At 59.6% G+C, this 56026-nt stretch carries 51 protein-coding genes and 1 riboswitch (1 of these 52 cut by a window edge); of the genes, 35 read left to right on the top strand and 16 right to left on the bottom strand.

What is annotated here, in order from left to right:
* Window positions 1-446, top strand: the 3' portion of a protein-coding gene (locus NOM06_RS13020) for an ABC transporter permease (RefSeq protein WP_255911881.1). The gene continues 769 nt to the left of window position 1, outside the view; only the last 446 of its 1215 coding nucleotides appear in the window; its start codon lies off the left edge, out of view; its stop codon occupies window positions 444-446.
* Complete coding sequence (locus NOM06_RS13015; protein WP_255911880.1) at window positions 446-1645, top strand: ABC transporter permease; 1200 nt, start codon at window positions 446-448, stop codon at window positions 1643-1645. Before NOM06_RS13020 ends, NOM06_RS13015 begins: the two co-directional genes overlap by 1 nt.
* A 50-nt stretch (window positions 1646-1695) precedes the next feature.
* Here NOM06_RS13015 and NOM06_RS13010 read toward each other — a convergent pair whose 3' ends face one another.
* A complete protein-coding gene (locus NOM06_RS13010; protein ID WP_370688922.1) occupies window positions 1696-4158 on the bottom strand; it encodes a diguanylate cyclase domain-containing protein in 2463 nt (820 codons plus the stop codon).
* A gap of 430 nt (window positions 4159-4588) precedes the next feature.
* On the opposite strand from NOM06_RS13010, the gene NOM06_RS13005 reads away from it, so the two are divergent.
* On the top strand, window positions 4589-5605 hold the full coding sequence (locus tag NOM06_RS13005) for a lipoate--protein ligase A (RefSeq protein ID WP_255911879.1): 1017 nt from the start codon (window positions 4589-4591) through the stop codon (window positions 5603-5605).
* A 222-nt stretch (window positions 5606-5827) separates the two neighbouring features.
* Complete coding sequence (locus NOM06_RS13000) at window positions 5828-7522, top strand: pyridoxal-dependent decarboxylase (RefSeq protein WP_255911878.1); 1695 nt, start codon at window positions 5828-5830, stop codon at window positions 7520-7522.
* Between the two features lie 146 nt (window positions 7523-7668).
* Here NOM06_RS13000 and NOM06_RS12995 read toward each other — a convergent pair whose 3' ends face one another.
* The 4 genes from NOM06_RS12995 to NOM06_RS12980 all read right to left on the bottom strand — a co-directional run bounded on the left by NOM06_RS12995 (window position 7669) and on the right by NOM06_RS12980 (window position 12320).
* Complete coding sequence (locus tag NOM06_RS12995) at window positions 7669-8298, bottom strand: NAD(P)H-binding protein (protein WP_255911877.1); 630 nt, start codon at window positions 8296-8298, stop codon at window positions 7669-7671.
* A 182-nt stretch (window positions 8299-8480) separates the two neighbouring features.
* Window positions 8481-8819, bottom strand: coding sequence for an outer membrane protein assembly factor BamE (gene bamE, locus NOM06_RS12990; protein WP_005337980.1), 339 nt, complete (start codon window positions 8817-8819; stop codon window positions 8481-8483).
* Window positions 8820-8944: 125 nt separating this feature from the next.
* Window positions 8945-9649 (bottom strand): DUF1566 domain-containing protein, encoded by a 705-nt coding sequence (locus tag NOM06_RS12985; protein WP_255911876.1) that lies wholly within the window; start codon window positions 9647-9649, stop codon window positions 8945-8947.
* Between the two features lies 1 nt (window position 9650).
* On the bottom strand, window positions 9651-12320 hold the full coding sequence (locus NOM06_RS12980) for a DUF1566 domain-containing protein (RefSeq protein ID WP_255911875.1): 2670 nt from the start codon (window positions 12318-12320) through the stop codon (window positions 9651-9653).
* A 557-nt stretch (window positions 12321-12877) separates the two neighbouring features.
* On the opposite strand from NOM06_RS12980, the gene NOM06_RS12975 reads away from it, so the two are divergent.
* The 13 genes from NOM06_RS12975 to NOM06_RS12915 are packed head-to-tail and all read left to right on the top strand — an operon-like array spanning window position 12878 to window position 23711.
* Window positions 12878-13081: a Flp family type IVb pilin gene (locus NOM06_RS12975; protein ID WP_005350403.1), complete on the top strand. Its 204-nt coding sequence runs from the start codon at window positions 12878-12880 to the stop codon at window positions 13079-13081.
* Window positions 13081-13494: a prepilin peptidase gene (locus tag NOM06_RS12970; RefSeq protein WP_255911874.1), complete on the top strand. Its 414-nt coding sequence runs from the start codon at window positions 13081-13083 to the stop codon at window positions 13492-13494. The genes NOM06_RS12975 and NOM06_RS12970 overlap by 1 nt, the downstream gene beginning before the upstream one ends.
* A 9-nt stretch (window positions 13495-13503) precedes the next feature.
* A complete protein-coding gene (gene cpaB / locus NOM06_RS12965) occupies window positions 13504-14394 on the top strand; it encodes a Flp pilus assembly protein CpaB (RefSeq protein WP_216977364.1) in 891 nt (296 codons plus the stop codon).
* A gap of 19 nt (window positions 14395-14413) precedes the next feature.
* Entirely contained in the window at window positions 14414-15811 is a 1398-nt protein-coding gene (locus NOM06_RS12960) for a type II and III secretion system protein family protein (RefSeq protein ID WP_255911895.1), read from the top strand.
* An 11-nt stretch (window positions 15812-15822) separates the two neighbouring features.
* Window positions 15823-16371 carry a pilus assembly protein FlpD gene (locus NOM06_RS12955; protein ID WP_255911872.1) on the top strand — a complete coding sequence of 183 codons (549 nt, stop codon included), beginning with the start codon at window positions 15823-15825 and terminating at the stop codon, window positions 16369-16371.
* A gap of 3 nt (window positions 16372-16374) precedes the next feature.
* Window positions 16375-17508 carry a P-loop NTPase gene (locus NOM06_RS12950; RefSeq protein WP_255911870.1) on the top strand — a complete coding sequence of 378 codons (1134 nt, stop codon included), beginning with the start codon at window positions 16375-16377 and terminating at the stop codon, window positions 17506-17508.
* Window positions 17508-18821, top strand: coding sequence for a CpaF family protein (locus NOM06_RS12945; protein ID WP_255911868.1), 1314 nt, complete (start codon window positions 17508-17510; stop codon window positions 18819-18821). The genes NOM06_RS12950 and NOM06_RS12945 overlap by 1 nt, the downstream gene beginning before the upstream one ends.
* Window positions 18818-19702: a type II secretion system F family protein gene (locus tag NOM06_RS12940; RefSeq protein WP_255911866.1), complete on the top strand. Its 885-nt coding sequence runs from the start codon at window positions 18818-18820 to the stop codon at window positions 19700-19702. Before NOM06_RS12945 ends, NOM06_RS12940 begins: the two co-directional genes overlap by 4 nt.
* 3 nt (window positions 19703-19705) lie before the next feature.
* Window positions 19706-20590: a type II secretion system F family protein gene (locus NOM06_RS12935; RefSeq protein ID WP_255911865.1), complete on the top strand. Its 885-nt coding sequence runs from the start codon at window positions 19706-19708 to the stop codon at window positions 20588-20590.
* 19 nt (window positions 20591-20609) lie between these two features.
* Entirely contained in the window at window positions 20610-21368 is a 759-nt protein-coding gene (locus NOM06_RS12930; protein WP_203116110.1) for a lipopolysaccharide assembly protein LapB, read from the top strand.
* Window positions 21365-21838, top strand: coding sequence for a TadE/TadG family type IV pilus assembly protein (locus tag NOM06_RS12925; RefSeq protein ID WP_255911863.1), 474 nt, complete (start codon window positions 21365-21367; stop codon window positions 21836-21838). Before NOM06_RS12930 ends, NOM06_RS12925 begins: the two co-directional genes overlap by 4 nt.
* Window positions 21835-22326: a pilus assembly protein FlpK gene (locus tag NOM06_RS12920; RefSeq protein ID WP_255911861.1), complete on the top strand. Its 492-nt coding sequence runs from the start codon at window positions 21835-21837 to the stop codon at window positions 22324-22326. The genes NOM06_RS12925 and NOM06_RS12920 overlap by 4 nt, the downstream gene beginning before the upstream one ends.
* Complete coding sequence (locus NOM06_RS12915) at window positions 22326-23711, top strand: vWA domain-containing protein (RefSeq protein WP_255911859.1); 1386 nt, start codon at window positions 22326-22328, stop codon at window positions 23709-23711. The genes NOM06_RS12920 and NOM06_RS12915 overlap by 1 nt, the downstream gene beginning before the upstream one ends.
* A gap of 49 nt (window positions 23712-23760) precedes the next feature.
* Here NOM06_RS12915 and yiaY read toward each other — a convergent pair whose 3' ends face one another.
* Window positions 23761-24912, bottom strand: coding sequence for an L-threonine dehydrogenase (gene yiaY, locus NOM06_RS12910; RefSeq protein ID WP_255911857.1), 1152 nt, complete (start codon window positions 24910-24912; stop codon window positions 23761-23763).
* Window positions 24913-25294: 382 nt separating this feature from the next.
* On the opposite strand from yiaY, the gene udp reads away from it, so the two are divergent.
* A complete protein-coding gene (gene udp / locus NOM06_RS12905) occupies window positions 25295-26050 on the top strand; it encodes a uridine phosphorylase (RefSeq protein WP_005337975.1) in 756 nt (251 codons plus the stop codon).
* Window positions 26051-26186: 136 nt separating this feature from the next.
* Here udp and NOM06_RS12900 read toward each other — a convergent pair whose 3' ends face one another.
* Window positions 26187-26882, bottom strand: a complete 696-nt coding sequence (locus NOM06_RS12900) for an RluA family pseudouridine synthase (RefSeq protein ID WP_255911855.1) — start codon at window positions 26880-26882, stop codon at window positions 26187-26189.
* Window positions 26883-27126: 244 nt separating this feature from the next.
* On the opposite strand from NOM06_RS12900, the gene rihA reads away from it, so the two are divergent.
* Together rihA and NOM06_RS12890 are read left to right on the top strand one after the other, a co-directional pair.
* A complete protein-coding gene (gene rihA, locus NOM06_RS12895) occupies window positions 27127-28062 on the top strand; it encodes a pyrimidine-specific ribonucleoside hydrolase RihA (protein ID WP_255911853.1) in 936 nt (311 codons plus the stop codon).
* Between the two features lie 33 nt (window positions 28063-28095).
* Complete coding sequence (locus NOM06_RS12890) at window positions 28096-28563, top strand: hypothetical protein (RefSeq protein ID WP_005350434.1); 468 nt, start codon at window positions 28096-28098, stop codon at window positions 28561-28563.
* A gap of 186 nt (window positions 28564-28749) precedes the next feature.
* Here NOM06_RS12890 and NOM06_RS12885 read toward each other — a convergent pair whose 3' ends face one another.
* The 3 genes from NOM06_RS12885 to NOM06_RS12875 all read right to left on the bottom strand — a co-directional run bounded on the left by NOM06_RS12885 (window position 28750) and on the right by NOM06_RS12875 (window position 31172).
* Entirely contained in the window at window positions 28750-29046 is a 297-nt protein-coding gene (locus NOM06_RS12885) for a helix-turn-helix domain-containing protein (RefSeq protein WP_005344341.1), read from the bottom strand.
* On the bottom strand, window positions 29043-29573 hold the full coding sequence (locus NOM06_RS12880) for a DUF1523 family protein (RefSeq protein ID WP_005337948.1): 531 nt from the start codon (window positions 29571-29573) through the stop codon (window positions 29043-29045). Before NOM06_RS12880 ends, NOM06_RS12885 begins: the two co-directional genes overlap by 4 nt.
* Before the next feature lie 384 nt (window positions 29574-29957).
* Window positions 29958-31172, bottom strand: coding sequence for a pyridoxal phosphate-dependent aminotransferase (locus NOM06_RS12875; RefSeq protein ID WP_005334367.1), 1215 nt, complete (start codon window positions 31170-31172; stop codon window positions 29958-29960).
* A 381-nt stretch (window positions 31173-31553) separates the two neighbouring features.
* Between NOM06_RS12875 and NOM06_RS12870 the strand changes: the two genes are divergently transcribed.
* Both NOM06_RS12870 and aqpZ read left to right on the top strand, forming a co-directional pair.
* Complete coding sequence (locus tag NOM06_RS12870; RefSeq protein ID WP_005334366.1) at window positions 31554-31766, top strand: DUF1653 domain-containing protein; 213 nt, start codon at window positions 31554-31556, stop codon at window positions 31764-31766.
* A 270-nt stretch (window positions 31767-32036) separates the two neighbouring features.
* Window positions 32037-32726, top strand: a complete 690-nt coding sequence (gene aqpZ / locus NOM06_RS12865; RefSeq protein WP_005361747.1) for an aquaporin Z — start codon at window positions 32037-32039, stop codon at window positions 32724-32726.
* A gap of 92 nt (window positions 32727-32818) precedes the next feature.
* On the opposite strand, the gene NOM06_RS12860 is transcribed toward aqpZ, so the two are convergent.
* Window positions 32819-33568, bottom strand: a complete 750-nt coding sequence (locus NOM06_RS12860) for a lytic transglycosylase domain-containing protein (protein ID WP_370688921.1) — start codon at window positions 33566-33568, stop codon at window positions 32819-32821.
* A 328-nt stretch (window positions 33569-33896) separates the two neighbouring features.
* On the opposite strand from NOM06_RS12860, the gene NOM06_RS12855 reads away from it, so the two are divergent.
* Complete coding sequence (locus NOM06_RS12855; protein WP_041980377.1) at window positions 33897-34337, top strand: GNAT family N-acetyltransferase; 441 nt, start codon at window positions 33897-33899, stop codon at window positions 34335-34337.
* A 5-nt stretch (window positions 34338-34342) separates the two neighbouring features.
* Here NOM06_RS12855 and NOM06_RS12850 read toward each other — a convergent pair whose 3' ends face one another.
* Window positions 34343-34885, bottom strand: a complete 543-nt coding sequence (locus tag NOM06_RS12850) for a DUF1439 domain-containing protein (protein ID WP_255911852.1) — start codon at window positions 34883-34885, stop codon at window positions 34343-34345.
* 97 nt (window positions 34886-34982) lie between these two features.
* On the opposite strand from NOM06_RS12850, the gene cls reads away from it, so the two are divergent.
* Together cls and NOM06_RS12840 are read left to right on the top strand one after the other, a co-directional pair.
* The gene (gene cls / locus NOM06_RS12845) at window positions 34983-36464 is read left to right on the top strand and encodes a cardiolipin synthase (protein WP_005361740.1); all 1482 of its coding nucleotides are present in this window, start codon (window positions 34983-34985) and stop codon (window positions 36462-36464) included.
* A gap of 107 nt (window positions 36465-36571) precedes the next feature.
* Window positions 36572-37834: a DUF945 family protein gene (locus tag NOM06_RS12840; RefSeq protein ID WP_255911851.1), complete on the top strand. Its 1263-nt coding sequence runs from the start codon at window positions 36572-36574 to the stop codon at window positions 37832-37834.
* Window positions 37835-37913: 79 nt separating this feature from the next.
* On the opposite strand, the gene purU is transcribed toward NOM06_RS12840, so the two are convergent.
* Window positions 37914-38750 (bottom strand): formyltetrahydrofolate deformylase, encoded by an 837-nt coding sequence (gene purU, locus NOM06_RS12835; protein ID WP_042084048.1) that lies wholly within the window; start codon window positions 38748-38750, stop codon window positions 37914-37916.
* 259 nt (window positions 38751-39009) lie between these two features.
* A riboswitch (FMN riboswitch) is annotated at window positions 39010-39166 on the top strand.
* A 104-nt stretch (window positions 39167-39270) separates the two neighbouring features.
* Between purU and ribB the strand changes: the two genes are divergently transcribed.
* Both ribB and NOM06_RS12825 read left to right on the top strand, forming a co-directional pair.
* Window positions 39271-39924 carry a 3,4-dihydroxy-2-butanone-4-phosphate synthase gene (gene ribB / locus NOM06_RS12830; protein WP_193859982.1) on the top strand — a complete coding sequence of 218 codons (654 nt, stop codon included), beginning with the start codon at window positions 39271-39273 and terminating at the stop codon, window positions 39922-39924.
* A gap of 225 nt (window positions 39925-40149) precedes the next feature.
* On the top strand, window positions 40150-40392 hold the full coding sequence (locus NOM06_RS12825) for an Lpp/OprI family alanine-zipper lipoprotein (protein WP_005334342.1): 243 nt from the start codon (window positions 40150-40152) through the stop codon (window positions 40390-40392).
* 171 nt (window positions 40393-40563) lie between these two features.
* Here the strand turns inward: NOM06_RS12825 and NOM06_RS12820 are convergent, their stop codons facing one another.
* A complete protein-coding gene (locus NOM06_RS12820) occupies window positions 40564-41412 on the bottom strand; it encodes a tetratricopeptide repeat protein (protein ID WP_255911850.1) in 849 nt (282 codons plus the stop codon).
* Window positions 41409-42131, bottom strand: a complete 723-nt coding sequence (locus NOM06_RS12815; RefSeq protein ID WP_255911848.1) for a 4'-phosphopantetheinyl transferase superfamily protein — start codon at window positions 42129-42131, stop codon at window positions 41409-41411. Before NOM06_RS12815 ends, NOM06_RS12820 begins: the two co-directional genes overlap by 4 nt.
* A 275-nt stretch (window positions 42132-42406) precedes the next feature.
* On the opposite strand from NOM06_RS12815, the gene NOM06_RS12810 reads away from it, so the two are divergent.
* The 4 genes from NOM06_RS12810 (at window position 42407) to NOM06_RS12795 (ending at window position 46647) form a co-directional block, all read left to right on the top strand.
* Entirely contained in the window at window positions 42407-42895 is a 489-nt protein-coding gene (locus NOM06_RS12810) for a C40 family peptidase (protein ID WP_005334331.1), read from the top strand.
* A gap of 148 nt (window positions 42896-43043) precedes the next feature.
* Complete coding sequence (gene rlmF / locus NOM06_RS12805; RefSeq protein WP_255911846.1) at window positions 43044-44015, top strand: 23S rRNA (adenine(1618)-N(6))-methyltransferase RlmF; 972 nt, start codon at window positions 43044-43046, stop codon at window positions 44013-44015.
* Window positions 44016-44260: 245 nt separating this feature from the next.
* Window positions 44261-44986 (top strand): MaoC family dehydratase, encoded by a 726-nt coding sequence (locus tag NOM06_RS12800; RefSeq protein WP_019445964.1) that lies wholly within the window; start codon window positions 44261-44263, stop codon window positions 44984-44986.
* A gap of 245 nt (window positions 44987-45231) precedes the next feature.
* Window positions 45232-46647, top strand: coding sequence for a DASS family sodium-coupled anion symporter (locus NOM06_RS12795; protein ID WP_255911844.1), 1416 nt, complete (start codon window positions 45232-45234; stop codon window positions 46645-46647).
* A 285-nt stretch (window positions 46648-46932) separates the two neighbouring features.
* On the opposite strand, the gene NOM06_RS12790 is transcribed toward NOM06_RS12795, so the two are convergent.
* Window positions 46933-48783, bottom strand: coding sequence for an MOSC N-terminal beta barrel domain-containing protein (locus NOM06_RS12790; protein WP_255911842.1), 1851 nt, complete (start codon window positions 48781-48783; stop codon window positions 46933-46935).
* Between the two features lie 77 nt (window positions 48784-48860).
* Here NOM06_RS12790 and NOM06_RS12785 point away from each other — a divergent pair, with 77 nt between their 5' ends.
* The 4 genes from NOM06_RS12785 (at window position 48861) to NOM06_RS12770 (ending at window position 55857) form a co-directional block, all read left to right on the top strand.
* Complete coding sequence (locus NOM06_RS12785) at window positions 48861-49613, top strand: ABC transporter substrate-binding protein (RefSeq protein ID WP_120415265.1); 753 nt, start codon at window positions 48861-48863, stop codon at window positions 49611-49613.
* A gap of 176 nt (window positions 49614-49789) precedes the next feature.
* Window positions 49790-51436 (top strand): NAD(P)-binding protein, encoded by a 1647-nt coding sequence (locus NOM06_RS12780; protein ID WP_255911839.1) that lies wholly within the window; start codon window positions 49790-49792, stop codon window positions 51434-51436.
* Window positions 51433-55008, top strand: coding sequence for a pyruvate:ferredoxin (flavodoxin) oxidoreductase (gene nifJ / locus NOM06_RS12775; protein ID WP_255911837.1), 3576 nt, complete (start codon window positions 51433-51435; stop codon window positions 55006-55008). Before NOM06_RS12780 ends, nifJ begins: the two co-directional genes overlap by 4 nt.
* 228 nt (window positions 55009-55236) lie before the next feature.
* The gene (locus NOM06_RS12770; RefSeq protein WP_255911835.1) at window positions 55237-55857 is read left to right on the top strand and encodes an AbiV family abortive infection protein; all 621 of its coding nucleotides are present in this window, start codon (window positions 55237-55239) and stop codon (window positions 55855-55857) included.
* Window positions 55858-56026: the final 169 nt, after the last annotated feature.

The raw sequence follows: 56026 nt of genomic DNA, 5'->3' as shown, positions 1-56026 counted from the left end.
GCCGTGACGCCATGCTGGCTACCTTCTCCACCATTCTCTCGACCCTCACCCTGGCCGTTGCCGGCATCGGCGCCATCAGCCTGCTGGTCTCCGGCATCATGATGATGAATCTGGCGCTGATCAGCACCCGCCAGCGCACCGGCGAGATCGGCCTGCTCAAGGCGCTGGGGGCCGACAGTCGCCAGATCCGCCAGCTGTTTTTGTGGGAAGCGCTGCTGCTAAGCGGCAGTGGCGCGCTGTTTGGAACGGTCTTGGGCTACGCCCTGGTTGCCCTCGCCGGAGTGATTTGGCCCGGATTTCCGGCGGCGGTCCCTCTGCTCGCTACCTTCTGCACCATACCGGCGGCCCTGCTGACCGGGCTGTTTTTTAGCTGGCTGCCCGCCTCCCGGGCGGCACGGCAAGATCCGGTCAGCAGCCTGCGCAGCGGGCAATGGAGCGGTGGCTGATGCGCGCCGCTGATCTGTTGTTCTGGCTCTGGAGTGCCTTGCTGGCGGGGCGCAGTCGCAGCCTGCTGTCGGCGCTGGGGATAGCCATCGGGATCGCTTCGGTGACCCTGCTCACCGGCATCGGCGAGGGGCTCAGGCTCTATCTGCTCGACAGCTTCTCCCAATTTGGCACCCGGCTGATCGCCGTGACCCCGGGCAAGACAGAGACCGCCGGCGGCCCGCCCGGTATCCTCTCCAGCAGTCGTCCCCTGCTGCTGGAGGACGCCGATGCCCTCGCCAGATTGGCAGGGGTAGAGGCGGCGCTCCCTGTGGTGCAGGGGCAAGGGGAGGTGCGCAGCCGCGGGCTCACCCGCAGCACCGCCATTTTGGGCACAGGTCCGGCGGCACTCTCCGGCTGGCGACTCACCCTGGTGCAGGGGCGTTTTCTGCCCGCGGACGACAGTGCCATGCCCCGCGCCTATGCGGTGCTGGGGGCCAAGGTGGCGGCTGAGCTGTTTCCCGGTGGCGATGCGCCTGGGAGTCTATTGCGCGCCGGTGATCGCCGTTTTCGGGTGGCCGGGGTGCTGGCCCCCAAGGGGCAATTTCTCGGCTTTGATCTGGACGACATGATCTATCTGCCCGCCGCTCACGCCCAGGCGCTGTTCAACAAGGAGGGGCTGCAGGAGATCGATGTCATCTATCGCGCCGGGCAGACGGAGGCCGAGATCACCGCTCAGATCCGGCGGCTGCTGATCGCCCGCCACGGCGCCGAGGATTTCACCCTCACCTCCCAGCAGGACATGCTGACCAGCCTCGACAAGATACTCTCCATCATCAAGCTGGCGGTTGGCGGGCTCGGCATTATCTCGCTGCTGATCGGGGCGGTCGGTATCTTCAGCATCATGAGCATCGCCCAGCAGGAGCGGATCCCCGAAGTGGGCTTGCTGATGGCGTTGGGTTGCCCACAGCGGCGCATTCTATTGTTGTTCCTGCTCGAAGCCGTGGTGCTGGCGCTGCTGGGCGGGGCCATGGGACTGGCCCTGCTCGGCGGGCTCAAACTGCTGCTCACCCTGCTGGCGGCGGGCTTGCCGCTCAGCCTCCATCCTCTCTATCTGCTGCTGGCGCTTGGTTGCAGCGCCCTGGTTGGCCTGCTGGCCGGGGTCGCTCCTGCGCTGCGGGCAGTGCGTCTTGACCCAGTAGTTGCCCTGCGCGGTGACTAGATCGCCTCTTCCGCAAGAAGCGCGTTACGCTCGGGTCTGAACAGGGGGGACTAGGTGACCACCTCCGCAATCGGCACGCTGCGCTCAGATCTGAACAGGGGGAAGTAGCGGCGATCCGCCTGACTCATGTGGCCGACCACCAGCTCCTGAATGATGAAGTTGAGCAGCTCGTCGTTGCCCAGCGTCCCCGCTTTGGCGGCGTGCAGCAGTTGGCTCGCTTTGTTGAGCAGGCGCTGGTGATCCTGACGGTGGCTGATGAGTTCCCGATAGTCGATCTCCGCCAGCATCTGCTCTTCAAAGGCGAAGTGATGGCGGGCCATGTCGAACAGGCTCTCCAGACTCTCCAGAAACGGGGCAGGAGCCTCGTGCTGATCTTTCATCCGCTCCAGCAGCCGGTTGGTCAATACGAAGAGCTGGCGATGCTCGGCATCGATGCGCGGGTGACCGCACTCGTGGCCGGGTTGCCACAGCAGGGCGCCCTGCGCGGGATCAAGGCCCTCGGTAAAGAGACAGACCCGGCCGCGGCCGCGATTCTTCGCCTGATACATGGCCTGATCGGCGTGGTGCATCAGCGTCTTGGCATCCTCCCCGTGCTCGGGATAGAGCGCCAGCCCGATACTGCTGGAGATGAGCAGCTCCTGCCCCTCCAGCTGGAACGGATGGCGCAGCTGCTGGTGCAGCTTGTCGGCCACCGCCAGCACTTCGTCGCCACTCTCCGGCAGCAAGATAACGAACTCGTCGCCCCCCAGCCGTGCCACCAGATCCTGTTTGCGCACGCAGTGGCTCATCCGCTCGGCCACCATATTGAGCAGAATATCCCCGGTCTCATGGCCGAAGGTGTCGTTGATCGGCTTGAAGTGATCGAGATCGATAAACATCAATGCCAGCGGACGGGGCGTCTCCTGCTCCATCAGCTCCTTGAGCCGTTGCTGCAGCAAGCGGCGATTGGGCAACCCGGTGAGGGGGTCGTAGAAGGCGAGACGGCGCATCATCTCCTCCCGTGCTGCCCGCTCGGTGATATCCCGGGTGACCCCGAGGATCGCCTCCGGCTGGGCATTGTGGTTGCCATGGAGGGTGGTGATGGTTTCGGTGGCCACCAGATGGCCATCCTTGTGGCGCAGTTGGGTGCGAATGACCCGGCGGGTCTGGTCATGCTCTCCCCGTTGCCATGCCTCCAGGGTTGCGGAGATCTCCTCACGCAGCAGTTTCCTTGAGGCATCCGGCAGCAGCTGTTTGAGGGGCAGGGCAAACAGCTCGGGGGCCTCGTAGCCGCTCAGGGGGGCGATGGCCGGGCTGACATAGCGAAAGCGCAAGCTGGCGGCATCCATGGTCCAGATCACATCTGCGCTGTTCTCCGCCACGAAGCGATAGTGCTGTTCGCTCTGGGCCAGTTCACGGGTCAGCCGCTGGCGATCCCGCGCCTCCTCACGCAGGCGCAGATAGAGGTGCAAGAAGATGCCGAGCAGGGTCATCAGGGTAAAGGTAATAAGCATGGCCACCGCCACGCTCTTGTCGAGCAGCAGTCGTTGCTGGCGCAGCCGCTCCTGCGCCGGGTCGTAGATAAAGCGGTCGAGGTTGGGCAATACCGTGAGCATGCCCGCCTCCAGATAGGTTTTGGCGATCTGCAGCCAGCGCTCCTGCTGCATATAACCCGGTTCGACAAGATCCGGCTGCATCAGCGCTCTGGTTTCACGAGCCTCGAACTCCAGCTGTTCACGGCCAGCCCCGGTCGGGTACTGCTCCATGATGAGGTTGATCATCTCTTCGGGGTTGTCCATCGCATAGCGCCACCCCTTGAGGCTGGCCTGCTGGAAGGCGTAGACCCGATCCTGTCGGGTGATCAGCTCCCGCTCGGAGGTAAACAGGTTGTCGCCGTAGAAGTCAAAGTCGATGGTGCGCGGACTGAAGACCCGATAGGGGATCCCTTTTTGTTGCAGATAGAAGGGCTCGGTAGTGCTGTAGGCGCTGATGGCATCCACCTTGCCCGCCAGCAGTGCCTGTATCCCCTGTTTGTAGGGGAGGGTGACCCAGTCGCGGCTGCGGGTCTGGTGGGAAAGGTAGGTCAGCAGCTCGTTGGAGCCTGGCTCCAGCATCAGTCGCTTGTTGGCCAGATCGGCCGGGTTGCGAATATCTGGCCGATCCAGGGTGAGCAGGATCAGCGGCGAGTGCTGCAGCAGGGCGGCGAGCACCACCACCGGACGACCGGCAGCCCGATCCAGCAGCAGATCACTGCCGCTGATGCCAAAATGGGCCTTTCCCGAGAGCACCTCGCTGACCACATCGGTGCGGGAGTCCGCTTCGCGCAGGGTGACGTGCAGACCGGCCTCCCGATAAAACCCTTTGGCGATGGCCGCGTAGTAACCGGCAAACTGAAACTGGTGTTGCCACGGCAACTGGACGATGACCTGCTCGCCGGCTCGCACGGGGGGAGAGGTCAGGGTCGCGATGACCATACCGACCAGCATTGGCAGAAACCAGCTGAGGGGCTGGCGGGGGGCTGCGTTCTCCGTCATACAACGTTTCTCTCGGGAGCGGTGTCTAGGCTAGATTCAAGCAATTTTGTGTCACCTGCAAGGGGAGAAAAGGCGTTTGCAAGGGGGTATAGGGGGATTGGAAAGTCATTTTTGTGTCGTTCATCACACGGGATGGATACATGCCGTTTTTTTGCAAGTTATGTGACCAATAAGAGAGTCATATGGCCTATCGAAGTGGTCGCATTCTAGCCACTTTTTCCCGTCTTTATTTTTATCATTGTGGCTAAACTGCATTTTTTCCGTGGTTGCACGTCAAGTTGTGTCGTTATATCAATAGATACTTTTATGGGGTGGTCAGGTGTGACGCAAATGTGTCGCGGCTGCTGCGCACCGGTTAATGTGCGATGGCTCAGTGATGGTACCCCGTCAGTGTTATCATGCTGTCCCCAGTTCCGGATAAGGTCTTTTTATGTCCCGCTTGCGTCTGCTTGTCTCCGACTCTCACGATCCCCTGTTCAATCTGGCCGTTGAGGAGTGCATTTTCCGTCAGATGGACCCCGGCCAGCGGGTGCTGTTCCTCTGGCGCAACGCCAATACCGTGGTGATCGGTCGTGCCCAGAATCCGTGGAAGGAGTGCAACACCCGCCGCATGGAAGAGGACGGGGTCACCCTGGCCCGCCGCAGCAGTGGCGGTGGCGCCGTGTTCCACGACCTTGGCAACAGCTGTTTCACCTTTATGGCGGGCAAGCCGGAGTATGACAAGAGTGTCTCCACCGCCATCGTGCTGAACGGGCTCAAGGGATTGGGGATCGAGGCGTTTGCCTCCGGTCGCAACGATCTGCTGGTGGCGACCCCGGACGGGGAGCGCAAGGTATCGGGGTCGGCTTACAGGGAGACTTTGGATCGCGGGTTCCACCATGGCACCCTGCTGCTGGATGCCGATCTCGGCCGGCTCGCCAACTACCTCAACCCCGACCCCAAGAAGCTGGCGGCCAAGGGGATCACCTCGGTGCGCAGCCGGGTGGCCAATCTGTGCGAACTGTTGCCGGGGATCGACCATCAACAGGTGAGCGAGGCGCTGGTCGAGGCCTTTTTCCACCATTACGGTGCGCGAGTTGAGCCCGAGCATATCTCCCCCGAGCAGATGCCGGATCTGCCGGGCTTTGCCGAGACCTTCGCCCGCCAGCGCAGTTGGGAGTGGAACTATGGCCATGCTCCGGCGTTCAGCCATCTGCTGGAGGAGCGGTTCAGCTGGGGCGGTGTGGAGCTGCACTTTGATGTGGAGAAGGGGGTTATCACCCGGGCGCAGCTCTTTAGCGATACTCTGGAGCCGGCCCCGTTTGATCTGCTGGCGGCCGAACTGGCGGGTTGCGGCTATCGACCGGACGCTGTCGCCGCGTGTCTGCAGCCCTGGCTGGCGGCTTTCCCGCAGCAGCAGAGCGAGCTGGGGGAGTTTGCCGAGTGGCTGTTGACCTGCCTGCGTTGAGGGGGCGCTGTGCTGATGGCGGTCCGTTAGTGAGGGCGCTGTCAGCCAGGATGGGAGCAAGATCACGAAATATAAAGAGGCGCCTCAAAGGCGCCTTTTTGCCAGCCCTTGTGATGGCTGATACATGACAAAAAGTAGGGTAGGCCATTAGATATTGTCACTGTCGGCCCCGCTGGTACAGGGGTATAACGGCCGCACATTTGCTGTACTAATGGTATAAAAATGAGTGACTTAGTTTATCTGCAAGACGAAAGCGTCAATGCCGTCCACCCCGATTTTTCCGCCCGTTTCGCCACAGTCAAAGCCAACTTTTTCTCGCGCAATCCCGATCTCTGGCCCGTTTTTCGCGAACCCGGATTTGCCTCCCTCAATGAATTTCGGGCCCGTGGCCTGGCTCCCGATGCCCGTTTGAATGCCTGGCCTGATGGCCGCGCCCGCCTGGCCGATCTCTGCGAGACCATGCCGGTGCCCGCCACCATGCGCACCCCGAGCGAGCCCATGGCCGAGCTGCTGTTTGCCGCCGCTCTGTCGAAGGATTGGGAGAACCCCTCCAGCGTCGAGAACGTCATCACCATGTCGGCGGACCCCGCTATCTATGGCGCCCAGATGGGTATTCTGGCCAACCCCAATCTGGTCTACTCCGAATATGCCGGAGTGGCCGAGGAGCTGGAGAAGAAGGTAGTGCGCCAGATTGCGCTGCTGGCGGGTTACGACCCGGCTCGCGCCACCGGCATCTTCACCCAGGGGGGGACCTTCTGTAACCTCTATGGCTACTTGCTCGGCATTCGCAAAACCTTGCCGGAAGCCAAGCACAAGGGGCTCGGCCACTACCAGGATTACCGCATCATCAACTCCCAGGGCGGTCACTACTCCAACATTACCAACCTCTCCCTGCTCGGGGTGGACATCGAGAACAAGACCATCCGCATTCAGGTCGGCGAGAACAACGACATCGATCTCGACCACCTCGAGCGCACCCTGACCGCCTGTTTTGCCCTGAAACACGTGGTGCCCACCATCATGCTCACCATGGGCACTACCGACACTTTCGGGGTGGATCAGGTGAAACCCGTATTCGAGCTGCGCAATCGCCTCTGCGAGCAGTTCGAGGTGGCGATCAAGCCCCATATCCACGTCGATGCCGCCATCGGCTGGTCGATGATCTTCTTCCTGGGTTACGACTTTGCCGCCAACCCGCTCGCCATCAACAGCGCCACTCTGGCGGGGGTCGAGCGCAACGTGGCGCGCTTTGCCGAGCTCAAATATGCCGACTCCTTTACCGTCGACTTCCAGAAGTGGGGCTATGTGCCCTACACCTCCAGTCTGGTGATGCTCAAGGAGCAGGATGACCTCAAGGCGATGGAGAATGACCCGGAGAACTTCTCCTACTTCGAGCGGGACATTCAGGGCCAGACCCACCTGCAATCCACCATCGAGTGTTCCCGCGGCGCGAGCGGTCTGTTTGGTGCCTATGCTGCGCTCAACTATATGGGGGTCGAGGGGTATCGCACCGTGCTGGCCCACTGCCTGCAAAATGCCAACTACTTCCGCTTCCGGTTAAGCCAGCTGGGCAACGTCAAGCTGGTGGCGCAGGAGAATCAGGGGCCGAGTGTCGGCTTCAAGATCTACAACCCCGAGTGGGTGAGCGATCCGGAGGCCGAGTTCGCCTTCGAGCTGGCCCGCTCAAGCGATCCCGCCTACAAGGCGCGCTTGCAGCGCAACACCGACTATCACCGCAGCCTGTTCAAGGGGCGTGGCAAGGTGGGGCTCTACACCAACTGGGTGGAGGCGGTGGCCCACTCCGACTATGACGCCCGCGGCAAGTACTCCTACATCGCTGGGGAAAAGGCAGTCTTTATGAACCCCGCCTGCACTCGCGAGCAGATCGACGCCTTTATCGACCATATCCGCGGTTGATGGCGCTCGTCCTGACCACCGACGGCAGTCAATAGTGGCAAGAGGTGGTTGGGGTGTATCACGCCAACAGATAGACAAAGGGCAAGCCAATTGGCTTGCCCTGCTGTTTTTACGGCATAGAGCTTAAGTAGTGGGGAAGGCCGGGTTCAGAGGGCCAGCAGTTGCTCGTTTTCGATAATCTCGCACCCGGCGGGCAGTTTCGAGAGGGCGATCATGGCGCGGGCCACCTGACTGGCCTCGATGGCGCGCCAGCGGGTGAGCTTGCCCACCAGCAGCGGCCGAAACAGCGGGTAGATGGTTTGAAAAATCTGCTCGGAGAGGCGCGGTGGCTGGCGATCCCCGAGCAACATGGCGGGCCGTACGATGGCGAGCCGTGGCCAGGATTGAGCTAGCAGTGCCTGCTCCATCTCTCCCTTGGTTCGCGGATAGAGAGCCGGGGACGATGCACTGGCCCCCATGCTCGAGACCACGATGAGCCGCTGACAACCGTGGCGGCGGGCCAGTTCGGCAAAGGCGACCACATAGTCGAGATCGACCCGGCGAAACGCCTCGGCAGAGCCAGCCTCCTTACGTGTGGTGCCGAGGGCACAGAAGGCGATATCGACCGGGCGGGAGAGGGTGACGCTGGCCAGATCATCAAAATTGACCGGCAGCCAGTGGTGCGCCTCCTTGCCCGGCTTGCGACAGAGCAGGGTCAGTTCATGTTCGGCAGGCAGTTGCTGCACCAGTTCGCGACCGATCAGGCCGCTGGCCCCGGCAATCAGGATCCGGCTCATGGGGATTCTCCCTGTGTCATTCGATGGTGTTGATGCCATGGTGGCTGCTCATCAGCATCAGGCAATTTGCGGGTAGCTGCAATGGGGGAGATGACACTGTATCCCCTGACAGGATCACGGGCAGGATGCATAACGCGGGGCTGGATAAAACAAAACCGGCGCGAGGCCGGTTTTGCGGGATATCAGAGCGGGGTATTGAAAGCTGCTGGCAGCGGGAAGTCACCCGTCACTGTGGTCAGCCTGTCATTGGCGAAGGTGACGGTGAGCTCTTTGCGCTCCTTGTCGCCGTGGCCTGGCTGGAATTCATAGAGGTAGTACCAGGTGTTGGGGTCAAAGCCGTCGCGCAGCATGGGGGTTCCCAGTACATAGCTGACCTGCTCGCGGGTCATCCCCTGGCGCAGTTTGTCGACCTGTTTTTGTTCCACATAGTTGCCCTGGGGAATATCGATACGATAGACCAGGCTGCAACCGGAGAGGGTGAGGGCGGTCAAAGCCGCGGCAATCAGGTGTTTCATCCGCATATCGAGTTCAGATCATCCATTCAAGTCTTTTTACGCTGGCCGAATCATACCTACTCCCTTGGCGGAAGTAAAAAGCCAAGGCAAAAATAGCCAAAGGGAGTTAACCCCCTTTGGCCAGTACGGCGTCATTCACTGTGGTTCGGGGTTGGCCTGACGAGCCTAAGCATAGGTGCACTGTAACCGCCTTCATTAAACACTTCATGTGATGGTTCGAACTGAAGGTAGTTGTATCCATCTCCGGAGGAACTGTCTGAAATAAACTGGATCATGGTTAAGGCATTGCTTTGCTCGGTGAGCTTGTTGCAAGCCTGTGCCTGCTCTTCAGTCGGCTCAATATATTCATTGGTCACCGGATCATATCTGGCTTCACACGCACGCTGTTTGAGGGTTTCAGTATCTGCGGCCAGCTGAGGGTCTGGAAAGCCCACTGCGCTGTAGGTACCAGGTTGGCACTGAGGGTTGTAGAGGGTAAACAGCTCCTTGATGTCTGGGGCCCGCCAAGGGTGTGCAGGGGTGTTCAGCCGGTCGTTGGCCTGCATGATGATGGTCATCAAGGGGTTGTCACTCGGGTTTGCTCTGCTGTTGATCACCTCAGGCATGCCTTCACAGCCAGAGCCATTATCACTGACTTGTTGGCCGTAGGGGCAGTAGAGCCACTGCAGACCGGTGGCTTTGTCGTTGACCACCTGCAGCTTGCCTTCGGCCGTGTCGATCAGTTCGCTAACGAAACGGGTATTATCGTCCTGATAGCCAGGCAGACATACACGGGCCTGGCTTGCTACTGGCAACAGGGCGGCAGTTAGTAATAGAGGGAAGAGAGAGTGGTGCATTTTATTCTCCTGTGACCTGGAAGCCATCGCTCACCAGCATGACGTGGTGGGGTTGATACTGGCGGGCAATGCTGCCACGTAGCTGGGTAGTTGGGCGAACCTGGTAAGCATCTGGCCCCCCGTCATCTTTCTCCCAGGTGCCGATGGGGCGACTGACCGGCATCACATCCGAGGTCCAGAAGCCGTAGAAGATCGTCTCTACCGCGTTCCACTGACCATAAGTGACAGATAGTCCTGAATTGAATGGGAAGTAGCGGGTGTCGAGGGCAATGGGGTTATCCCGGGTCAGGGTCATGATGCCGTAGAACTCCTGCTGGCTGGGGGCGCGCCAGTTGGAGAGGCCGCATAGCTTGCTCTGGTTGACCTGGCTTATCTGGCGTTTCAGGTTGCAGCGGCTGCGGTCACTGGCCAGAGCACCACTTTGCGGGTCATAGCAGCTGCCGTTGAAGGCGTTGTTGCTCTGGATATCGTCATAGGCAAACAGGCTTTTGTCATCGTGCAGGGAAGATTCGCCATCCTTGTGTTGTACCTTGGTCTCCCACACCAGCCCACTCAGGGCGTCGGCCACGCAGGCAAACGGCATCTGTTTGTAGGAGAGATCCTGGCGTGGCAGCGGTTCTCCCCGGTTGTCCAGCTTGATGTAGCGAGCGCCGAGCACTCCATCCAGATTGCTGTTGACCGCTTGTCCACTCAAGGGATCGCAGCGGCTATCCAGGTCCCGGCCACGCTTGCCATCATCCAGCCCCATGCTGTGGGTGATACGGGTATCGGCCACATGCAACTGCCCGGCTCGGTAGGTCAGTGGGGCACTGATGGTGCCACCCTCGCTCATCACTCTTATCTGGTAGTCCTGATAGTGAGGGAGACCCTTGAGGGTGATGCGAGTCTGCTGGCTGATGTTTTGCTGTTCGGCGTTTTCAATATGTTCAAACGGGGTTTTCCCCCAGCCAATTCGATACTGACTCACTCCCTCCTGGGGTTGCCAGCCGAGGGTGACCCAGTGGCTGCCATCCTGATCACGGCCCTGACCCAGAATAGCCAGGCCGATCACTTGATCTGACAACACCTCGCGCTGACAGACGGGGGATATGGGGCTGTTGGGGTAGGGGGTGAGCCAGCTACCCGCTGTGCTGGTTCCGGGATAGAGAAGAGCATCGCTTTCCGAGTTGCGGATCAGACCGGCCGCCGCCTTGATGATATGGGAGATGTTCTTGTCTGGATTGGCATTCAACAGGGGGCCCAGCCCGCTATTTTCGGCGATGGTGGTTTCCAGTTTGAACAGGTCCGGTATCTGATTGTTGCGGGACACGGTTGAATATTCATTGGCCATGTTGATCTCCAGCCAGCTCAGCAGTTGCTGGCGAAAATCAGTGCCCTCGATCAGGTTGACAGGTTGCTGCCAGAGCTCCCCCTCGGCCTGCAGGGCAACCATGGCTGCCAGTAGCTCAACCTGATGCCTCGGTAGTGCCTTGAGTTTTTGATCCAGCTCAGCCAGGGTCCAGGCTTGCCAGTCCAGGAAAGAGCCCATGCCGGCACTGAGTGTGGTTTTGAGCAGCAGAGCCCACTGCGCCGTGGTGGTATAGCCCACATTGAGGCGCGGGTATTCGTTGGCGCCAAGCATGCCATCGCGATTTTCATCGCGCTTGACCAGCTCGCAGAAAGAGCCGAGCACCGAGCGCAGTTCCACCTCACTCTTGGCATCCTGTACCACCAGGGTCAGGGTGTCTTCCATCAGATCATCACTGGTCTCGCTGCTGCCCGGTTTGCAACTGGCGAAGCTGTTGTTGAGGTCAGCGAGCGTGAGAGTGATGCTGTACTGGTTGCCCTGCTTGATAGGAAGAGACTCTTGCATCTGACCACTCTGGGCCATCACTGCAAGCCGTTGTGGCCGAATGGGGCGTTCGGGTTTGAAATAGTGGGCATTGAGCCCATCGTGGTTGGGTTTGGCACCGATCTCTACCGATACCGATGCTTCGCTCAGACGAGAGGGGAATTGTCCCAGCAAGGTCAGTTTGCGCTGTGGGTAGAAGGTGGTGAGCAGCTGGTAGGTCGCTGTACGGGTATCCAGTTTCTCCATGGCAGCGAGGGCATCGTTCAGCCGGGCTTCGGCGTCGTCAGGTAATGTTGTGCCTTGGCTGCTGGCCAGTGTCGTCAGGTGTTCAAACAGGGTGGATGTCGGGTTGGACTGTTGCTGGCTGACCAGTGCAGTTGCCAACTCACCGAGCTGCTGAGCCGGGTTCGGCATATCGCCGTTCAGGGTCAACTGCAGCAAGGCGGTGAGATCTCGGGCAAAACGGTGATTGAGATGAGGGTCACTGAAGAGCTGGCTAGAGACATCCTGTTTTCCCTCCTGCTTTTGCAGCGCCGCCATGATGCTCTGATATGCCAGCGGCATGGGGGAGAGGTGCAGGCGAGGACTCTCTTGCTCGGTGATGATGCCATCCCCGTTTTGATCCTGTTTAAGCAGTTGTGTCAGCGTTGGCAATTCACTGCTGAGGGATAGCGTGCTGTTCTGACGGTGGCTGGCGACAAGGTGCAGCGCCTTGTCTTGTGGCCATTGGCTCAATTTCAGTTTGAAGCCGAAACTGCCATCAGCCTGAGTGCTCTGGGTGACGCAGACCTTGTCGGCACAGAGCTGAATATCAAATTGCCCACCCTGTTCGTGAGTCAACGGCAGTGCGCCGGCCAGATCCAGCGAGGTGGGTGGGGCGGGCTGTGTTGTCCCCGTTGTTGGTTGGCCCGATTGGTCTGGTGACGTTGTTCCCGAGCCGCTACCTGAGCTCCCTCCGCTGCTACTGCTGGTGCTTCCTCCGCTGGCAGTACCTCCAGCTGTGCCCGGGTTGTTGCCACTTCCGCTATCCGGTGTGGTGGGTTGCTGGTTGCTACCGCTTCCTCCGCTGTTGCTTGCGTTATTTCCCGCCTGATCGGGGCTGCCCAGCTCTGCCTTGCATGCCAGCAATGTGGCACAGCAAAGGAGCAACAGCAGTGGTTTCGTTGTCCTGAACACGTTCGACTCCGTTATTGTTGTTTAGATTATTAATCTGCCAAGTCCGGTTTTTAGCGCATAAATGAAACTCATTGCAGATGCTTTTGCTGTTAACTTCGTTAGATTGGCAAATTCACTCTGCGAATTATTTCATTTTGCGATAATGATATTGATTCTCGTTTGCGATCTCAATATCATCTTGTCGTTGTTTAATTTCAGGCATAAAAAAACAGGGACAAAAAATGACGATGCGAGTTTGGGATTACCTTCGTGACTACCTGAAGGATGAAAGCGGTGCCACGGCCATTGAGTACGGCATCCTGGCTGCCGGGTTGGCGGCCGGGATCCTGGCCATATTTGGCTCGGACGGGATCTTCATCACGGCGTTGAAAGAGAAGTTCACCGCCATTGTTGCCGGGTTGAATATGGACGCGGCTGGCAAGTGATGGCGTGGGGGCAATGGCTCGCCATACTGATGGCCTGCGGGTGTCTGGTCAGTGATCTGTTCGAACGGCGGATCCCCAATCTGGCGGTGCTGGTACTGGCTCTCTGGGTTGGCTGGTTGTTGCCGTTCAATCCGCTGTCACTGGTGTTGGCCATACTGACCTTGCTGCTGGGGCTGGTTGCCTATCACCGAGGCTGGTGTGGCGCCGGGGACAGTAAGTTGCTGGCGGTCTGCCTCTATGGGGCAGGCGAGCAATGGCCCGAATTATTGCTGTTGATGGTGTTCTCCGGTGGCCTGCTCAGCCTGGTGTGTTTGATCCATAGCCGCCTGTGCCCTTCACCCAATCCAACTACTGTGCCTTATGGGTTTGCCATCCTCTGGGCGGCAGCTCTGACCACACCTCTATTTATGTAGTCACACCTTATGAAGAAACTCTTTTTGCTTATCGCTGCACTGCTGGTGCTGGCGGCGATGCTGGCTACCTTGTGGCCAGCTGAACCTGCGCCGCAGAGCGGTGCATCCCCACGGGATCAGCCCGCAGAATCGTTAGCGCCGGATCGGGTGGCCCAAGTACTGGTTGCCGCTCATCGGGTGCAGGCCGGTTCTTTCATCCATCCCGAAGATCTGCACTGGCAAGCCCTTCCCGAAGCCGAAGAGAGGAACCTGCCGGGTCTCTTTCTGTTTGGTTTTACCGATACCAAGGTCCTCAAGGGGAGTCTGGTGACCCGCACGCTGGAGGCGGGCCAGATAGTCTCTGCCGATGATCTGGTTCGTCCCGAGCAGAGTCACTATCTCTCCGCCATGATGGCGCCGGGCATGCGAGCGGTGACGCTGGCGTTGGGGAGGGAGGCGGCCAGCCACGGCCTGATCCGGCCCGGTAACCGGGTGGATGTGATCCTCACCAGCAAGCATGCGCGTCAACACAATGCCCAAGGGGCAGAGGTAACCAGCAATCAGTCGGCCGAGATCATTCTGACCGATATCAAGCTGCTGGCCATCGATGCCCAGGTGACCGATATCGCCGCGCTCAACGGCAATCCTGCGGCACAGGATAACTTCGACCAGGTTGCCGTGACCTTCGAGTTGCCCCCTCGGGCGGCAGCACGCTTGTTGCTGGCACATCGCTTGGGAGAGCTGGCTCTGGTACTGCGTTCGGCACAGAGCGCACCGGCGGGCAACCCTGCGATGGCGCTGCCGGAGGGGAGTCTGATATGGGCTGAACAGGTCGCTCGCGGCCAGAACCCGAGAGCCATTCCAGGTCATGGGGTCAAGATCAGTTATGGCGACGGTAACGACCGAACCCGTCAACCCTAATCAACACAGAAAGGAAATGATGTTGCGAACATTTGCCATATTGCTCGCCATGCTGCCGCTCTGGGCCGCAGCCGCCGAGAGCCTGACGCTCACTCCCGAGCAATCCACCCTGCTCAATTTTGATGAACCTGTGCTGGATGCATTTGTGGCCAATTCGGAGTTGGTCAGAGTGCACAGCCCCTCTGATCAGCAGTTGCTGATCTATGGCCGCAAGGTGGGCAACACCGATCTGGTGGTGACTGCCCTCGATGGCCGAACCCTGGGTCACTATCGGGTAACCGTAGCCGCTGATCTCGCACCGCTTGAACAGCTGGCCCGTCAGCATTTCCCCCAGAGTCGACTCACCTTTAGCGAGTCGGGCGGTGCCATCGTAGTGGCAGGAGAGGTGACCAGCCCGCTGCAGGCGCATGAAATCCTCAGCATGGTGGAAGGCTTTGCCAAGGGACTGCAACCGCAATCCGTCGCCCAGAGTACAGTGATGGCCCCTTCGCCTCAGGCGGGTAATCAGGATGAAGGTGCAGCAGTAGCCGGTGGGGGCAGCGGTCAGTACGCCAATGTCATCAACCAGCTGCGACTGGCCGGATCGGATCAAATCAACATATCGGTGCGCATCGTCGAGATGCAGCGTACTACCAGTGAACAGCTGGGGCTGCGCTGGAGCGCTATGGGTGAGTATCTGCAGTTGGGTGTCTCGCCGGGTAACCGTTTCCCGAAGCCGCTGGAGCGAGGCAGCTGGACCGGCAAGAAAGATGTGGTCTACATCAACGCCATCATCGATGCGCTGGTGGAAAACAGCCTGGTCAATGTACTGGCCGAGCCCAACCTGACGGCCAAATCGGGAGAGGCGGCGACCTTTATGTCCGGCGGTGAGTTCCCCTTTCCGGTTGGCAACGGCGATAACGGGCCCGAGATTGAGTTCAAGAAGTTCGGCATCTCGCTGGAGCTGACGCCGACCCTGCTGGACAACAATCGCATCAGCCTTACGGTCTCCCCGGAAGTATCGACCCTGAGCCGGGAGAACAGCGTCACCATTGCCGGTGTCGTGGTACCAGGCATCGAGACGCGTCGTACCACCACCACCATCGAGCTGGCTGACGGCCAGAGCTTTGCGCTGGCAGGTTTGGTGCGCAGCCATCGCAACCAGAATAACGAAGCACTGCCCTTCCTGGGAGAGATCCCCGGGCTGGCCCCCTTCTTTGGCAGCAACAGCTTCAAAAATCAGGAGAGCGAGCTGGTGATCATCGCCACCGCCCGTCTGGTGCAGCCCACCAGCGATCCCCTTTCCCTGTCGACGCCGCTGGATCACTATCGGGCTCCGAGTCGTTTCGAGCGACTGTTCTTCACCGACATGGGGTCAACCCAATTGCCGGCGGCGCAGACAACCCGCCTGTTCGGCAACTATGGCTACAGCTACTGAGGAGGATGACCATGTTGAAAGAGACGCTGTTGCTGGCCATGACGTTGCCGCTACTGGCTTGTACCACTCCACCTCCGGCTTCCCCTCTCAAGGATCAGTTGCAATTCCGGGTTGCCCCGTCGCAGTTGCAACAGCAGTTGCAATGGCAACTGGCCCCTTTGGCCAATCGGCTGGAGGCGGGCACCGTCACGCTGCAGATCAGCGGGCCGCAGCCAGCAAGCCATGCGCCAACGCCGGAGGCGCTGCGCCAGCAGCTGGCTCAGTGGCTGGCGCTTGATACCCGCCTCATCTTCACCCCGACCGGGCAAGGTGACTATCAGGTGCAACTCGATGCCACCTTGCAGCCGGATAGCTGCCGTTATACCAGAGGCGGGGCGTCAGCCCCTGTCAGCGCCTGTCTGGTGCTGCGCAATCAATATCGTGCCCAAAGCCATGGCGAGCACTGGGCTCGTGGTGCCCGTTATGACGGCAGTGGTAGCGCCCTCGATGCCGGCGCGGTACAGCGCCTCTATCAGGGCAAGGCCAAATCGGCCAAGAAACAGCAGACGACCGGGGAGTAAGTCATGAGTGAACAAGCCAAACGGCTGGTGGCCGTGACGCGCCAGCCTGCCTTGAGTGCCGGGGTAGAGCGGGTGATGGCCGGATTGAGCGATGTGGAGCACCTGCAACTGACGGGCTCTCTGGCGGAGGCCAGATCGCACTGTCTGGCTCACGGTGCGCCCGATATCCTGCTGGTGGAAGTGGAAAATCAGCAGACGCTGGCGGCTGATCTGGCGGCGCTTGCCGAATGTTGTCCACCCCAGATGCGGCTGGTGCTGCTGGGGGAGCGGGGAGATGTTGCCCTGTTTCGCTGGTTGATCTCGGTGGGGGTGGATGATTACTACCCGGCGCCGCTGGATCCTGATGCGCTTCGTGCAGGTCTGTTGCGTCTGCTGGGGGTGCCGCTGGTGACCTCCTTGCGCAAAGGGAGAGTGATCTGTGTCGTGGGGGCCGCGGGTGGCGTGGGCACCAGTACCGTTTGCGCCAATCTGGCACTGGAGCTGGCAGAGCAGCATCACCGTCAGGTGGCCCTGCTGGATCTCAATCTTTATCACAGCCGTCACCCTATTTTGCTGGGCAGCGACTATGCCCCGCCCGGCGAGCAGTGGTGGCAGGCGACTGATCGGTTAGATGGCACCCTGCTGGCCCACACCGCTCATCAACTCGGGCCACGGTTGTTCCTTTTCTATGACGAGGGTGCTGAGCTGGTGCTCGGCGCCGAGCAGCTGGTGGCCGCGGTCAATGTGATGGCGGAGCACTACAGCACCCTCATTATCGATGTGCCGGACCTGCGCAGCCATGGGTTACGCGCCTTGCTGCAAGAGGCAGATGTGGTGATCTGGTTGCACGATTTCAGTCTGGGGGCATTGCGACTGTTGGGGAACTTGCCCAAAGGGGGGCAGGCTCAACGTCACCTGCTGGTAGGCAACCATTGCCGCGGCAAGGAGGGGCGAGTGCCCGCCACGGAGCTGGAGCGGGTCTGTGGTCAGCCTCATGCCGCCGTATTGCCTTATGACCACGGCGCCTTTGTGCGAGCCGAGCGGGCCGGTATGGCGCTTATCAAGCAAAAAAGCAAACTGGCCCGAGCAATCAAGTGGCTGGCAGCCGAGCTGGTTGGCACTCAACCTGCGGGACGCCGCCGGGGAGGATTGCGCTGATGTTTGGACAAGCCAGCAATCGGCAGCCGCCGGTACAAGGGGCGCTGCTGACCATGTCTGAGGCCGCGCGCGAGGCGTTTTACGAGCTGGTGGAGCCCTCGGTGGCCGCCACCTTGCCCCGTGATGCATTGTTGGAACGGGTCGCCAATGCCCTCGATCAGCTCTCGAGCCGCCGCATGCTCCCTTACAACCGTCAGGAGTTGCTCCTGCTGGGGCGGCAACTGGTGGACGAGATGGTGGGGGTCGGGCCGCTGCAACCCCTGCTCGATGATCCCGAGGTGTCGGACATTCTGGTCAATGGTCCGGACAAGGTCTATGTGGAGCGGCACGGCAAGCTGGTGTTATCAGGGGTGCGCTTTCGCGACCGTCAACATGTGTTCAATGTGGCGCAGCGGATCGTCAATGCGGTGGGACGGCGGGTGGATGAGTCCACCCCCATGGTGGATGCCCGTCTGGCCGATGGCAGCCGGGTCAACGTAATTGCACCGCCGATCGCCCTGTGCGGCACCTCCATCTCCATTCGTAAATTCCCGAGTAGCCGCCTGACGTTGACTCATCTGGTGGAGAAAGGGGCCTTGTCGGATGCCATGGCCCGCTTTCTCGGTCTGGCTGCTCGCAGTCGTTTCAACGTGTTGATCTCGGGGGGGACGGGGTCGGGCAAGACCACCCTGCTCAACGCCCTGAGCAAGCACATCAACGACGACGAGCGGATCATCACCATTGAGGATGCCGCCGAGCTCTCTCTTGAACAGCCGCACTGGGTACCGCTGGAGACGCGCAACGAGAGTGCCGAAGGCAAGGGGGAGGTGAGCGTGCGGGCGCTGGTGCGCAATGCGCTGCGGATGCGGCCGGACCGGATCATCTTGGGGGAAGTGCGCGGCGCCGAGGCGTTCGACATGCTGCAGGCGATGAACACCGGCCATGACGGTTCACTCTGCACCCTGCACGCCAACACCCCGGAAGATGCGCTGCTGCGCCTGACCAACATGTTGCAGATGGGGGCGGAGCGCCTCTCCGAGCAGATCATTCAGGCCCAGATCGCCAGCGCGGTGGACCTGGTGGTGCAACTGGAGCGGATGCGCGATGGTCAGCGCCGCATCACTGCCATCAGTGAAATCACGGCGCTGGAGGGAGGCCAGATCAGGATGCAACAGTTGTTTCGTTTCGTGCTGGAGTCCGAGCTGCATGGCAAGTTGCAGGGGCGCTTCATGGCCCATCCGCTCTCGGCCGGGGTACAAGAAAAGGCCCGTCAGGCGGGCCTGCTAGCCGAGTTGCAGGCGTGCATGGATGAAGATGGGGAGGAGAGCGCATGAGTATGCTGTTATCCGTCTGCCTTGGCTGGGGGGTGGTCTGTCTGCTGCTCTGGCAGTGGCAGAGTCGGCGTGAAGCCTGGCTGCAACAGAGCCAGCGTTATGGCGGGCAACCGGAGTCCCGGGAGGCGGCGCGTCCCTTGCCCCAGTGGTATCAGCAGATGGTGACCATGGTGGGTCCGGAACAACTGACTCGCTGGTGCTGGCAGGGGCCGGCAGGCGCCGCACTTGCCTGCATCTTGCTGGTCGCCAATGGCATGCCGCTTTGGCTGGCGTTGTTGCTGGCGGTTGGCGGGGCACTGCTGCTTGGTCTGCTGCTCTATCAACAGCTGCAACAGCGGGCGCTGGAGCAGTTTCGCACCGGCCTGCCCGAGGTGATTGATGGGATGATCCGGGCGCTGCGGGTGGGGGCGCCGCTGGCCGATATTTTCCAGCAAGTGGCACGGCAGCAGCGCGGCTTGATGTCACGGCTGTTTGCCCAGATGCACGACGAGTTGCAGGTGGGGCAACCGGTAGCGCAGGTGATGCGACAGGCGGCAAGCAGGGTCACGGTGGCCGAGTTCCAGTTTCTGACCATAGTGCTCAGCCTGCAGCAAGAGACCGGTGGTCGCCTCTCCGACGTGCTGGCACAACTGGTCGAAACCCTGCGTGCCCGTCAGACCCTGGCGGCCAGCATCCAGACCATCACCGCCGAGAGTCGCAACTCTGCCAAGGTATTGGCCGCTCTGCCTGTCATCATCCTGCTGGTGCTGTTCAGTACCGGGCGGGAGCACTTTACCTATCTGATGACCACGGCCAGCGGCCAGTGGGTGATGGGGTATGTCTCAATCAGCGTGGCGGTGGGGCTCTGGCTTATCCGCCGGCTCACGCGTCTGCAGGGGTAGGTGATGGTTGTTACCCAATTATTCGCATTGGCACTGTTCTCGCTCGCGCTTGCCGCAGTGACGGGCTGGTACGGTTACCGGCAACAGCAACAGTGGCAACACCAGTGTCGCCGTTATGCCACTCTTGCCGCAGCAAAGGTGCCAGGGCGTGAGTGGCTGGCGTGGTGCGGCCGCGGCTATCCGGTGGGCGGCCGCGAGCAGGCACGCTTGCAGCAGTTACTGGCGCAAGCCGGGATCTTTGCCAGCCAGGGTTTTGACCGGTTACGGGGGGCCAAGCTGCTGGGGGGGCTAGGGTTGGCCATCATGGTGCTGACATGGCGCCTGCTGGGTGCCCCGACCGATGGATTCACCCTGATGTGGGTACTGATGGCCTATGTGGTAGGGGCCGGTTTGCCGGAGCGCTGGCTGCAGTGGCGGGCCCGCAAGGTCAAGGCGGCTCAGCAGAAGGTGGTGCCTGATGCCATCGACCTGCTGGTGATCAGTGTCGAGGCGGGGCTTGCGCTGGATCGGGCGTTGCTGCGAGTGGGTCACTATCTGGAGGCGTTGGAGCCGGGGCTTGCCCGGCAATTCTTGCGTACTCATGCCGAGATCCAGATGCGCGGCGATCAAGCCAGCTGTCTGGCACGGCTTGCCTGGCGGACCGGCTTGCCCGAGCTGGATCGTCTCGCCAACACCTTGCAGATGGCTCAGCAGTACGGGTCACCATTGGCCGAGACCATGCGCACCATCAGTCAGGAGGCGCGCCAGATGCGACGACTGGCACTGGAGGAGCAGGCTGGCTCCCTGCCGGGCAAGATCACCCTCATCCAGATGGCGCTCATCATGTTGCCCATGCTGGTGCTGATCATTGCCCCCACCCTCAATTTGTTGATCAACAGCCTGCGTTGAGCAGGTGATGGAATCGGATATGAAATCAAGTAATTACCTCATTTTTATCTCGCTGCTTCTGCTGGCGGGATGCAGCAGTCATGGTGATGCATCGGCGCAGAGTCAAAGCAATGGCATGGCGGTGGCCAAGGCCGCTTTTGATTCTGCCCAGTATGAGAAGGCTGAACGCCTCTATCTGGCGCTCTTGAGCAGTGATGCCTCGCTGGAAGAGGCGCAGTTGATGCTGGCGCGAACCCGTTATCAGCAAGATAAAAAGCAGGCCGCGCGCGATGGCCTGCAACAGCTGCTTGACCGCGCTGGCAAGCAGGCACCGGAGGCGGCCAATTATCTGGGCAAGTTCCTGCTCGATGATGGTCGTACGGAGGAGGCCGCAACCGCTTATCGTCAAGGACTCGCCTTGCCGGAGCTGACACCGCTGGCACGGGCCCGGCTCAGCAATGGGCTGGGGGTTGCCAGTCTGCGGCAGGGGGCGTTTGCCAAAGGGCGAGCGCTGTTTGAGGCGGCGGTTGCCGCTGCTCCGGATGAGCCTGACTATCGCGGCAATCTGGCATTGGGCTGGCTGATGGAGGGTAACCGGGTCGCAGCTCGTCAGGCCTTCGAGCCGCTGCTGCATTATCAGAGCCTGCCACCCCAGGTGGAGATGAACTACGCCCTGCTGCTGCTGGCCGAGGGCAATGAACCTCAGGCTCGCCTCATCCTGTCGCGCTTTCTCAGTGCCAGCCAGCTGGAACACGATATCCGGCTGCTCAAGGCGCAACTCAGAGGGCAGTCTGTGTGAATCATCAGCGTGGTGTGGCCAGCATCGAACTGGTGATCATCTTGCCACTGCTGCTGGCGTTGTTGTTGGTGGTGGTGGATGTGCTGCGGATACAGCTGCAATACAGCACCCTGGAGTATGGCCTGCGCGCTGCATTGCGGGAGCTGCAGGCCGAGTCGGCCGCCGGGCGGATCCCCTTGGCTGGCGCTATTCGGGAGCGGTTACTCAAGCAAGGGCACGGTGAATTGGCCGGGGTGGAGGTGACTGTCAGGCATCATGTGTCACTTGCAGCCATGTTGGGACAACAAGAGGGGGGGCTGGATCCGGGCAGTGACACCCGTGCGCCTGCCGATCCCGTGCTGGAGGTGACTGCCAGACTTCGCCCCCGTTTGCTGCTGACCCCGAGCTGGCTGGTGGCCGATCGCCAGCTGGGTTATCAGAGCACCTTGTTGTTGCTGACTGACCGGTTGCCGGCAGGTGGTGCAGGATGAGCAGAACCATCTCTCGACCCGCACAAAACAGAGGGAGCATCAGCATCGAGGCGATGCTGTTTATCCCCGCGCTGTTGGCCCTGCTCAGTTTTGGCAACGAGGCATTGCAACTGCTGCGCCTTGAACAGCGGTTGCACAATATGGCCTATAACGTGACGCAGATCGTGACCCAGCAAGGGGGCACCCAGGATGCGGCGGCAGCTTCCCAGCTGGCGTTTTATCAAGGATTTGTGCAGCAGCAACTGGCGGCTCTGCATGGTGGGCAAGCGGCGTTGACCATAGAGCAGTACAACAGCGCCAGTGGTGAACTGTTGCCGCTGTTGCAGGGAAGTGGCTGTGCCGGGCAGGGCAATTGGCCGCCGCTGCGGGTTGGCACCTTGATGCGGGTGACCCTCTGCTATCGCCCGGATTTGGAAGGGGGGGGCATGTTTAGCCGCCTGTGGGGCGATCGTGCATTGACCACCCACTTTATTCAGGAGGTCCACTGATGCCACTATTGTCTGAACAGCGTGGCGGCTTATCTCCGGCATTCGCATTGATGCTGGTCGGGGTATTGGCGCTGACCGGGGTCGCCATCGAGCTGGTGCGCGGTTACAACGGCCAGAGTCTGCTCAGCGCCGCTGCCGATGCAGTCATCTACTCTGCGGCAGATAGCGACACAGCCTTGCAAGATGCTCAGGCGCTGATGCAGGCCAATCTGAGCGGGCGTAACCTGCAGGTGGCTACTCCCCGCCTGAGCCAGGGAGAGCAGGGGGCGCAGGTGATCTTGCAGGGAAAAGTTCCCGCTCTGATGGATCTCTCGGCGATAGATGAAGGGGAGGAGGGGATGTCGATTGCGGCGGCTGCGCGTGCCAGCAGTGCACGAAGCCGGATCGAAGTCGCGCTGGTGCTGGATATTTCCGATTCCATGTCAGGTGCACCCATGAAGGCAATCAAGCAGGGCCTTGTCGAGTTTGGCGAGGTGCTGTTTGGTCGCGAGCGGCGCAATCAGGATAGGGTGGTCAGCATCATTCCCGCCACCGGGTTGGTCAATATCGGCGATCATCCCGAGTTGTTTCATCCCGAAAGTATTGAGTTTCCCTTCGGGTTGCGGACGCTGGCAGAGGAGCGTGGTTGGCTCAATCTGTTGTCGCGAGAGGTGCCTGGGCGTCAACGCAAGGCATTCTGTGCCAGATTGCCGGAACATGTTGATGGTATCGATCGGGTGGCAGAAGTCACGCCCGGCTGGATCCGCAAACTGGAGCAGGCCCCGCGGGATGAACTGCGGCCCCATCTTTCTTACAGCACCAAGCCTCCCCCCATTGCTCGTTATGGCGATGGGACGCCCTTGCTGGCCTTTGCGCCCAAAGAAAATCCGTTGGATCGCTATCTGGAGAACCGCCGTGACAAGCTCGGTATTTTCGATGATGCAGATTGCGGGGTCAGTCCGATCCAGCCTCATCTTGCGACCCGTGCCGACTATCGTCAGGCGCTTGATACCCTCTATGCCGCATTCGAAACCAACACGGCAGAGGGGGTGATGTGGGGTTGGCGGCTGCTTTCACCAGAGTGGCAGGGACGCTGGCGGCAGGGTGCGGCAGCCTTGCCGCGCTCATATGGATTGCAGGATAACCGCAAGATCATGGTGCTGTTTTCTGATGGGGAGCACATGGGGCCCGAGGCAGCATTGCGGGATCGCAAGCAGTTGCTGTTATGCCGGGAGATGAAACGCAAGGGGATCCAGATCTACACGGTGGCGTTCGAAGGGGATACCCGTTTCGTGGCCCAGTGTGCCAGTGATCGCTCCCTGGCCTTCAAAGCAACCAAAAGCAATATTCGTACTGTACTGACCCGGTTGGCGAGCTCCATCAACGATGTCGTGTTGACGAAATAATGCAAAGAGGGGCCTGAACGGCCCCTCGCTATTCAAGGTGTTAACAGGGTCACATCGCCGCGCGGAAGATGGCGACGATCTCTTCGTGGCTTGCCTGTTTCGGATTGGTGAAGCCGCAGGCATCTTTCAGGGCGTTGCTGGCCAGGGTATCGAAGTCATCGGCCTTGACGCCGAGCTGCTCCAGACCAGCCGGGATCTTCACATCCAGCGCCAGCTGCTTGATGGCGGCAATGGCAGCGGCAGCGCCCTGCTCGTCGCTCATGGCGCTCACGTCTACCCCCATGTAGCGGGCCACATCCTTCAGACGAGCCGCGCTCACCTGGGCGTTGAACGCCTGAACGTGGGGCAGCAGCACGGCGTTGCAGACGCCATGGGGCAGGTCGTAGAAGCCACCCAGCTGGTGGGCCATGGCGTGCACGTAGCCCAGGCTTGCGTTGTTGAAGGCCATGCCGGCCAGGAACTGGGCATAGGCCATCTGCTCGCGGGCATGCAGGTCATCGCCATGGTGAACGGCGGTGCGCAGGTGCTTGGCAATCAGCTCGATAGCCATCACGGCGCTGGCATCGGTTACCGGGGTGGCGATGGTGGAGACATAAGCTTCGATGGCGTGGGTCAGGGCATCCATACCGGTGGCGGCGGTGAGACCGGCTGGCTTGGCCAGCATCAACTCGGGATCGTTGACCGACATCAGTGGGGTAACGTGCTTGTCGATGATGGCCATCTTCACGTGGCGCGCTTCGTCGGTGATGATGCAGAAGCGGGTCATCTCGGAGGCGGTACCGGCGGTGGTGTTGATGGCGATAAGCGGCAGTTGCGGCTTGGCGGAGCGATCCACCCCTTCGTAATCCTTGATGCTGCCACCGTTGGCGGCGACCAGCGCGATACCCTTGGCGCAGTCGTGGGGCGAGCCGCCACCCAGAGAGATGACGCAATCGCAGCCGTTGGCCTTGATCATCGCCAGACCCGCTTCGACGTTGGTCATGGTGGGGTTCGGCTTGGTCTCATCGAAAACTGCGCTTTCAATGCCATGTTCAGCCAGCAGGGTGGTGAGCTTGGCGACCACGCCGATCTGGTTGAGGATTTTGTCGGTGACGATCAGCGCCTTGCGGTAGCCGTAACCCTTGATATCGGCGGCGGCCTCTTGCAGACAGCCGGCACCCATCAGGTTGATTGCGGGAATATAGAATTTGAATGTAGCCATGATGGACTTCCTATAGTTAGCCATTAAGTGGTAGTTGAGAGCTAGGCTACCATCTAGAAAGGGATACAAAAGCATCTTGTTTACAACTTTACGGGGTCGATCACGAGTCGTTAATTAAGCGCTGAACCAGGCTTGACTTTCCCGCATCTGACTCGATTTGCAGAAAAACGTTTGTCAATTATTTCATTGAGTTAGCAAACGTTTTGCGCAATGTTTGTCACTGTCAATGCGTGGAAGTGTGAGGCGCTTCAAGGAATTGGAAAGCGCTTTCGACCATAGTTGGCGCCTCCCCGAAGAGGGGGGTAAAGGCTTGAAAGTATCATAAAGAATCATCTTAACTTGTGCCCTGACCATGCTGGCAGGGGGCAACCAGGAGTCCAATATGTCTGATGTATTTCACTTGGGTTTGAAGAAAGCGGATCTGCAAGGCGCCACCCTGGCGATCGTCCCCGGTGACCCCGAGCGCGTGAAGCGTATCGCAGAGCTGTTGGATAACCCGGTGCACCTGGCCAGCCATCGTGAATTCACAACCTGGCGCGGCGAGATGGACGGCAAGGCCGTGATCATCTGCTCTACCGGTATCGGTGGCCCGTCCACCTCCATCGCAGTAGAAGAGCTGGCCCAGCTGGGTATCCGTACCTTCCTGCGCATCGGCACCACCGGCGCCATCCAGCCGCACCTGAACGTGGGTGATGTGATCGTGACTACCGGCTCCGTGCGCCTCGACGGTGCCAGCCTGCACTTCGCACCGATGGAGTTCCCGGCTGTTGCCGACTTCGACTGCACCACCGCGCTGGTCAACACCGCCAAAGAGATGGGCTCCAAGCTGCACATCGGTGTGACTGCCTCCTCCGACACCTTCTACCCGGGTCAGGAGCGTTACGACACCGTATCCGGCCGTGTAGTGAGCCGTTTCCAGGGTTCCATGAAAGAGTGGCAAGCCATGGGCGTGCTGAACTATGAGATGGAGTCCGCAACCCTGCTGACCATGTGCTCCAGCCAGGGCCTGCGTGCCGGTATGGTGGCTGGCGTTATCGTCAACCGTACCCAGCAAGAGATCCCGAACGCCGAGACCATGGCGAAGACCGAATCTGATGCCATCAAGATCGTACTGGGCGCTGCCCGCAAGCTGATCTGATAGCACCACAAAGAGTGGGGGGGGCCGTTGCGAAAGCGCGGCCCCTATCTTTATCCGCCGTTTGCCGCTTTTCCTCTCCCGTCACGCCTTTCACTGCTCCCGTGGCACTCGCGCTGGTTGTCTCTACCGATTGCCTCTAAAACGCAGGTGCACAGCGGATCTGCATCGGTTCGCCGCTCACCGGATGAGCAAAATCCAGCTCGCTGGCATGCAGCATCAGCCGCGGTGCCTGTTCGCAGCCGGGTGGCAGCAGGCCACCATAGAGATCGCAGCCGAGGATGGAGTGGCCCAGCAGCTGGCTGTGGATGCGCAGCTGATGGGTGCGGCCAGTCTCCGGCACCAGCCGCACCCGGGTCAAAGGCACGGTTTGTCCTTGCATCTGCTGCGCTAGCCGCTCAACCACCTGATAGCGGGAGCGGGCGGGTTTGCCGCTGGCGGCGCAGATCTTCATCAGTGGGAAGATCGCTGGATCCTTGGCGATGGGGGCGTCGATAATCCCCTCATCGTCAGCCAGATGGCCGCACAGCAGGGCGCTGTAGGCCTTGCTTACTGCTCGCTGACTGAACTGCTGGCAGAGCAGGGAATTGATGGCCCTGTTTCTGGCCACCACCATGATGCCTGAGGTGCCAAAATCTAGGCGATGCACCAGAGTGCAGCCGGGGTAATCCTGTACCAGTCGATAATGCACCGAGTCGAGGTTCTGCGGATTCTTGCCCGAGAGGCTCAGCAGGCCGCTCGGCTTGTTGATGAGCAGCAGGTGTTCATCTTCGAACAGGATCTCGATGGCTGCATTGCAGGGCGGGGCAATAAAGGTGTCGACGATAATGGACATAGGGCACACGGGCAGAAAACGGGGGGCCATCATACCCAAGTGGCAGGTAAGGCGCGAATCGGCGTGGTGGATGGGCTCGCCACACCACACCATTCCCTCATTGCGGCCTGCTACTGGCGAGCCGTGACAGTGCGAAGGTAACTGATTGAAAAAAATCAGGAACCGTTTTGTGACCCCCTCCCGAGTTCAGCCGCTGCGAGCTTGCTAAGGTAGGGCTCCCTTTGATGTTGTAAGGAGTCTCTCCATGGCACTGCCCGTTATTCTCGATTGTGATCCCGGCCACGACGACGCCATCGCCCTCATTCTGGCGCTGGCCAGCCCTGAACTGAAGGTGCTGGCGGTTACCACCAGCGCGGGCAACCAGACGCCGGACAAGACCCTCAACAATGCCCTGCGCATCCTCACCTTGCTGGGGCGGGACGATATTCCGGTGGCGGCGGGGGCGCCGAAACCGCTGGCCCGCGAGCTGATCATCGCCGACAACGTCCATGGCGAATCTGGGCTCGATGGCCCCAAACTGCCTGATCCTGCCTTTGCGCCGCAGGCCATGACTGGGCTTGAATTGATGGCCAAGTGCCTGCGCGAGAGCCCGCAGCCCGTGACTCTGGTGCCGACCGGGCCGCTCACCAATATCGCCCTGCTGCTGGCGGCGCATCCCGATCTCAAACCCAGGATTGCCCGCATCGTATTGATGGGGGGCGCCGCAGGGGCTGGCAACTGGACGCCTGCGGCGGAATTCAATATTTATGTGGACCCGGAAGCGGCCGATATGGTCTTTAAGTCGGGTATCCCCATCACCATGTGTGGCCTCGATGTGACCCACGAGGCGCAGGTGATGGACGAGGATATCGAGCGGGTGCGCGCCATCACCAATCCGGTGGCCCAGTGTGTGGCCGGGCTGCTCGACTTTTTCATGATCTACCATCGGGATCCCAAGTGGGGATTTGCTGGTGCACCGCTCCACGACCCCTGTACCATTGCCTGGTTGCTGGCTCCCGAGCTGTTCCACGGGGTCGAGTGCCGGGTCGATATCGAGACCAGCGGGGAGCATACCGTGGGGATGACGGTGGTGGATCGTTATGGTCTGACCGGCAAGCCAGCCAATGCGCTGGTATTGTTGGGGCTGGATCGTCCGGGCTTTATTGATCTGCTGGTGACGCGGCTGCGGGCGTTTGACTGAGCGCCGGTTCATTTTTGCAAGAAGGGGCGGGGAATGTGGAAGAGAGGCTTGGTGCTGCTGGCCGGGTTGCAACTGACAGGCTGTGCGACGCCATTTGAGCGGATGTGGCAGGGGCTGGCGACCTGTGAATTTACCGATCTCTATGTGGATGAGACGGGCAGGCCCGCCAATCTACAACTGGCCAACTACACCCCCTACAAGGTGAGCGATGGCTTTGCCTGGTACAAGGTGCACGAGGAGCTGCACGGCCTGCCGGTGGTCGGTTTTATCGTGCCCGCCTCCAGCTTCGAAGTGCACGCCCTGTTTGTTGATACCCCCATCGCCAATGCCCGCCGCTTGACCCACAACGCCTACGGCAGCGAGTTTGGCGACGAGCAGAAGCATGACGAGGGCTCAGCCCCTCTGCTTTTGCGCGATCCCAACAACCCCAAGCGCTCCATCATCGACTGCACCCGCGGCGAGTCTGACGGGGAGCTTGAGGATTCGGCCATGCCCGAGTAGGGCCACCTGTCACGCCATCGGCCTGAAAAAAGAGGGGCCAGCCTTGCCGGCTGGCCCCTCTTTTTTATTGTTGCTTAGCGCCCTGATCAGGGATAGCTCAGCGTCTCCTTGATAAGCGGCAGTTGAGCCTTGATCCATGCCGGATTGCAATAGGTTCCCCAGTCGCAGGCCTGACTCGACATCATTTCAGGGATAGCTCAACGTCTCTTTGATAAGCGGCAGTTGAGCCTTGATCCATGCCGGATTGATGGGGCCCCAGTCGCTGATGCGGTAGTGTCCCTGCAGGTGGCGAGCCCCCTCGGTCTGCTCGAAGGCGCAGCTGATGTCGAGCTCGGCCAGCGCGCTCAGGGTATCTTGCGCGGTGCGGCGCGGCATGCCGGTTGCCTCCATGATGGCGGGCACCGTATCCGTGCCCTGGCTGATCAGCCAGGCCACGTAGAGCCGCCGGTAGAAGCTGGTGCGGGTCTTGCTCGGCTCACTCATATCTCGTCCTCAAGACGATCGAAGTAGCGCCAGGTCGCAATGGCGGCTTTGCCCATCACCAGTGCCCAGAGGCCGAACCAGAACCAGCGGAAGAAGCTCCAGGTGGAGGCGTCAGGTTCTGTGCTTTCGATCTTGGTGACGTTGGGGAACATGGAGAACATGTTCACGCGCCAGCCGTAGGAAGTAATGATGGCCAGGCGTTTCTCGAACTCCATGGACTTGGCCTTGGCTTGGACGTCGGCGGCGTTGAACTTGAAGTAGAAGGGCCAGCCCCACTCGGTATCTTCATTGCGAAACACCCGGATCTTCTCGCCGGGGCGCTCGGTGTAGATGTAATAGACGTCGGTGGTGGGGCCGTCAGCCGGGTTTTTCTGGCTGATGGGGCCATCCTTGTCGGTACGCTTCACCTCGACCCCGGTGATGGTGGCGATGGTGTGCTCCGGCAGGTAGTAGTCGAGCCAGGCGGCGGAAATGAGGGCGATGAGCCCCAGGGCGATAAAAGCGGGTTTCTTGAATCTCAGGCTCATGGTGTGCTCACGTGAGGGGGAGTAACGTGCCTCTACCATACCGATATTTGACAGGGCAGCCCAGCCCCTTATGGCACCAACGGCCAAAAAATGGCGTTTAAAACAGAGACAAAGCCATTGCCACACAAACGAGAACGATTCTGTGTACGTCAGTGCTGGGTCAAATCTAGATTGCCTGCAAGTTCAGTGACTATTGAGAAATGGCACTTTCGTCTAATGCGGAAAGGGTTGACGACAGAGCATCACGAGTAGGAGTAGGGTTTGGAAAACAGACACACTTGTAGTCATTAAGAGAGAATCTCTCCGATGTGCTGTCTCGTGGGGATTGCAAGAAGAATGCGGAGAATTACTGGCCCTGTTTCAGGGCCAGTAATTGAGCTTTTCTTACTGCTTGTAGCCCTTGAGGAAGCGGGCGAGGCGGCCGATGGCATCTTCCAGCTCCTCTTCGCGGGGCAGGAACACCAGCCGGAAGTGATCCGGTGCCGGCCAGTTGAAGCCGGTGCCCTGTACCAGCAGCAGCTTTTCCTGTTGCAGCAGGTCGAACACCATCTTCTGATCGTCGCGTATGTCATACACCTTGGGGTCGAGGCGCGGGAACATGTAGAGCGCCCCCTTGGGTTTGACGCAGGAGACCCCGGGGATCTCGTTCAAGAGCTCCCACGCCTTGTCCCGCTGCTTGCGCAGGCGGCCGCCCGGCAGGATCAGCTCGTTGATGCTCTGGTAGCCGCCAAGCGCAGTTTGTATGGCGTGCTGCATCGGCACGTTGGCGCACAGTCGCATGGAGGCCAGCATCTCCAGCCCTTCAATGTAACCGCGGGCACGGCCTTTTGGACCGGTGATGACCATCCAGCCCTGACGGAAGCCGCAGGCACGGTAGGCCTTGGAGAGGCCGTTGAAGGTCACCACCATCACATCGTCGCACAGGGTGCAGACGCTGGTGTGGGAGATATCGTCGTAGAGGATCTTGTCGTAGATCTCGTCGGCGAAGATGATGAGATTGTGCTGGCGGGCGATTTCTATCACCTCCAGCAGGAACTCGCTGCCGTAAACGGCACCGGTCGGGTTGTTGGGGTTGATCAGCACCAGGCCTCGGGTGCGCGGGGTGATGCGGGCGCGGATGTCGTCGAGATCAGGGTACCAGTCAGCCCCTTCGTCGCAGCGATAGTGCACCGCATGGCCACCGGAGAGAGTGACGGCGGCGGTCCAGAGTGGATAGTCGGGGGAGGGTACCAGCATCTCGTCGCCGTTGTTGAGCAGCGCCTGCATCGCCATCACGATCAGCTCGCTGGCGCCATTGCCGATGTAGATGTCGTCGATATCGACCTTGCGCATCCCTTTTTGCTGGTAGTACTGCATCACCGCTTTACGGGCAGAGAAGAGCCCCTTGGAGTCGCAGTAGCCCTGGCTCAGCGGCATGTTGAGGATCACATCCTTGATGATCTCTTCCGGCGCATCAAAGCCGAACGGGGCCGGGTTGCCGATGTTGAGCTTGAGAATGCGGTGGCCTTCGTCTTCGAGACGGCGAGCCTCTTTATGCACCGGGCCGCGGATGTCATAGCAGACATCGTCGAGCTTGTGCGACTTGTCGATTGTGAACATGGTGAGTGTGATTCCTTCCCCACAGGGACGCGTTGGCGAAAAAGGCGATTTTTAGTATCAAATTTCTTTTCCCCTATTCTTCACAGAATTGAATGCTAGAACAATCCTCTTTTTAGAAGAATTCCCTGATTTTTAGCCCTAAAACAGGGTTACTAGAACGTTAAATTCAGCACGATCTTTGGCGCTAACCAAGGTTAACTAGTGAAACATGGGGAACGAATTAACAAAGCTGCCTGACTGTGTTGCAATATCCGGATCCTGTGGCACGATTGGCTTGTGTAAAAAATCGTCTTCGTCCCCCTTTTCGATGAGTTGAATGGCACTCATGGTGTCATCTTTATGTGGTTCGCTCATCGGTGTTCACTTCTGCGAGGTTATCCCATGCAAGCACCCGTTCCAGGTCGCTATCGCCACTTCAAGGGGGGTTACTATCAAGTGCTTGCCCTGGCTCTGCATACCGAAACCCAGGAGCAGCTGGTAATTTATCAATCCGAGCAGGATGGTCAGGTCTATGCCCGACCCGTCGCCATGTTTATGGAGTGGATTGAGCATCAGGGGCAGGTTGTCAGCCGTTTTGCCCCTGCAGGAGACTGACCACGCCTCCGTTTATATCGTTCAAGGGATGAGCACTCGAGCTAAACGGTGTCACAAGTTGTCGCATGACGCCCTTGGGTATGAGATGTGCAGCCAGCTGTCTTAATGATAAATCCCTTATCTAATCAACTAATTGTGACGAATGTCACATTGAGTGAGCCCCGCCTGCAGGGTTCGCAATCTGGACTCACACTCCCATAATGCTGCGCTTGTTCAAGCATGGGCCCTTCTCGGGTCTTGTTCGGTGTTATCTCAAATGGGAGAAATAATGTGAAACCTGTTGCTGCTGAGTTTATGGGCACTTTCTGGCTGGTATTGGGCGGGTGCGGCAGTGCCGTGCTGGCTGCAGCCTTCCCTCACGTCGGGATTGGTCTGCTGGGGGTCTCGCTGGCTTTCGGTCTGACCGTGCTGACCATGGCGTTTGCCATCGGTCATATCTCCGGTTGCCACCTCAATCCGGCCGTGACCGTCGGTCTGTGGGCGGGTGGTCGTTTTCCGGCATCCGGTGTACTGCCTTATATCGTGGCGCAAGTGTTGGGTGGCATTGCCGCCGCTGCCGTGCTTTACGTAATTGCCAGCGGTCAGGCCGGGTTTGATCTCTCTGCCGGTTTTGCTTCCAACGGCTACGGTGAGCACTCTCCGGGTGGTTATAGCCTGACTGCCGCACTGGTGTGTGAAGTGGTGATGACCGGTTTCTTCCTGTTCGTCATCATGGGCGCCACCGATAGCCGTGCGCCTGCCGGTTTCGCGCCGATCGCCATCGGTCTGTGCCTGACCCTGATCCACCTCGTCAGCATTCCGGTGACCAATACCTCGGTCAACCCGGCCCGCAGTACCGGTGTTGCGCTGTTTGTCGGTGACTGGGCTATCAGCCAGCTGTGGCTGTTCTGGGTTGCCCCGATTGTCGGTGCCATTCTGGGTGCGCTGGCTTATCGCCTGGTGGCGACTGAGCAGAAGTAATCATTTGCGAAACAAAGTGTGGTATCGACACGCCTGCGGGCGTGTTTTTTGTTTCTGGAGGGGCGAGAAAAGAGCATTAACTGAGGCTAACCTCAGAGCCCTTTGGCCTGCAGCATCTCTTTGTAGCGCAGGTGGAGGAGCTGGACGCGCTCCACATAGGCACGGGTTTCCGCATAGGGCGGGATGCCGCCATGTTTTTGTACGGCGCCCGCGCCGGCGTTGTAGGCCGCGGTCGCCAGCGCCACGTTGCCGTCATACTGCTTGAGCAGTCCCGCCAGGTATTTCACCCCGCCGAAGATATTCTGCTCCGCCAGCAAGGCATTGCCGACCCCCAACTCCCGCGCCGTGGCGGGCATCAGCTGGGTCAGCCCCATCGCCCCCTTGCGGGAGACCGCAAGCGGATTGAAAGCGGATTCCGCATGGATCAGCGCCCGGATTAGCGCAGGCTCAACCTGATAGGTTTTGGCAGCCGCCTTGATGGTGCTGGCATAGTCATAGAGAAACAGCCCTGTGGTCTGCCAGTTGACGCTGGATTTGGGGTCGCAGGCGAAGCAGTCGTTGAACAGCAGCAGCTCGTAATGGCCCTCTTCGGGTGCCATATCGGAGTAGCGAACCACCCCGTTCTGTTGCACCGATTTATAGACCTGGATCTGCTTCTTGCCGTTGGTGGCGACTGCCGCTGTTTGAGCGGTGTCGGGTTGTGAGGCGGGAGTGGCATCTTTGCTCGGACGCAAGGGGGAGGGAGCGGCGGTCAGGAAGATCACCTCCGCGGGGGGGGGAGTCTGGCTCCATCCGCTCAGGGGGATCAACAACATATGGCCTGCCAGCATCCATGCTTTCAACCCTAATACTCCTTCTTGTGATGACCATGTTGAGTAAAGCATCATGACGAGGGCAGAACAAGCGGCCAACAGGGGGCAAATGATCCGATTCGGTGACCGGGATCAAAGTATCCGCCGCAATAAAGGATTGTCATCATAAAGCACGGTTTTGGCAGTCAGGCGGTGGGTCATGGCCTCTTCCACCGGGTAAGCAAGCTGCCCATGACGTCCGCTTTTTTGTTGACGAAAGGCATGCTATCGTGCTGGCGTCATGTGGTCGGATTAGCGCACCGTATCTGGCACTAATAACTGATTATCAAAGGATTTGTCTGTGACAAGCAAGCTGGCGATGGAACTCACTTTCGAAGAGTACTGCGACGCCGACCTCTCCCTTATCAGGGACTATTACGAGACGACGTTTTCCCACTATGTGCCGGATCTGGCCGAGCGGATCTTTGTCGTGCGTGATGCTCACTGGCTGGTGGGGGCGGTACGGTTGCGGGACGAGGAGGAGTTTTACCATCTGTGCGGCTTTCGCCTGTTGCCCCACTACCAGTCGCTGGGATTGGGGTCACGGCTGCTGCAGCACGCCTGTCACGGTCTGTTGGACAAACCTGTGGTCTGTCAGGCGCTGCCCTTCGAGAAGCCTTTCTATCTCAAGGCCGGGTTTGCCGATATGCCCCTCAATCAATTGAGCGGGTCGCTTTTCTCCCTCTACGAACGGCAGCAGCAGCAGGGTTATCAGGTGGAGCTGCTGGTACGGGATACCACCCAGCCCCTCCTGAATTGAGCGGTTTAGCGGGGTTTGGTCAGCAGGTGGATCTTGCCCGGTGACATCTCCAGCCCCAGCAGATTCTCCTTCAGCCACGCCTGATCCGAATCCTTGTCGTTGAGTTTGTAGACCGGCTTGGTCTCGAGTCGCTTCTCCATGCTCTGCAGCAGCATGTTGAGCATCAGCCCGAACTTCTTCTCGGCCGCCTCCGGCTCCAGCTTGTACTCCACCAGCTTCATGTTATCGAGAAACAGCGCGCTCTGGCTCTTGTCATAGCGGGGTCTCGCCTCATAGGTCATCTGCAGGCGGGCGTCATATTCGGTATTGTCTGGCAGGGCGATTTTGAGCTTGCCCTTGCCATAGACCCGGGCAGTATCGGGGCGTTGGCGACCGATCTGGACGTCGCTCTGCTCAAGCGTCACATGGGCCTTGATGATGCCCGGCAGCTCCAGCTGTTTGTCGACTTGCACCTGAGATTGCAGGTACTGGTTTATCTGTTGCTCATTGATGTCATATGAGCCTTGGCCTAGCATGGCCAAGCTGAGCAGCATAGATTGCAGGATCATGCGTGCGACCTGATAGAATGGATTTGCCTTACAGCATACCATCCCGGCCGGTTGGGGTCTGCCCACCGTGCTGTTTGTCGATTAGAAGGAGTCCCCGTTGTTTAACGGTTTGGAACACGATCTTCAACTGCTGTTTTCCCGTTTTCTGGGTTGGCTGCTACTGCTTTTTCATACCGTGATTGTCACCGGTGTGTCGTTTCGGGTGGTGATGAAACGCCGTCCCATCGGGGTGTCGCTGGCCTGGCTGGCGCTGATCTATGCCATTCCGTTTGCCGGGGTGGGTTTCTATGTGCTGTTTGGTGAAATAAAGCTGGGGCGCCGTCGTGCTGAGCGCGCCCAGGCCATGTATCGCCCTTACGCCATCTGGATCCGCCAACTGGCCCGTCTGTTCCCGCAGCACTGCTGCGAAGTGGGCGCCAAGGCACAGCCGCTGCACGATCTCATCCAGGGACGGCTCGCCATGCCGATGCTCTCTGGCAACCGCATGACCTTGCTCAACAAGCCGGACTGGATCTTGCGCGAGATTGCCCAGGATATCCGTCGCTCGACGCTCTCCTGCTATCTGGAATTCTATATCTGGCATCCGGGCGGCGATGCCGACGAGGTGTGCGAGGCGCTGATTGAAGTGGCGCAACGCGGCGTGGATTGTCGCTTGCTGCTCGATTCGGTGGGCAGCAAGCAGTTCTTCCGCTCCCACTGGCCCAAAAAGCTGCGCAAGGCGGGGGTCAAGCTGGTGGAGGTGCTGCCGGTCGGCGCCTGGCGCATTCTGTTCCAGCGTCAGGATCTGCGGATGCACCGCAAGCTGGTGGTGATCGATGACAGGGTGGGTTACACCGGCTCCATGAACATGGTGGATCCCCGTTTCTTCAAGCAGGATGCAGGGGTTGGCCAGTGGGTCGACATCATGATCCGGGTGCAGGGGCCCATGGTGCCGCTGATGTGGTCGATCTTCGTCTGGGACTGGGAGATGGAGACCGGCGAGCGGCTGCTCGACAGTTTGCAGCATGAGCCGGAGGCCTGGCCCCAGACCAACTACCGTGCCCAGCTGATCCCGTCCGGCCCCTTCGTCGGCGGCGACTGCATCCAGCAGAGCCTGCTGCTGGCCATCTATCAGGCACGCAGCCATCTGGTGCTGACGACCCCTTACTTTGTACCCGACGATCCGCTGGCGGCCGCACTCAGTTCGGCAGCGGCGCGCGGGGTGCAGGTGCAGCTGGTGTTGCCGGCACGCAACGACTCCATCATGGCCAATTACGCCTGCAACGCCTTTATGGAGGAGCTGCTGGCGGCCGGGGTGGAGATCTACCGCTACGATGCCGGTCTGCTCCATACCAAGAGCGTGCTGGTGGATGATGACTTCGCGCTGGTGGGGACGGTCAATCTGGATCGGCGCAGCCTCTGGCTAAATTTCGAGGTGACCCTGTTGGTGGATAACCCCTCGTTCGTGGCCCAGATGACCCGGCTGGTACAGGGCTATATGGCGGAAGCCACCCCGATGACCCTGGCCCAATGGCAGGCCCGCCCCTGGTACAAGAAGGCGATGGAGAACATCTTCTATCTCTTCAGCCCCTTGCTGTGATGTTGTGGCGAGCCGCAAGAAAGGGGACTCGCCATCTGATTGGACTTGCCTAGCCCCGAGTCCGCCCCGTAGAGTGCAGTGACAACTCCCTGGAGACACATGGATATATGAAAAAGATAGTGGCCCTCGCCGTGGGTGCGGCACTGGTAGGTGGTGGTCTGGCTGCGTGCTGGTACACGGGCAACAGCTTCGACAACATCATGGCGGAGCAGATCGCCAAGGTGGAGAAAGAGAGCGGGCTCGACATGCAGTGGCAGCCGGGTAGCAGCAACCTCTTCACCCGTGACGGGATCCTGAAGGTCGTGGTGACGCCGGAGGAGCTGGCTGCCATCGACAGCGAGCTGGAGGGCAGTCAGCCCATCGAGTTGCAACTGGTGGTCAAGAGCCAGATCCTGCCGCTCTACATCAAGAGCCACTTCCTGCTCGATACCCATAATGGCACTCTGGCACCGGTCTTTACCGCACTGGGTATGGAGCAGTGGGAACTCGGTCTGGAGTCGGTCACCAGTCTCTGGACCCAGGGTAACAGCAGCCGTTTCTGGGCCAATGAATTCAAGATCAAACAGGGGCTGGATGAGTTCAGCTTCCTGCCCCTGAGCGGTGAGTTCCACGGCAATCTGGAGGGGAATGGTCACCTCACCATGACCTGGCAGGGAATGACGGTCCATGAAGAGCAGAGCAAGATGGACTTGGTGCTGGCCGATCTCAAAGGGAGTGGCGACATTGCCGAGATCAGCGGTGTGCTCCTCTCGCCCCAGAGCGAGATGACCCTCTCGGCCCTCACGGTACAACTGCCTGACAGCGTCAAGGTCGCCCTGCAGGGGATGACTACCGAGACTCAGCTGACCGGTGATGATGCCCAGACCCTCTCCAGCAGCTATCAGATGAAAATTGCCAAGCTGGATCTGGAGAACGAGACCGACACCCTGGCGGTGACCGACAGCAAGTTGGCGCTCAACCTCAACGGTCTGGATCTGGAAGGGTATCAGGGGCTGCAGGCCGCCGGTGGCAAGGGGGTTGAAGATGCCGCCATCCAGCAGGCGCTGGACAAGATGCTCAAACGTGGCGCGACTCTTGAACTGGCCGATCTCAGCGCCAAGCTCAACGGTGAGGCGGTGACCATGAAGGGGGACGTGAAGCTGGCCTCCACCTCGCTGGAGCAGCTGTTCAACAGCGACGCGGGAATGCAGGCCCTCTCCGGCGTGCTGCATGCCAGCCTCAGCGACAAGCTGGGCAAGGTGGTGCCGCAACTGGCCCCCATGCTCGATCAGCTGACCCTGATGGGTTATCTGAAGGCCGACAAGCAAGCGCTGACCTCCGAACTGAAGCTGGAGAAGGGCGCGGTGACGGTAAACGGTCTGCCGCTCTGACACTCGGCACAGAAACAACAACGGCTCCCGCGGGAGCCGTTGTTGTTTCTGGTGTTTGCATACGTGCCGTGTGGGCGGATTACTTGAAGACTACGGTCTTGTTGCCGTAGACGAACACCCGCTCGTTCAGTACCAGCTCCAGCGCGCGGCTCAGCACCGATTTCTCCACATCCCGGCCCGCCTTGGCCATGTCGTCAGCACTGAAGGCGTGACCGACGTGGATCACGTCCTGCTCGACGATGGGGCCTTCATCCAGATCGTCGGTCACGAAGTGGGCGGTGGCGCCGATCAGCTTGACGCCGCGATCAAACGCCTGTCGGTAGGGGCGGGCACCGATGAAGGCGGGCAGGAAGGAGTGGTGGATGTTGAGGATCTTGCGCGGATAGGCCTCGACGAAGCTCGGGGTCAGCACCCGCATGTACTTGGCCAGGATCACATAGTCAGGCTCATAGCTGTCGATGATGGTGCGAACCTGCTCTTCATGTTCGGTCCGGCTCAGATCCTCGTGACTGACGGTGTGGAACGGAATATCGAACTTGCCGGTGAGTTCGGCCAGGGTATCGTAGTTGCCGATCACCGCGACGATATCCATATCCAGCGCGCCCGCGTAGTTCTTCATCAGAATATCGCCGAGGCAGTGGGTCTCTTTGGTCACCAGGATGACGATGCGCTTCTTGCCCGCCTTGACCAGACGGCGTTGGGCACCGGTGGGCAGGGCATCATCGAGGTCGGCCAGCAGGGTCTCGTCGTTGAAGCGCCCCTCCAGCTCGGTACGCATGAAGAAGCGGCCATTCTCGTGATCCACAAACTCATCGTTCTTGATGATGTTGAGCTGGTGCTTGTAGCAGATGTTGGTGATCTTGGCGATGAGCCCTTTGGCATCCGGGCAATCCGTGAGCAGTATTTTCTTTTCCATCTCTGTCATTTTCCGTTTGTGGTGTTGGCGCTGCTGTCTGCGCCGGCAGCGTTGTTCAGGCTCTCTTTTCGGGCCCTGTTTTTTTGTTTCGGGAACTATGCCATAAACCGATCCGAGCCATAAAGAAATTCGCCAGTCATGGCCTCTCGTGCTGGCGAGCGGGCCGCAGAGCGGGATCCCGGGCGCAATGTTGAAACGCTTTTCAGCCTGCGGGGGATTTTGGCTGGTATCTGCAACCGTTTTTCTTTAGGCTGTCTGCGCTTATTCTCAGGGCGGGGTGCAATTCCCCACCGGCGGTATCCCGATTGACTCGGGGAGCCCGCGAGCGCCCGACTTGGCTGATTGCCGGGTCGGGGTCAGCAGATCCGGTGAGATGCCGGAGCCGACGGTCATAGTCCGGATGAAAGAGGATAAGACAGACCTTGCCGTGTTGGCCCTTGTGGGCTGGCCGCAGCATGCCCGTCTCTGTCTGCCTTTCCATGCCCTGATTCTGGTCCTTGTCTTGTTTAGGAGTTTTACCATGAATCAGTCTCTACTCAGTGAATTCGGTGATCCCGTTGCCCGTGTCGAAGCGGCCCTGTCTGCCTTGCGTGCCGGAGGCGGCGTGCTGGTGGCCGATGATGAAGATCGGGAGAACGAGGGCGACCTCATTTTCGCCGCCGAATCCATGACCAATGAACAGATGGCGCTGATGATCCGCGAGTGCTCCGGCATCGTCTGTCTCTGCCTGCCCGATGAGCGGGTTCGCCAGCTGGAACTGCCAATGATGGTGGAGGCCAACTCCAGCCACTACCAGACCGCTTTTACCGTGACCATCGAAGCGGCGCAGGGTGTCACGACCGGTGTCTCGGCGGCTGATCGCATCACCACCATCCGTGCAGCTATCGCTGATGGCGCCAAACCGGGCGATCTGCACCGCCCGGGTCATGTTTTCCCGTTGCGTGCGCGAACCGGTGGGGTGCTTACCCGCCGTGGTCATACCGAAGCCACGGTCGATCTGATGCAGCTGGCTGGCCTCAAACCATTTGGAGTGTTGTGTGAATTGACCAAAGAAGATGGCTCGATGGCGCGTCTGCCAGACCTTGTTGCGTTCGGTCGCAAGCACCGTATGCCAGTGCTGACCATCGAGGATCTGGTGCAATATCGTCAATTGTTGTCAGAACGTACAGCCTGAGCCTCATACGAAATTGTAATAAGGCAAAAATTTGGTTAACCTTTGTCCGTGCCCCCACCACACGGCACTCATTTTTTAGACGAATCTGGACAAAAACTGTTCATTCAAAAAAAAATGAGGGTTTTAATGCATTTATCTGTGGTGGGGACTATGCAAAGTAGGATTTTTTTGTGCCATAATCACGCCGCTTGCTAAACGTCTGGCGAGTTCAAGGGAGCTTTAAAAATGAAAAAATTGTTGTTGGTAGGTGTTGTTGGTCTGTCCGCTCTGCTGGGCGGTTGTGCAAACACCAGCGAACTGGAAACTTCCGTTCAGAATCTGTCTAACAAAGTTGACCAACTGGCTCAAGATGTTAGCGCAGTTCGTGCTGATCAGTCCAAAATCGCTGCTGATGTTGCCGAAGCCAAGCAAGAAGCTATGCGTGCTAACCAGCGCATCGACAACATGGCTACTTCCTACAAGAAGTAATCCATGCGAAAAAATGGCGCAGTTTTGCGCCATTTTTTTTTGCCTGAAATTCACCGTTTCTCCACTATTCCCACAGCACCTTATTCCCACAGTACCTTCTTCGTACTTGACCCATGAGGTCATGCCGGTCTCCCGGCACTCCCCCATCATTACCAGCCAGTCAGTATCTGATCAGTAGAGCAGACTATAGAGTTTGCGACGGTAGCTCTGCGCTGCCGGTGTGCTGCCCATGGTCGCCAGAATATCGAGATAGGTCTTTCTGGCATCGCCGAATGCCAAATCCCGTTTGAGGATCGCCAGCAGCAGTCCCAACGCCTCTTCCTGACGACCAGCCTGGTTGTATTGCACCGCCAGCTCCTGAGTCAGGGCAAAATCATCAGGCTGTTCTGCGTGGCGGGCTTCCAGCGCGCGCAGCTCCGGGCTGTCTGCCGCTTGCAGGGCCAGCGCCAGCCGCGAGCTCAGGGTATGGAAGTGACCATCCTGCGCCACCATCGGGATGGTGCCGAGGCGTTCCTGCGCTTCATCCAGCAGGTTGAGGTCGAGCGCAGCTTGAATGAGCCACAGGCTGATGTCGTGACGTTCAGGAGCCAGCTGGTGTGCCTTGGTCAGATGGGCATAGGCGATGCTGGGCTGCTCGTCAGCCAGTGCTTGTTGCCCCTTGGCCAGCAACTCTTCCTCTTCTTTGGGGGCGAAGGCGGCGAAATACTGGCGCAGGGTGGCTTCATCCTGCGGCCCTTCGATGATCCCCTGTTCGTCAGGGCGACCCTGATGGAATAGCACCAGTGCTGGCAGGGCGCGCAGGCCGAGCTGGCTGGCCAGCGGTTGCAGCTGGGGATCGTTCATATCCACCTTGGCCAGGGTGACCTGCTCATTGGCGGGCCCAACCAGTGATTCGATCAGCGGTGTCATCCCCTGACACTCCGGCATCTGCGGAGCATGGAAATAGATGACGACCGGCTTCTTCATGGACGCATCGATAAGTTCAGCGTGAAAATTCTGGGGAGTAATGTCGACGATCATGAGTTGGACTCTTCAGAAAGGGTGTTGAGTAACATGGGGTTAAGCGAGTGGCAATTCAAGCGCTCATCCAGCCGGTAAAAGCTCACGGGGGCTGCCGTCGCCGCGAGACTGAGCCAGCCGCTGGCAAAGGGCCAATCCTGTACCTGATAAGCAGTGTCATCGAGCCGGTTGTCGAGTCGCCATCCTTCCTCCGGGAGAAACCGCACCTTCTCCAGTCCCGCCGCAATGCCGCCACCGTGGGCTTTCAGTACCGCCTCCTTGCGCGACCAGAGCCGGTAGAAGGCACTCTCCTGCTCTTGGGCAGGCAGTGCGCAGAGCCACTCATATTCACTCGGTGCATAAAACCGGCGGGCCAGGGGGAGGGGGTGATGCCGCCGTTTGCCCAGTTCGATATCCACCCCAAGCGGCCCCTGTGGGCAGAGCGCCAGCACCAGCCAGCTGCCACTGTGGCTCAGATTGAACTGCCAAGCATCATCATGCAGTCGGGGCTTGCCGTGGGGGCCGTTGCAAAATTGCAGACTGGCGGCAGGTTGTTGCAGCCGCTCAGCCAATAGCTGGCGTAGCAGGGCGCGGCTCACCAGATATTCCTGACGCCGTTCAGGATGGGTCATGGCTTGCCAGATATGTTGCTCATCGGTTGACAGCCATTCAGGCAATTGAGCAAGCAGTTCCTGGCATACCCTGGCCGGTTTTAACAAAAAAAGATCGGTTTCGATCATGATTTTTCACTTTAAAAAGGTACTGAAGCAGGGATAAAAGCCAGTTATCTATGAGGCCCAAGGCTCTTTTTGCGATTGTATATTGTTTGGGCATGATCACATTAATTATGAAAAATCGTGCATTTCCTTGCAAAAATGTGAGCTTGATAGGGATTTTCACTTGCCTCGATAGAATTCTTGGATATAGTCGGGTGCTGTTGCCTTATAAATTGCCCTTTGGGGCCGTATTTTAACAAGATTTACTATTTAGCGGGGATAAAGGATTGCGCCACCTGATGCTACTGCTGGTCGCGCTCGGAATGGTGGGTTGTGCCTCGGCACCCCAACCCGAGGTCGCGAGCAAGATCGAAGTTTCCATGGTTGAACCTGTCATCGAACCGGAAGCTTCCCAGACACCCGATGTGAATGAAATCCTGACTGTATATAAAGAGTGGCGTGGTGTTCCGTACCGGATGGGTGGCAGCAGCCAGCGCGGTATCGACTGTTCCGCCTTTGCCCGTGAAGTGTTCCGCAATGCCGTCGGTATCGAATTGCCCCGCGATACCCGCTCCCAAGTCCACGAAGGGACGCGCGTTTCCAAGCAGGATCTGGTCGAGGGTGACCTGGTCTTCTTCAAAATCAATCGTCGTCTCAACCACGTTGGCATCTATGTCGGCAATGGTGAATTCATCCACGCCTCGACTCGAGCCGGTGTGACGCGTTCCAAGTTGGATAGCCAATATTGGCGCAACAAGTTCTGGCAAGCTCGCCGGATCGATATCTGAGTCAGGCTGGACAAACGGCTCGTAGTACGGACTGTTTTTCCAACCTCACTTGAACCGGGCTCGATAGCCCGGTTTTTTATTGCCGTCGTTTAGACTTTCCCGAGTCAAATCACTATAGTGTGGGCCCGTTTTCTTCGGCAGGCTCAGCATGAAACCCCGCATCTCATCAGCCGGTGGCCCCAAGTCGGGCGACCGCAAATCCGGACTTCACTCCCGTAATCGCCATCAGGCGGGTTACGACTTTGAGGCGCTCTGCCTGCGAACTCCCGAGTTGGCTGCCCACGTATTTATCAATGACTACGGCACCCGCACCATAGATTTTGCCAATCCCGATGCAGTGAAGACCCTCAATCGCGCCCTGCTGGCCCATCACTACGGGATTGCCCACTGGGACTTGCCTGCCGGTTACCTCTGCCCGCCTATCCCGGGACGGGTGGACTACCTGCACTGGGCGGCCGACCTGCTGGCCGAGAGCGCAGGCCAGCTCCCTACCGGCAAGGGGGTGAGAGTGCTGGATATCGGGGTAGGGGCAAATTGCATCTATCCGCTGCTGGGTGCCCGCGAATATGGCTGGCGTTTTGTGGGATCGGATATCGATCCGGTCTCGGTCAAGGCGGCCACCTTGCTGGCCAAGAGCAACGGACTCGGCAACCAGATTGAGTGTCGTTTGCAGGGTAACCCCAACCATGTGTTTCGCGGCATCATAGGGCCAAAGGAGCGCTTCGCTCTGACGCTGTGCAATCCGCCGTTCCATGCGTCGCTGGAGGAGGCAAGCAAGGGGACGGAGCGCAAGCTGCGCAATCTGGGCAAGGAGGTGACAGGCGCTCCTGTGCTCAACTTCGGCGGCCAGAAGGCCGAGCTCTGGTGCGAAGGGGGCGAGGCGGCGTTTCTGGCCAACATGATTGCCCAGAGCAAGGAGTTTGCCACTCAGTGTCTCTGGTTCAGCTCGCTGGTGTCGAAAAAAGAGAATCTGCCGGGGGCGAAAAAGGCGTTGAGCCGTGTGGGAGCCCGTCAGGTTCGGGTGATCGACATGTCGCAGGGCAACAAGGTGAGCCGGATCCTCGCCTGGTCCTTCCTGGATGAAGAGGGATTGCGTCGCGGCTGGTCGAGCGCGCGCTGAGTCCCCACCACAAGGCCCGATGAGGGCCTTTTTTCATGATGAGTCCCGCGAATTTCCCCTGCTGGCGGCATCTTTGGCAATCGATTTCCTCATTGGCAGATCGTGCTGGTTTACATGGTCTAAGTAGTTACTTCCGCCTTGGTACAGGTGTACGCCGAGATTTTTTTGCACTTACAGCTGAAACTTTAATAAAATAGGACTGGTTAGACCTCTTTACAGGCATTGAATCAAATAGGGATCGGTAGATGAAAGTTGTCGATTTTCTGAAGCGCAAGCGCGAAATTCTGGCGCAGCACCCCTTTGAGCTCAAGGATTGGCTCTCTCCGGCGATCCGCGACTACTGGCGTGAGTTTCAGCAAAAGGCACATCTTCACCCTTTGCTGGGGCGTGTGCTGGACTTGCAAGCCGAGTCCCAGAGCGAGCAGCAACAGGATGCTGCAACCGTGGCACAAGTAGCCAACGGTCAGCCTGCCGTGGCTCAGGAACCCGCTGTTGAGCTGGGGGCCGAGGCGGCCGAGCTCTATGCCGCCCTGCAGGCTCGCATTGGTGAAGAGACCCATGTCGGCGAGTGGCTGCACGTCAGCCAGCAGATGATCGATCAGTTTGCTGCAGTGACCGGGGATCACCAGTGGATCCACACCGATCCGGAGCGTGCGGCCGCCGAGTCGCCTTTCAAGACCACCATCGCCCACGGATTCCTGACCCTGGCGCTGCTGCCGCAGTTGACCGGCTCGGTCGATGAGGCCACCCCCGAGTTCCCGACCGCCCGCATGGTGGTGAACTTCGGGCTGGATCAGGTACGTTTCCCGTACCCCATCAAGGTGGACAGCAATATCCGCGCCCGCACCAAGCTGGCCCGGGTCACCCCCATCAAGGGTGGACTGGAGTTGCTCAAAGAGATCAAGGTCGAGATCGAAGGGATCCGCCGCCCGGGTTGCGTCATCGAGTCGGTGACCCGCATCTACTTCTGAGCCCCCTCATCGGCATGAATGGTGAAACGGGCCCGCTGTCGTGTGCAACGAACAGCGGGCCCGTTTTTTTGCCTGTTTGTTGCAAGGGGTGAGGCGTCAGCCATAGCGCGCCGACCCCAGCTTGATATGACTCACAAAACGGTGCGCCGTGCAGTTAGCCAGCTCTCATTATGGCGAGTTGGCCGCGTGAGGCGATAGCATGTTATGCCACTATTGGCTTCTTACTCCCGATCCTGGAGACAATAGTGCCCATCAATAACAAGATTATTCTGCCACTGCTGCTGAGCCTCGCCATCCTGCTGATCCCGACCCATTGGATCCCGCTGGAGGGGATCACCGTCATCGAGCAGCGGGTCGTGGCCATTTTCGTGCTGGCCGCCCTCTGCTGGATCCTGGAGCCCATCCCTATCTTTGCTACCTCGGTGCTGATCATCGTGCTGGAGCTGCTGCTGCTCTCCGACAAGGGGCTCTGGTTCATGACTGCCGACAAGGCTGAACCGGGGTTTGGTGAGCTGCTCAAGTCCACCGAGGTGATGGCGACCTTTGCCTCACCGGTTATCATGCTGTTTCTCGGCGGTTTTTTCCTCGCCATTGCGGCGACCAAGTACCGTCTGGACGTCAATCTGGCGCGGGTGTTGCTGCGCCCGTTCGGTCAGGATCCCCGGATCGTCATGCTGGGGCTGATGTTGATCACCGCCACCTTCTCCATGTTTATGAGCAATACCGCCACCACCGCCATGATGCTGGCCATCCTTACCCCGGTGCTGGCGGCGTTCCCCGACAAGGACCCGGCCAAAATCGGCTTTGTGCTGGCCATTCCGCTGGCGGCCAACCTCGGCGGGATCGGCACTCCCATCGGCACTCCGCCCAACGCAGTGGCCCTCAAATACCTGACCGGCGAGCATGCCATCTCGTTCGGTCAGTGGATGGGATTTGCGGTGCCCTTTGTGGTATTGCTGTTGCTGCTTGGCTGGTTTCTGCTGGGGCGCTTCTTCCCGAGCACCCTCAAGCGGATGGATCTCAAGATTGAGGGGCGCTTTATGCAGACCCCCCGCGCCTGGGTGGTCTACCTCACCTTTATCACCACCATAGTGCTCTGGCTGCTGGGGGATCTGCATGGCATGAGTTCCTACGTGGTCGCCATGATCCCGGTGGCAGTGTTCCTGACCACCGGCATCATCACCAAGGACGATCTGCACAAGATCTCCCTTGATGTGCTCTGGCTGGTCTCGGGCGGTATCGCGCTGGGGCTGGCGCTGGAGGACTCCGGGTTGGCCGAGCGGCTCATCACCCACATTCCGTTCCACGAATACTCCACGCTGGCGGTGCTGATTGGTGCCTGTCTGCTGGCGGTGGTGATGGCCAACTTCATGTCCAACACCGCAACCGCCAATCTGTTGCTGCCACTGGTGGCGGCACTGGCGGTCAGCATGCCGGAGCTGGCCGAGTGGGGCGGCAGTCACACCCTGATCCTGGCGGTTACCATTTCGGTTTCGCTTGGGATGTCGCTGCCCATCAGTACCCCGCCCAATGCGCTGGCCCACGCCACCGGTCTGGTGGATAGTCACCAGATGGTGCGCATCGGCGTCATCATGGGGTTGGTCGGCACCCTGTTGGCGATGGTATGGATCTACCAGATTGCCGCCTGGGGATTGATCTGAGCGTGACGGGGAGCCATCACTATCCGTGGAGAGGTGTCCGTTTGCCGAGCCAATAGAGGGAAGAACTCGTCGAGCGCCTAACCGTGCATTGGTCATGCTCTAATTCCCCAATGTGAAAAAATCCGAAGCCGGTTGAAATGGCTTCGGATTTTTATTTGTGCATCTCGGCTGACAGAAATGCTGTTCTAAGTCGAAGTGCAATCAGGCGTAATCCTGATTGATGGCATGTAAGACCATTCCCCGGTCATCTGGGGGGGCGTGAGTTAATGCGGCCCGATCACCCGATCATAGGATTTCAAGGTCGGTGAGCGGCACGGCGCAGCAGGCAAGGATCTTGCCCTCTGCCCGCTCGGCGGCGGTGATGGCGGGGGCATCCGGGTGATCTACCTCGCCCGAGATCAGCGTCTGTTTGCAACTGCCGCAGATCCCGGCGCGGCAGCTCCAGGGCAGCTCTACGCCTTGCTTGTTGGCCTGATCCAGCACAGTGCCCTGATTGTTGCCGGTAAAGGCTTGGGCGCCGATACGCAGTTGTACCGCCTGATGGGGGCGGGCCACCGAGAGAATGGCGCCGCCAAAACTCTCCTGTTTGATCCGTGCGGCCGGAACGTCGAGGGCCGCAACTTTGGCGGCAGCATCGGCCATAAAACCGTGGGGGCCGCAGATAAAGACCTCTTTTTCGGCCAACCCTTTGACCAGTCGCAGATGCTCATCATTGAGTCGCCCTTGCAGCCCCTGCCAGTGATTGTCCGGCTGGCTCAGGATAATGGTGAGGGTCATCCCCTGCTGCGCCATGGCGTACAGTTCGCTGGCGGCGGGAATGTCCGCTTCACTGCGGCACAGGTGCATAAAGTGAACCTCTTCCAGCTCCCCGCGTAGCGCCAGGGTGCGGGCTATCGCCAGCATGGGGGTGACGCCGGAGCCTGCGGAGAGCAACAGGAGGTTGCGCTCGCGGCCCAGGTGAAAATCGCCAGCGGGGTTGGCGGCCAGCAGCCGATCACCCACCTGCAACTGCTGGTGCAGCCAGTGGGAGATGCGGCCACCCTCCACCTTTTTGACGCTGATGCTGTAACGCTCCGGTTGATCCGGCGTAGAGCTCAGGGTATAGCGCCGCAGGATCCGTTCATTTTTGATATCGACACTGATGGGCAGATGCTGGCCCGGCAGGTAGTCGGGCAGGGGCTCGCCATCGGCGGCTTCGAACCAGAAGGTCTCCAGATCCCGCGCCAGCGGTTCGCGGGCCACGCAGACCAGCTCCCGCTTCTTCGGCGCGGCGGCGGGATAGACCACCGGACGGGTGCGCTCCAGCACCTCGATCTCGCTGCCTGCCTCAATCCATCCCTCGTTCAGCGCCACCAGATTCTGGCCGAAGTAGACCTCGCCATCCTCGCCACGGCGGTAGCGGGTGAGGGTCGCCAGCGGCTCTTTCAGGGCGTTGAAACGATCGGTGCCCGCTTCCACCGTGGTCATGATGCAGCGGCTGCAGGGCTTGACCACCTTGAATTCCACTTCGCCGATGCGGATACGCACCCAGCTGTCCTCCTCGAAGGGCTGGGTATTGCTTGCCACCAGATTGGTACGGAACTGGCTCATCTGGTGCAGCGCATCGGAGCGCAGATTGAGATCCTCAAGGGAAGCCTGGCTTATCAGCAGCAGCGGATAACCGTCGGCAAAGCTGACCCGGGTGCCGGTCTTCTCGCGAAAGCGATCAGAGGTTTCACCCAACCAGAGCAGCTGCACCGTTTCCCCTGCCACCCGGCTTAGCCATCCATCGGCTTTGGGGTCGGTGTGCAGGGCGGTGAAGCGGTCGCTCCAGACTCCGGTAGCTTGCGGGGCGCGGCTGAAGTCGGCCTCTTGCAGGGTGAGCGGTTCAAAGCCCGGATAGCGCAGTTGCAAGCCACCTTCGATGGGGGTAGCCACGACCTGTTGCAGTTGGGGATGGGTTCGGGCGGTGATAAAGGTGCCGTCCGGTTTGACCACCATGTAGCGGCGATCCCCTGCCAGTCCCTCTTCGGTTACCCGGGCGCGAGCCAGCGGCATACCTGCAGTCGATTTGATGGGGTAGAGGTGAATGCTGTCTAGCCTGGGCATCTTCATATCCTTGTGACGCGGCGCGATCGCCTGGAAAAAGGGGAACATAACGGTTCCCCGGCGATCCGGCAATCCTTTCAAGGGGGCGGTCTATAGTTGGGAAAACAGAACAAGAGGGCATCGGGATGAAAATAAGCTGGTTGCTGGCGGGGAGCCTTTTTTGCCACGGGCTCTGGGCACAGGAGCTGACCCTGACCACGGGAGAGTATCCCCCTTACTGCTCCGAGACGCTCAAATATCAGGGGCTGATCCCCCATGTGGTGAGCGAGGCATTCAAGAGTGAAGGGGTGAGCGTCAAGTTCCAGTTTCTGCCCTGGAAGCGAGCCTTTCGCTTGTCGGAGGAGGGGGTGGTGGATGGCACTGTCCACTGGTATGAGTCGAGCGAGCGGCGCAAAACCCATCTCTACAGCGATCCCATCCTGAGCGAAACCTACGTCTGGTTCTATCTCAAGTCCGATCCGCTGGAATGGCGCAGCTATCAGGATCTGGCGGATCGCAAGCTGGCTGCGGTCAGTGGCTATACCTACAATGCAGATTTTTTTGCAGCCATCGCGCAGGTGCCGCTGCAGGTGCAGTTCGTCACCCGACTGCGCCAGAGCTTCGATCTGCTGCTCTCCGGCCGCGCCGACCTGACCCTGGAGAACATAGATGTCGGCTACTACTCCCTGCGTCAGTTCTACCCGGCCAGCACGGTCGATCTCTTTGCAACTCATTCAAAACCCGTGATGAAAGTTGAAGGTCACCTGTTGATCAGCCGCAAGCGCGCCAACGCTGACGAGCTGATCAAAACCTTCAATCGGGGGCTCGCCAAACTGAAAGCCAGCGGTCAGCTGGAGAAGATGTTACTTGAGTCACGTTCTGGTCTCTATGAACCATAAAGTGCAACATTTTTTGATCCTGATTCGCTAATCAGTACAAAAAAGCGGCCATTATCGACTCAGTTCCCAGTTTCTAACGCTTTCGCTTCTTCCCCATCCGGCCACCGTCCGCCTCGGCTACACGGTATCAAGCGCCATCGGGTGGGGCCTGTCACACAAAAAGAAGAAAGCAATGTATGAGCAAACAACTGGACATGACCCCATTGCCGGATCTCTCCCTGAAAACGGGAACAGGCCCGGTGCGTACCCGGCTACCCGTCTGGCGGCCGGCCCTGCCACCCTGCAATCACGCCTGCCCGGCCGGAGAAAATATCCAGGCCTGGCTCTCTTTAGCGCAGGCCGGCCGTTTTGAGGCGGCCTGGCAGACCCTGATCGCAGAGAACCCCTTGCCCGCCATTCATGGTCGGGTCTGCTATCACCCCTGCGAGAGCGCCTGCAACCGCGGTCAGGTGGATGAATCCGTCTCCATCCGCGCCATCGAGCGCTTCCTCGGCGACGAGGCGCTGGCCCGTGGTTGGCAGCCTGCGCCACCTGCCCCTGCCAGCGGCAAGAAGGTGCTGGTCATTGGCGCTGGCCCCTCCGGTCTCTCCTGCGCCTGGCACCTCAACCGGCTCGGCCATCAGGTGGAGATCCGCGAAGCGGGGCCGCTTGCTGGCGGCATGCTGCGTTTCGGTATTCCCGCTTACCGTCTGCCCCGCGATGTGCTGGATCGGGAGGTAGCCCGTATCGTGGCGGCTGGAGTGACCCTGACCCTCAACCACAAGGTGGAGGATGTGCTGCGCGAGCGCGACGAGGGGGGCTTTGACGCCGTCTTTATGGCCATCGGCGCCCATCTGGCCAAGCGGGTCGATATTCCGGCCCGGGAAGCGGGCAAGATCCTCGATGCGGTGAGTTTCCTCGAACAGGCTAGCCTGGCCGAAGAACAGGGCTTGCCGCCCCCTAAACTGGGACGGCGGGTAGCGATTTATGGGGGTGGCAATACCGCCATGGATGCGGCCCGTACCGCCCGCCGTTTGGGCGTTGAAGAGGCAATGATCATCTACCGTCGTGACCGGGATCATATGCCTGCCCACGCCTTTGAAGCCGATGAGGCCGAGGAGGAGGGTATCAAGATCAACTGGCTGCGCAGCATCCGCCAGCTCGACAACACCAATATCGAGGTGGAGGTGATGGCGCTGGATGCCGAGGGCAAGCCGGTGCCCACCGGCAAGTTTGAAACCCTTGAAGCGGACTCCCTTATTCTGGCGCTCGGTCAGGAGGTCGATCTCTCGGTGCTGGAGAGCATTCCCGGCGTGCGGGTCAACAAGGAGGGAGTGGTGCAGGTAGCGGGTAACCTGATGACGGATGTGCCGGGTCTGTTTGCCGGCGGCGACATGGTGCCATCCGAGCGCACCGTCACCATCGCCACCGGCCATGGCAAGAAGGCGGCGCGCCATATGGATGCCTGGCTGCGCGGTCGCCACTACCACAAACCGCTCTCCTACCCGCTGGTGGGGCCGGAGCAGTTGCAACTCTGGTTCCAGACCCACGCGCCCGCCAGCAGTCAGCCGGTCAAACCGGCATGGGCGCGAGATGACTTTGGCGAGATCATCGGCGGGCTGGATGAGGTGGCCGCCCGTTACGAGGCGGCGCGCTGTTACTCCTGCGGCAACTGCTTCGAGTGTGACGGCTGCTATGGCAGCTGCCCCGAGCAGGCCATCGCCAAGCTGGGGCCGGGCAAGGGGTATCAGGTGGATGCCGAGCGCTGCACCGGCTGCGGTGCCTGTCATGACCAGTGCCCTTGTCACGCCATCGAGCTGCGCCAACCGGAGGAGTCCCAATGAAACATGAACTGATCATGGTCGACGGCAACGAAGCCGCGGCCCGGGTGGCGTACCAGCTGAGTGAAGTGTGTGCCATCTATCCCATCACCCCGAGCTCGACCATGGCCGAACTGGCCGATGCCTGGGCGGCGGAGGGACAGACCAACCTCTGGGGCAACATCCCCACCGTGGTAGAGATGCAGAGTGAAGGGGGGGCTGCCGGCACGGTACACGGCGCCCTGCAGGCGGGGGCGCTCGCCACCACCTTCACCGCCAGTCAGGGGCTGATGCTGATGCTGCCCAACATGTACAAGATCGCCGGTGAATTGACCTCGGCGGTGTTCCATGTGGCGGCCCGTTCGCTCGCGGCGCAGGGGCTGTCGATTTTTGGCGACCATCAGGATGTGATGGCGGCGCGCAGCACCGGCTTTGCCATGCTTGCCTCCGGCTCGGTGCAGGAGGCGCAGGACTTGGCCTTGGTTGCCCACAGCGTCACCCTGCAGTGCCGGGTGCCCTTTATCCACTTCTTCGACGGCTTTCGCACCTCCCACGAGGTGAACAAGATCACCGCCCTGCATCGGGATGAAATTCGCGCCCTTATCGACAACGACTGGGTGCGCGCTCACCGTGCGCGGGCGCTGAACCCGGATCATCCGGTGATGCGCGGCACCGCCCAGAACCCGGATACCTATTTCCAGTCCCGCGAGAGCGTCAACCCCTTCTACGAAGCGGTACCGGCGCGGGTGCAGCAGTGCATGGACAATCTCGGCGAGCTGACTGGCCGCCACTATCGGCTGGTGGAGTATCACGGCGCGCCTGATGCCACCGACGTCATCGTGCTGATGGGCTCGGGGGCGGCTACCGCCCGCACCACCGTGGATTGGCTCAACCAACAGGATCGCAAGACAGGGGTCTTGGTTGTGCGCCTCTATCGCCCCTTCCCGGTACAGGCGCTGCTGGATGCGTTGCCCGAGAGCGTGCGGCGCATGGCGGTGCTGGATCGTACCAAGGAGCCGGGGGCGGGCGGCGAGCCGTTGCTGCTGGATGTGCAGAGCGCCCTGATCGATGGCTTGCAGCGCGGCCTTATCAAGCGGCTACCCTGGCTCAGCGGCGGTCGCTATGGCCTCTCTTCCAAAGAGTTCACCCCCGCCATGTGCGCGGCGGTGTTTGAGGAGCTGGCCTCCGATGCGCCGCGCCCACGCTTTACCGTGGGGATAGTGGACGATGTGTCGGGCCTCAGTCTGGCCTGGCACCCCATCGGCGATCTGGAGCCCGCCAGTCGGGTACGGGCGCTCTTCTTCGGCCTCGGTGCCGACGGCACAGTCGGCGCCAACAAGAACAGCATCAAGATCATCGGCGAGCTGGAGGGGTTCCACGCCCAGGGCTACTTCGTCTACGACTCCAAGAAGTCGGGCTCGCGCACCGTCTCCCACCTGCGCTTTGGCCCCGAGCCCATCGACGCCCCCTGGCTTATCGAGCAGGCGAGCTTTATCGGTTGCCACCAGTGGGGTTTTGTCGAATCGGTGGATCTGCTGGAGCACGCCGCCGAAGGGGCGACCCTGCTGCTCAATGCTCCCTATGAGCCTGACCAGGTCTGGGCCGAGCTGCCCGAGCGGCTGCGCGCCCGCATCCGCGCCCTCGATATCCGTCTCTACTGCATCGATGGGGATCGGGTGGCCGAGCGCAACGGCATGGGCAATCGCATCAACACCATCATGCAGACCTGTTTCTTCGCGCTGGCTGGCATCTTGCCGCGGGATGAGGCGATTGCGCTGATCAAGGAGAGCATCGAGAAGAGCTATGCCCGCAAGGGGCCCGAGGTGGTGGCGCGCAACTTCGCCGCGGTGGACGATACCCTTGCTCACTTGAGCAAGGTGGCGATCCCGGCCGGTGAGGAGCAGATCAGCGACTATCCGCTGCCATTGGCTCCCGGCGGCAGCGAGTTTGTCCAGCGGGTCACTGGCGAGATGCTGGCGGGGCGCGGCGATCTGATCCCCGTCTCCATGCTGCCGGTGGATGGCACTTACCCCACCGCCACCAGCCGCTTCGAGAAGCGGGATATCGCCCGCGAGATCCCGATCTGGCATTCGGATATCTGCATCCAGTGCGGCAACTGCGTCTTTGTCTGCCCCCACGCGGCGCTGCGGGCCAAGTTCTACCATCAGGACTGGCTGGCAACCGCCCCCGAGGCAGCGCAGTCGGTGCCCGTCACCGCCAAGGGCTTCCCCGACAGCCGCTACACCTTGCAGCTCTATCCGGAGGATTGTACCGGCTGCGGCCAGTGCGTGCAGGCCTGTCCGGTGCGGGCCGGGGCGGATGAGGAGCATGAGGGTGAGCGCGCTATCGCCATGATGGACAAGGCGCCCCATCTGGCTGGCCAGAAACAGGCGCTGCGCTGGTTCGAGAGCCTGCCCTGGCCTGCCCGCGAGCGGGTGGATTTCTCCACGGTGCGCGGTGCCCAGTTCCTCGAACCCCTGTTCGAGTTCTCCGGCGCCTGCGCTGGCTGTGGCGAGACCCCGTATCTCAAGCTGCTGACCCAGCTGTTTGGCGATCGCATGCTGGTGGCCAACGCCACCGGTTGCTCCTCCATCTACGGCGGCAATCTGCCGACTACCCCGTGGGCCAAGAACGGCGAAGGGAAGGGGCCTGCCTGGTCGAACTCCCTGTTCGAGGACAACGCCGAGTTTGGCTTTGGTTTTCGTCTCACCGCCGATCAGCATCACGGGCAGGCGGTGGCGGCCCTCGAAGCGATGAAGGGGGAACTGGGTGAGGCATTGGTCGAGTCGCTTATCAACGCTCCGCAGCGGCTGGAGTCGGAGATCCGTGCCCAGCGTACCCGGGTCGCGCAAGTGCGGGAGCGGCTGGAAGAGGTGAAATCCGGCAAGGCACGCGAGCTGCTGTCGCTTATCGATCAGCTGGTGCGCCGTTCGGTCTGGATCATCGGCGGCGATGGCTGGGCTTATGACATCGGCTCATCGGGGCTCGACCATGTGCTCGCCTCCGGGCGCGATGTGAACGTGCTGGTGATGGATACCGAGGTCTACTCCAACACCGGCGGCCAGATGTCGAAATCGACCCCGCTCGGCGCCGTCGCCAAGTTCGCGGCGGGAGGCAAGACGCTGGCGAAGAAGGATGTAGCGTTGCAGGCCATCTCCTACGGCAACGTCTATGTTGCCCGTATCGCCTTCGGGGCCAACCCGCAGCAGGCGCTGCAGGCTTTGCGTGAGGCTGAGGCCTATCCGGGCCCGTCGCTGATCATCGCCTACAGCCACTGTATCGCCCACGGCATCGATATGGAGTTTGGCCTGACCCAGCAAAAACGGGCCGTGGCTTCCGGTCACTGGCCGCTGATGCGCTACAACCCGGTATTGCGCAGATCGGGGCAGAACCCCTTTAGTCTCGACAGCCTGCGCCCCTCCATTCCCCTTGCTGAATATCGGCAGGAGGAGACCCGTTATCGGGTGCTGGCCCAGAGCCATCCGGAGGAGGCCGAACGGCTGATGCAGGTGGCGCAAAAAGTGGCGTGGCAGAAGTGGGCCACCTACGAGGAGATGGCCACCCGCGAAGCCAGCCATTTCCATCCGCCGGTGTGAGAATGGGTGAGTGAAATATAACCAAGCGGGCCATTGGCCCGCTTTTTACATAGGAAGGATATGTAGTTTCAAAGGTTATAGATTTTAACTAGGTGACTACAAAACAGCATTATCTTTAATAATTTCATTGTCATTTCTGAGTATGGCATAGTTATGCTCTTGATATATTTTGTTAATGTCGGCAGGATATATGATAATCATATTTAGATATCGAGATTGGAAGTTTAAATGGACAGTAAAGGATTTCATTTTGAATATGCAGCATCGGAGGTTGTATCTGATGAGTATATTGGGCTGTTAGATAAGGAAGAATATAATTCAGCTATCTGCCATGTTAGCAAGTTGATCAACGCAGCGTTCCTACTGTTTATGGGAGATCACTTCTCTTCGAGTGTATTTCTATCCATCACAGTATTCGAAGAAATAGCGAAAATAAAATCAGGCCACATGAGGTCTTGGGGAGAGCAAGAAAAGCCTTTGGTTAAACGCAATAAAGATCCACTTTTTAATCATGGTAAGAAGCACAAGATTGCTATTGACCCGATCTATCTTATTGGCAAGCGGATTTCGAAAAGCATAGGCGATGAACGCGCCAAGGAATTTTTTGAAAAATATGAAACTGGAGAGTACTCAAAGCTTCGTGAGAAAAGTTTATACTTTTCCCGTAGTAAAGAAGGGTTACATATTCCATCTGAGGAAATAGGTCTTACTTTATCGGCAGAACATCTTCTGATCGCCATGGAAATATTTCACGATGAGTTTTTTGGAATGACAGATAAAGCTTCGGAAGTTTGTGACACTATAAATATTTTATATGCTGAAGTAGAGAGTAGATTGAAAAGTAGCTGACCAATAATGTCTACGACTTTCTCCTAAGATCAGCAGTGGGCAAGGCAAGTGACGTTAGAAAAAATGATTTCAGAACAATGATGAAATACCACCTGTACAGATCTAGTTATCACCTGACACCGGCCTCAAACCGGTGTCTTGTTTACGCTACTTTAGTGCGCACTTCCTT

The organism is Aeromonas sp. JL9 (assembly GCF_024436075.1).
GTDB classification, from domain to species: Bacteria; Pseudomonadota; Gammaproteobacteria; order Enterobacterales; family Aeromonadaceae; genus Aeromonas; species Aeromonas veronii.
Note: the sequence above shows the minus strand (reverse complement) of the source record. Positions and strands in the feature narration are given on the sequence as shown.

What these genes read in the sequence shown, in the direction of transcription:
- NOM06_RS12840 (WP_255911851.1), top strand. Translation starts at nt 36,572, where the DNA reads ATGAAAAAGATAGTGGCCCTCGCCGTGGGTGCGGCACTGGTAGGTGGT.
- NOM06_RS12855 (WP_041980377.1), top strand. Translation starts at nt 33,897, where the DNA reads ATGGAACTCACTTTCGAAGAGTACTGCGACGCCGACCTCTCCCTTATC.
- NOM06_RS12995 (WP_255911877.1), bottom strand. Translation starts at nt 8,298, where the DNA reads ATGAGCCGGATCCTGATTGCCGGGGCCAGCGGCCTGATCGGTCGCGAA.
- NOM06_RS12890 (WP_005350434.1), top strand. Translation starts at nt 28,096, where the DNA reads ATGTGGAAGAGAGGCTTGGTGCTGCTGGCCGGGTTGCAACTGACAGGC.
- NOM06_RS13005 (WP_255911879.1), top strand. Translation starts at nt 4,589, where the DNA reads ATGTCCCGCTTGCGTCTGCTTGTCTCCGACTCTCACGATCCCCTGTTC.
- NOM06_RS12940 (WP_255911866.1), top strand. Translation starts at nt 18,818, where the DNA reads ATGAGTATGCTGTTATCCGTCTGCCTTGGCTGGGGGGTGGTCTGTCTG.
- NOM06_RS13015 (WP_255911880.1), top strand. Translation starts at nt 446, where the DNA reads ATGCGCGCCGCTGATCTGTTGTTCTGGCTCTGGAGTGCCTTGCTGGCG.
- ribB (WP_193859982.1), top strand. Translation starts at nt 39,271, where the DNA reads ATGAATCAGTCTCTACTCAGTGAATTCGGTGATCCCGTTGCCCGTGTC.
- udp (WP_005337975.1), top strand. Translation starts at nt 25,295, where the DNA reads ATGTCTGATGTATTTCACTTGGGTTTGAAGAAAGCGGATCTGCAAGGC.
- NOM06_RS12945 (WP_255911868.1), top strand. Translation starts at nt 17,508, where the DNA reads ATGTTTGGACAAGCCAGCAATCGGCAGCCGCCGGTACAAGGGGCGCTG.
- NOM06_RS12920 (WP_255911861.1), top strand. Translation starts at nt 21,835, where the DNA reads ATGAGCAGAACCATCTCTCGACCCGCACAAAACAGAGGGAGCATCAGC.
- rihA (WP_255911853.1), top strand. Translation starts at nt 27,127, where the DNA reads ATGGCACTGCCCGTTATTCTCGATTGTGATCCCGGCCACGACGACGCC.
- NOM06_RS12950 (WP_255911870.1), top strand. Translation starts at nt 16,375, where the DNA reads ATGAGTGAACAAGCCAAACGGCTGGTGGCCGTGACGCGCCAGCCTGCC.
- NOM06_RS12875 (WP_005334367.1), bottom strand. Translation starts at nt 31,172, where the DNA reads ATGTTCACAATCGACAAGTCGCACAAGCTCGACGATGTCTGCTATGAC.
- NOM06_RS12815 (WP_255911848.1), bottom strand. Translation starts at nt 42,131, where the DNA reads ATGATCGAAACCGATCTTTTTTTGTTAAAACCGGCCAGGGTATGCCAG.
- bamE (WP_005337980.1), bottom strand. Translation starts at nt 8,819, where the DNA reads ATGCGGATGAAACACCTGATTGCCGCGGCTTTGACCGCCCTCACCCTC.
- NOM06_RS12825 (WP_005334342.1), top strand. Translation starts at nt 40,150, where the DNA reads ATGAAAAAATTGTTGTTGGTAGGTGTTGTTGGTCTGTCCGCTCTGCTG.
- NOM06_RS12810 (WP_005334331.1), top strand. Translation starts at nt 42,407, where the DNA reads ATGCTACTGCTGGTCGCGCTCGGAATGGTGGGTTGTGCCTCGGCACCC.
- NOM06_RS12780 (WP_255911839.1), top strand. Translation starts at nt 49,790, where the DNA reads ATGAGCAAACAACTGGACATGACCCCATTGCCGGATCTCTCCCTGAAA.
- NOM06_RS12850 (WP_255911852.1), bottom strand. Translation starts at nt 34,885, where the DNA reads ATGATCCTGCAATCTATGCTGCTCAGCTTGGCCATGCTAGGCCAAGGC.
- NOM06_RS12770 (WP_255911835.1), top strand. Translation starts at nt 55,237, where the DNA reads ATGGACAGTAAAGGATTTCATTTTGAATATGCAGCATCGGAGGTTGTA.
- cpaB (WP_216977364.1), top strand. Translation starts at nt 13,504, where the DNA reads ATGAAGAAACTCTTTTTGCTTATCGCTGCACTGCTGGTGCTGGCGGCG.
- purU (WP_042084048.1), bottom strand. Translation starts at nt 38,750, where the DNA reads ATGGAAAAGAAAATACTGCTCACGGATTGCCCGGATGCCAAAGGGCTC.
- NOM06_RS12960 (WP_255911895.1), top strand. Translation starts at nt 14,414, where the DNA reads ATGTTGCGAACATTTGCCATATTGCTCGCCATGCTGCCGCTCTGGGCC.
- NOM06_RS13000 (WP_255911878.1), top strand. Translation starts at nt 5,828, where the DNA reads ATGAGTGACTTAGTTTATCTGCAAGACGAAAGCGTCAATGCCGTCCAC.
- NOM06_RS12790 (WP_255911842.1), bottom strand. Translation starts at nt 48,783, where the DNA reads ATGTTCCCCTTTTTCCAGGCGATCGCGCCGCGTCACAAGGATATGAAG.
- yiaY (WP_255911857.1), bottom strand. Translation starts at nt 24,912, where the DNA reads ATGGCTACATTCAAATTCTATATTCCCGCAATCAACCTGATGGGTGCC.
- NOM06_RS12880 (WP_005337948.1), bottom strand. Translation starts at nt 29,573, where the DNA reads ATGAGCCTGAGATTCAAGAAACCCGCTTTTATCGCCCTGGGGCTCATC.
- NOM06_RS12955 (WP_255911872.1), top strand. Translation starts at nt 15,823, where the DNA reads ATGTTGAAAGAGACGCTGTTGCTGGCCATGACGTTGCCGCTACTGGCT.
- NOM06_RS12885 (WP_005344341.1), bottom strand. Translation starts at nt 29,046, where the DNA reads ATGAGTGAGCCGAGCAAGACCCGCACCAGCTTCTACCGGCGGCTCTAC.
- NOM06_RS12785 (WP_120415265.1), top strand. Translation starts at nt 48,861, where the DNA reads ATGAAAATAAGCTGGTTGCTGGCGGGGAGCCTTTTTTGCCACGGGCTC.
- NOM06_RS13010 (WP_370688922.1), bottom strand. Translation starts at nt 4,158, where the DNA reads ATGACGGAGAACGCAGCCCCCCGCCAGCCCCTCAGCTGGTTTCTGCCA.
- NOM06_RS12975 (WP_005350403.1), top strand. Translation starts at nt 12,878, where the DNA reads ATGACGATGCGAGTTTGGGATTACCTTCGTGACTACCTGAAGGATGAA.
- NOM06_RS12985 (WP_255911876.1), bottom strand. Translation starts at nt 9,649, where the DNA reads ATGCACCACTCTCTCTTCCCTCTATTACTAACTGCCGCCCTGTTGCCA.
- NOM06_RS12820 (WP_255911850.1), bottom strand. Translation starts at nt 41,412, where the DNA reads ATGATCGTCGACATTACTCCCCAGAATTTTCACGCTGAACTTATCGAT.
- rlmF (WP_255911846.1), top strand. Translation starts at nt 43,044, where the DNA reads ATGAAACCCCGCATCTCATCAGCCGGTGGCCCCAAGTCGGGCGACCGC.
- NOM06_RS12800 (WP_019445964.1), top strand. Translation starts at nt 44,261, where the DNA reads ATGAAAGTTGTCGATTTTCTGAAGCGCAAGCGCGAAATTCTGGCGCAG.
- NOM06_RS12900 (WP_255911855.1), bottom strand. Translation starts at nt 26,882, where the DNA reads ATGTCCATTATCGTCGACACCTTTATTGCCCCGCCCTGCAATGCAGCC.
- NOM06_RS12935 (WP_255911865.1), top strand. Translation starts at nt 19,706, where the DNA reads ATGGTTGTTACCCAATTATTCGCATTGGCACTGTTCTCGCTCGCGCTT.
- NOM06_RS12970 (WP_255911874.1), top strand. Translation starts at nt 13,081, where the DNA reads ATGGCGTGGGGGCAATGGCTCGCCATACTGATGGCCTGCGGGTGTCTG.
- nifJ (WP_255911837.1), top strand. Translation starts at nt 51,433, where the DNA reads ATGAAACATGAACTGATCATGGTCGACGGCAACGAAGCCGCGGCCCGG.
- NOM06_RS12915 (WP_255911859.1), top strand. Translation starts at nt 22,326, where the DNA reads ATGCCACTATTGTCTGAACAGCGTGGCGGCTTATCTCCGGCATTCGCA.
- NOM06_RS12930 (WP_203116110.1), top strand. Translation starts at nt 20,610, where the DNA reads ATGAAATCAAGTAATTACCTCATTTTTATCTCGCTGCTTCTGCTGGCG.
- NOM06_RS12870 (WP_005334366.1), top strand. Translation starts at nt 31,554, where the DNA reads ATGCAAGCACCCGTTCCAGGTCGCTATCGCCACTTCAAGGGGGGTTAC.